The sequence below is a fragment of the Bradyrhizobium sp. SZCCHNRI2009 genome (assembly GCF_032485115.1).
Lineage (GTDB): Bacteria > Pseudomonadota > Alphaproteobacteria > Rhizobiales > Xanthobacteraceae > Bradyrhizobium.
Genome location: NZ_JAUEUH010000005.1, coordinates 227,897 through 285,567, shown reverse-complemented (window position 1 = coordinate 285,567; position 57,671 = coordinate 227,897). Strand labels below are relative to the sequence as shown.

Sequence of the window (57,671 nt, the reverse complement as noted above, 5' to 3'; positions counted from 1 at the left end):
GCGGAGCGCTCGGTACGAACGCCCCGTGCCGTAAGCGGTTGGTAGCTGTCCGAGGGCGATCGCTGGATCAGCCGACGTTCGGGCGCTGCTGCGCGACCGTCTCGATCGATCCCCAGTGCGTCTTCTTGGTCGTGATCTCGGCATTCGTCTTGATCGCTTCGTCGAAGGCACTCTTCATCTTCGCGATCGCGCTATCGATGCTCGAGTTCGATGACGTCGTCGAAGAAACGGAGCCTGTTGAATGGGACATCGCTTTATCTCTCTATGTTCGTGTTGCGTTGAGGATTGGGCTGTCGGGGAATGCCCTCCAGCCGGGAAGTGATCGTTAGCGTTGTCCACGCTGATCACCTCTCGGCTGAAGCGGCGGCTTGGATCCCGTCCCGAGGCGCACCTTGTGAGGTACGCCTCTCGCGCTTCCTTCAACGTCCTGGTCTCATCGCTCTCGTCGCGTTGCGAGAATGAGGCCTCGTTGCTTTACTCAGCTCTGTCGGTGATATGGTTGTCGGCCGAGAGGTGTCCCGCGGAGCGGTCGCATGGCGATCCCGAGCTTGAATCCGCGAGTTGCAGAATGATCGAGGAAAGCTTGTCGAGGATGTTGTTCTTCGTCGCTTGGTCAAGGCCCTTTGCCTCTGAGACTTGGCTGACGAGCTGATTCAGCGTCTTGAGTATCGAGCTGTTCGCGCCGGGTTGATGGGATGGGCCGGACACGAGTTGCTTCAGGATCTTCGCGATCCCGTCGAGCAGCTGACCTTTGGCGGGATCGCTGGGCCCAGTGGAATTCGTGATCTGATGGGTCAGGTCACCAAGGATCTTGGCAACGCGGCCGTTGTTCCGCGCGTCGCACTGGCTCGGTCCGCCCCTCAGGATGCTGATGGCCGCCGAGATCAGAGCCGCCTTGTCTGCAGGTGTCTTTGCGTCCGCGACCAATCCAAGAACGTCCGATGCTATGGAAGACGTCCGCGGATCTTGCTGCTGCGAAGCGGGCGGCATCGACGACTGCCACCAATCCCCCGCATCACAGCGATGAGCCGGATGAGCTGACGACCCGCCGAGCGTGGGCTGAAATCCTGCAAAGCCGGGCCAGGACGACGCGTGTCCGTGCGGACCCATCATGTGACCGGTGTGAGCTTCACGTGAGGATGATGCGTGGGAGCTGACCCTAGACATGCAACTCTCTCCTTGTTTGCGATCCGATGTCTTATCTGTCTTGTTCTGAGCAAAGGGTCTAACGAGGCGTCAGTCGGCAGGCTCCGTCACGGATCCGGGGTTGCACTATTCTCGTCGCCAACGGATGCCATCTCCTGAATACCGTCCTGAGCAACAGTCATGAGCATGAACGCGGCCGCCTGCGGCATTGCGCTGAGAAACGCCTCCTCGAACTTTGCTTGATCCTCAGCCGAGACTGCCTCGCTGCTGCTCGAGGCGCTTGCCATCGCGGTCGTCATGCTCGATGCTTCTACGGCCATTCTGACCCTCCTTTGATCCGTCCGGTCGATCTGGCAGGACTTGCGAACCCGTTGATCTGCGTCATGGCACGTCGCCTGGGGCGTTGAGCTTGACCACTTGGACGTGCTCCCCGCGATAGACGGTGACGGACGATGGCTGGTCAGCTCGAGGCTTCAGTGCTGCGAGCGTACGCTCCACCGCTTGGATGTATTGCGGGGGACCCGAGACCAGGGCCATGTCGGCCTGCTTGATGGATCTGAGTGAGAATCGCGCGTCGGAGAGCGCGAGATCGCGAAGTGCGGCTTCGAGACGCTGGAGCGGCACGGCACCGAGTTGAACGAGCCTGCTCGAAGCTTCCTTGTTGCTAGTGACATAAATCCGGAAGCCGTCGAAATACCAGTCGAGTCCGTAGTTCCGGGATAGATGCTCGATGAATTCTCTTGCCTTGAGTTCAGGCAGAGGCCCGCGCACACGTCCCCGTACTTCCGGGCTCACCTCTAACCGCAGGCCGGTATTTCGTCCGAATTCCTGAAGAACGTTGCCAAGGTCTTGGTCGACGATGGTGTACCTGTAGGACTCGGTCGGCCAAGCAGGTTCACCCGCGTCTGCGGACGTGGTGTGGATTGCAGCCGCCGAGAGCGTCAGGCAGACGGTCGCGATCGCAGCCCCGCTGCGCAATGGGACCAGAACCCGAGATGCCAAAGGGTCGCATGGGAAAACGTGGCCTTCGTGCGGCCTTGTCGCGGAACAATCGTGGCAATCGTGTAGTTGATCGCGCGTACCCACGAGCAGACTCACATGTACTTGTTGCTATCAGCTCATCTCATTCAATCACAGCGGTCGCGGGTGCGTCGGAGAATATATTAGGAAAATATTATGCTCTGCCCCGCTGGGCGCCGTGCAAAGCTCTGTCTGATCCGTTGTGCAAGCCATGGTCCGGCTGTCCTTGTGAGTCATTATTTGTTTGGAGTGAGCAATGGCGAGAGCACGAGGGGTCCTGAGACGGCATGGAGCGGTGACATGACGACGATTGCGCCGTTGGGTGGCGTCACAGCTTCCGGAACAGTTGGTGTCAGTTTCGGAGCCGTTGAGCCCGGAGCGGCCGCCCAGCAGTCGTTTCAGGACGCTCTGCATAGATCGGTCACTAAACTGCCTATGGAGCCTGAGCACGCCGTCGACCAACTCGGCGGCAAGGTGATGGAGTGGATGGAGAGTTCGTACGAGCGGGTCCAGCGCAATGTCGCGCCCGAGCTCAATCTCATGCCGGAGCCGGCAGCATCCGGTCCAGCATCTTCCAACATTGGCGGAACGGCCCTGGGAGCGGACAAGCCAGACGCGGGCCGTCAGGCCCTGCAAATGCTGGAGTACGCATTCTCGTTTGCCATTGAGGCGACGCTGATGTCGAAAATCTCGACCGAGTCGACCCGGATCTTCAACACGTTCTTGAAGGGACAATGAGAATGGCCGGTTGCGGCAAACAATGGCTGGCCGCTCGAGGGCGCGGATTGAATTTGGCGCTGGTGCTGGGCTTGGCGTTCATGCTGAGCGGTTGCAAGGGTGAGCTCTATAGCCGCTTGAGCGAGAAGGAGGCTAATCTGATGGTGGCCCTTCTGCTGCACCACGGCATCGCCGCCGACCGACTCCAGGCAAAGGACTTCAGCAATACTGTCAGGGTCGAGCAGGAGCGATTTGCCGACGCTGTGACGCTGCTGAATGCGTCCGGGTTGCCGCGTGCGAAGTTCGAAGACATGGGCAGCATATTCTCAAGCAATGGTCTGGTGTCGTCACCCACAGAGGAGCGAGTCAGGTTGATTCACGCGCTCAATCAAGAGTTGGCAAGGACGATCATGGAGATCGACGGAGTCATCTCTGCCCGAGTCCACGTGGTGCTGCCTAAGATAGACCCGTTGCGTCACGATCAGGTTCCGTCGTCGGCGGCATCGGTGTTCATCAAGCACGACGCGCGCGCCGAAATCGCCGTGCTCCTACCGCAGATCAAGACCCTCATTGCCAACAGTGTCGAAGGACTGACGTACGACAGGGTGGCCGTGGTTTTCGTGCGTGGCAGTTCGGATCCCGTCGAAGTCAGCCCCTCCACGTCGATCGAGACGACGGCATCCGTTCTATCTCACGACGGATCTGCCCTGCGTGACGGTCCGCTCATCCTGCAGGTGTCAGCCGCGGTAGGGCTGGGGCTGCTGGGATCGATCGGAATCTTCCAGCTCTGGCGCCGGGCACGCGTGGGATATGCGCAACGCAACGCGCCGCGTCGGGAGGCGCGAAGGCCGGCGCGTGATCGGCTGCGTGTCATATCCTAGTGCGATTGAAGTGGGCTTGGCCGGCAAATGAGTAGGCTTGTGCAACCTGGAGCATCCCTTGGCTTGCGTGCTCCGAAGGTCGGCGGTGGCTGCGAACCCGGCGCGCCGGTGGGGCATTGGCCGGTGATCGATATGGACACGTTTTGTCGATTACCGGCACGCTACATCCACGTTGAACGATTTCTCGCGTGCGTACCGGGCGTTTCGCCCGGGCTTGCCGCACGGATTCTCGCCTGCGACCGACTCCACCGAGATATCTCAGAGCGGATCGTTGTGCATTATGAGCTTGATTGCTGCACGGCAGCCGACGTCGCTGACACGCGCAGTCGCATTGCGCTTCTCGACTGTGAGCAGCTATGCCGCGTCGGTGAGCTGGCCGGCGGTGTTTGGCATGCCCACGCAATTCGTTCCACGGTCCTCAAGACTACGCTCCGGGAGCATCTCGGAGAATTCGATTCCCGACTCCACAAGGTCGCGCTCGCCAATATCGATCTGTCGCCCAAACCCGATCGCCCCCCGAATCCATCTGCGCTTGCGGACCTCATCCGAGGTGATGGGATGCAATGTCTCAATGCCGCAATCTGGCGACTCCCCGCCACCTTGCGCAGCCGCATCCTTCTTCGATTTCCGATTAACTCGCCGCTGGGCTCCTCGGTCTCGCGGCGACACCAGCAGCTTGGTCCGGAGATTGTTGATCGCGTTCTAGCCGATGGGATGGTGCCGTGAAAGCCCGCGAGAGTGACAAGCCTGTCGGCACGTTCCATCCGCTCGGACCCGTGGTTCGAGCCGAAGAGGCGGAGACCTGGTTTTCCGCGGCTGCCTCTCTTGCCGACGCCCGGCGGCAATGCGAGCAGATCGCCGCGCAGGCCCGGCTCGCGTTCGAAGAGCAGCGCATGAGAGGCTTTGAGGATGGTCGTCTCGCGGGAGTTGAGGAGGCGGCTCGCCTGATTGCGGAAACGAAGGTCACGGTTGATGATTTCGTCGCCGATCTGCAAGACGAACTTATCACGCTCGTCGTCGAGATCATCAGGGAGATCCTCGGAAGTTTTGAGCCGGACGATCTCGCCGCGCGCGCCATCACCAGAGCACTCGAAGAGATCCGTTCCGGTACGGCCCTCGTGCTGATGACTGCGCCGCAGGAGATGGAGTCCATCCGTGTACGAGTGGCGACGCTGCTGGAGGATGGGGCCGACCAGCTCACCATCGTGTCCGACCCGCAGTTTGCGCCGGGGCGCTGTATGCTTTGGAGCGAGTTCGGGCAGATCGATGTTTCCGTTGACGCTCAACTGGAGCAGCTCGCCTTGGCGCTGCGTGCCGGTTTCGAGGGCGTGGAGCCATGATGCCGGCAGGCTCTGCCACGCACCGACTCGCGCGAATCCTGCCGCAGTTGCGTGAAGCTGCAGGCCGTTCGCAACTGCGCCCGATCCGCGGGCGCGTGATTCAGGTGTCGGGGACCCTCATCAGGGCGATCGTTCCCGATGCGCGTGTTGGCGATATCTGTTTGCTCCGTTCTGCCCATGCCTCGCCTGATCTGCGGGCCGAGATCGTGGGCATCGAAGGCGGAGTCGCGTTGCTGACGCCTCTCGGAGACGTGGCGGGTCTCTCAACAAGAACGGAAGTCGTCTCGACAAGGCAGGCCCTCGGCATCATGGTTGGGCCAGCGCTGCTCGGCCGCGTCGTCGACGGGCTCGGGCGCCCTCTCGACGTTCAGGAACGAGGATGGCCCGAGTTCGACCAGATTCGACGAGTCCGCGGAGCTGCGCCGGCGCCCTTGGCACGGCGGCTCGTTGACGGCCCTTTGTCACTTGGTATCCGGGCGATCGATGGTCTGCTCAGCTGCGGCGAGGGGCAGCGGATCGGCATCTATGGCGAACCCGGCGCGGGCAAATCGTCGCTTGTCGCCCAGATCGTCCAGAACGCGGACGTCGACGTCTGCGTTGTCGCACTGATTGGCGAGCGTGGGCGCGAAGTTCGAGAAATGGTCGAGCGCTGCCTGGCCGGAGCGGCTCGGGCGCGATCAGTCGTGATTGTCGCAACCTCCGACCGGCCGCCGACGGAGCGCGTCACGGCTGCCTATGTCGCCGTGACGATCGCGGAGTACTTCCGGGATTGCAACGCACGCGTGCTCCTAGTGCAGGACAGTGTCACTCGCTTTGCGAGGGCATTGCGTGAGATCGGACTGGCCGCGGGCGAGCCGCCGACGCGCCGGGGCTTTCCGCCGTCGGTGTTTGCGGCATTGCCCGAGTTGCTCGAGCGGTCCGGTCCCGGAGTCGCCGGCTCAATCACCGCATTTTACACCGTGCTGGTTGAGGGGGATGGTACCGCGGATCCGATCGCGGAGGAGACGCGCAGCATTCTGGACGGGCACATCGCGTTGTCACCTAAGCTCGCACAGTCGGCGCATTTCCCTGCGATTGACGTCGTGTCCAGCCTCAGCCGCGTCATGGATCAGGTCGTGACGAGCCGTCATCGCTCTGCAGCCAGGAGGGTGCGTGAACTCATAGCTCGCTATGCAGAGCTTGAGTTCCTGCTGCAGGTTGGGGAGTACAAGGCCGGATCCGATCCGATCGCCGATGAGGCGATCGCCAAGCAGGATGCTATCAAGTCCTTTCTACGGCAGGGCCTCGGCGAGGTCGTTCCGTGGGATCGCACGATCCATCAACTTGAGCAGCTCGCGTCATGAGGTACGATCCACTGCTCACGCGCATACGCAGGATGCGGATCGTTCTCGGAGAGAGGGAGCGGCGGGCGAATTCCGCGCTTCAGCGCGGCGTGGAGGCACAGGTCGAAGCGGCTGCAGAACTGACGCAGATCAATCATGCGCTCGCGTTGCAAGCAGCGGCGCGTGGCGCACGCGAACGTCAGATCTACCAGCAGATGGTAGGGCGTCCAATTTCCGCGCGGGAGATCACCCAACTTGACGCGCAACTCAGGCGCCTCGAGTCGCTGGCAATGGCGCTTGCCGAGCAGCGCCTTGCGAGCATCCGTACGCTCGACCATGCGCGTAACGAAGTTCAGGGTCTACGCCTCGAATTCGTGAAGGCTCATCGGAGGCGTCGCAAGTGGGATGAGTTATCGCAGCAATCACGTCGCCGTCGCGAGGGCCGTGAGACGTTGCTAGAGGAGATGGCTAATTCGGACGGCAGGGCGGCGGGGCGGCAAGCATGAACGCGCCATTCCCCGCTCGCAGGCGCGGAGCGCCTGACGGTGAGATCACCGAATTTCATCCGGACGTGCTATCCATCGCTGATGTTCTACGTGCCCGTCGTTGGTGTCGGCGACTGGCTGAACTCACCTGCGAGTTGGCGGGTCTGCCGCTGCGGATTTCCTTCTCGGGCGCCTCCTCGGGCGTTTGGAGCCGGCCGGCGTGTCGTCTGCATTTTACGATCGGCGGTGATCCATGCGCCGTAAGTCTGCCTGTCGAGGTGATCGATGCAACGCTGCAGGCGATTGATGGTCCGCCTCGAACTACGCTCGCCGAGCCCGATCTGCTGCTTCTGATCGAGTTCGCCTGCGCCGCCATACTTGATGCAATCGAGGAGACGCTCGGCCTCCCCGTCATCCTCACGCATGCTTCCTTCGATGGCAGCGTTCCGGACTCGATCGGAATCCTGTGTCGCGGCAGGTTTGGCGAACGATCGTTCAGTGCTTACCTGTCTTTACCAGAGCCATACGAATCCCGTTTGGCAAATCAAGTTCAAGCATTGGGTCCGGCTGCCGCCGCCGGAGTTCCGATCTGCGCGGCCTTCCGGCTTGGTGTTACGCGCGTTAGCGCCCGCTTGCTTGCGAGCTTACGGCCGGGAGACATCGTGATCATCGAACACGCGATGCCGGATGGACGCGTCGCCGCCGTCTTCGGCGAGCGTCGTCTCACCTCATGCCGCTTCGAGGGAAGCGACGCGACAGTGGTGGACACGTTGCACCAGATCAGAGGCGATCTTCATCATCATTGGACGGCTGTGGACATGACGGCACATGAAAGCGTCGATACAGGCGCAGACGATGTGAGCCTGGACGACCTCCAGATCAAGCTCCTATTTGAGATCGGCCAGCTCGAGATACCTCTCGGCGAGTTGCGCATGATTGCGCCCGGCTATGTCTTCAATCTCGGTCGGGATCCGCGACATGCAATTGAGATACACGCGGGGAATCGGCGGATCGGGCAGGGCGAGATCGTCAGGATCGGCGAGGCAATCGGCGTGCGGATCAACAGATTGTTCAATCACGAATGAGCTGAAGCCGTGACCCAGTTCAATTTGTTCGCTGTTCTCGCGGTCATCGCCGGACTTGGCCTTGTCATCTTTGTCGTCGTGACGATGACATCGTTCGTCAAGATCGCCGTGGTCCTGTTCCTGATCCGGAACGCGCTGGGAGTGCAGCAGACGCCTCCAAACCTCGTGCTCTATGCCATTGCGCTGGTTCTGACGGCCTATGTCAGCGCGCCGCTAGTGGAGACCGTGTATGAGCGCGTCAATGATCGTCCCAGCGAGTTTCAAACCTTTACCGACTGGAAAGATGCTGCTGAGCGGGCAGGCCAGCCAATTCGCGAACATCTGAGCCGGTTCACGACGGTCGCGGAGCGAGAGTTTTTCGTCACCGCCACCGGCAGCTTATGGCCCGATAGCAGCAGGGCCAAGCTATCGAGCGAAGATCTCGTTATCCTCGTTCCCTCCTTCATGAGCTCGGAGCTCAAGCGCGCCTTCGAGATCGGATTCCTGCTCTATCTGCCCTTCATCGCGATTGATCTCGTGGTGTCCGCGGTTTTGATGTCCCTGGGCATGTCGATGGTGCCGCCATCGACGATCTCCGTCCCATTCAAGTTGTTCTTGTTCGTGATGGTCGAGGGCTGGTCCAAGCTGATGCATGGCCTGGTGTTGAGTTACGGATAGCCTGCGAGATGGGGAGGGGAAGCAATGGGCCAAGCAACGATCGTCGATCATCTGGTCAGGGGTCTGACGGTCGTTCTCATATTTGCCATGCCTCCCCTGGGTGTGGCGATGGTTGTTGGCCTCTTCGTCTCAATTCTTCAGGCCGCAACCCAGATTCAGGATCAGGTGCTGCCGCAGACGATCAAACTGATTGCCGTCGTGGCCACGCTGGCGGTGTTCGGCGCAGTGTTGGCGGCACCGCTGATCCAATATGCCGATCAGATCCTTGCGGATTTTCCTGCACTGACGCGTTGACGGGCCTTCCCTTCATAGCGCTCGGAGGGACATGGGCGACGCGGAGTGGCGATGGGGCTTGACCTCATGCCGTTGGACAGCATCGAGGCGGGGGCCAATCTCGTCTTCCGTCATCTTCTTTCGTTGGCGCTCGCCATCGCGCGTCCCAGCGCCTTCGTCATGACCTTTCCGGTGTTTGTTCGCCTCGGGCTGACCGGCTTGATTCGTGGTGCCTTCGTGGTCGCGATCTCGCTACCGGTCATGACCGGACTTGTTGAGGTGCTTCCTCCGATCGGCACGCAAACATTGCGATTGGTCGCGGTCGGGTTCAAGGAAGCGATCATCGGAGGGCTCCTTGGTCTGCTGCTTGGGATCCCGTTCTGGGCCGCCGAGGTCGCGGGCGACCTGCTCGACTACGAACGTCAGGCCCCCGATGCCCAGCTTCAGGATCCCAACGCCATGACCGAGTCCACCGCGTCTGGCACGCTTTTTATGCTCGCTGCGGTGGTTCTGTTCGTCGCAGCCGACGGCTTTCATAGCGTCGTCGAAGCCCTTTATGGCAGCTACAGGCTCTGGCCGGTCATTGAGCTCGCGCCGTTGCTACGCGCGGAGAGCGGCCTATTGGCGCTGGAAATGCTCGTCCGCGTGCTGCAGTTGGCATTGATCCTGGCATTCCCAGTGCTGGCGGCCATGTTCGTTGCGATGTTCGCGCTGATGGTGATCGCCCGTTTCGCACCGCAGTTGAATGTGTTCGATCTTTCGATGGCGGCGCGCAACTTGGTCTATTTCCTGGTTCTGCCGCCCTATGCGGCCGTTCTGCTCGATCACTTCGGTACTCAGCTTGGAGAGTTGACCGGAATCCTGGACCAGCTAGGGCAGTTCCTGCGATGAGTGAGGATGGCGGCACTGAGGAGCGGACGCTGCCTCCGAGCGAGCGGAAGTTACGTAAGGCGCGCGAAAAGGGACAGGTCTTTCGCAGCACCGATATGGTCGCCGGTGCATGCCTGTCGTCCATGCTGCTCTATCTCTGGCTGATCTTGCCGGAGCTTTTCGCGCGGCTACGGGGAGCCATGATGCTCGTGGGCGATGCGGGCGGGCAACCGTTTCGGGAAGCTGCGGGCACGATCGGAACGATGATGTACGAAGCCGCCGTGCCATACCTTGCAAGGGGGGCGGCCATCGTCGTCCTAATGTCCCTCGTCGTCAACGTCGCCGTCACCAAGGGGATCGTCTTCAGCCTTGACCCTATCAAGCCCCGCGCAGAGCGCTTGCATCCCGCAAAGGGTTTGAAGCGAATTTTCGCGCTCAAGAGCCTGATCGAGCTGGTGAAGAGTCTGGTCAAGACGACCCTGCTCGTCACGATCTCGGTTTTCGTCCTCGCGATGTCGCTCAACTCCTTGGTTCACACGCCAGGATGCGGCCTTTCGTGCCTCGCGCCGGTGATCGGGGCGGTGATGGCACCGCTCGTCGTCGCGGCAATCGTCGTGCTGATGGTGGGCGGCCTTATCGACGTTCTCTTGCAGCGCGGACTGTTCATGCGCGAGATGCGGATGACACGAAGCGAGGCGAAGCGCGAGCGGAGAGACCAGGAGGGCCTGCCGGAGGTGCGCTCCGCACAACGCCGTCAGCGTCAATCGCTGGCGCACGGGGGAGGGCGGGGAGGAATCGAAAGCGCAACACTGGTCATTGAGGGCGACGATGTGATGGTCGGGTTGCGCTATGTTCCGGGTGAGACACAGGTCCCAAGGCTTGTGTGCAAGGGACGTTCCGTCCGCGCGCACAACCTCACCGAAGCTGCCACTGAGCTCGGCATTCCTCGTCTGCGCAATCCAGACCTTGCAGCGGAACTCGATCGCCGCATCGCCCAGGACCATTACATCACTGAGGAGTTTTTCCAGCCAGTGGCGTCGGCGTTGCGCGCGAGCGGCATGTCCTGACTGTCGCTGCGCCGCCCAACAGTATTTTCATAATATATTCCGGATCAGCGGCTGGCTGACGTCCTACAATGCCGCTCGGAGTTCACCGAATGGGCTGCACGGCTGACGATATGCGCCGGCCAAAGCAGCACTGTCGCCATTGACGGGGAGACGCGCGAATGCGGATAGATGACGCAGGTGGTGGTTCGGTCGTCGCCAGCCCGCCGCCTCCGCCGCCACCCCCGCCACCACCTCCTCCGCCGCCGCCACCTCCGCGGCCGAAGTCCACGGCGTCGTCTTCGGGCATGCTCGATCGCAATTCGACGCACAGCGTTGGATCGTCATCGACGGCACCTTTGCCGCTCTTTCAGCCCGCTCGGCCATTCATGGGTCCGGTTCTGCAACCGACGCCTGTGTTGTTTGGTCCCCCTGTTCCGCCGAAGGCGGTGGCCGCGTGTCCGGGGGTCCCCGCCCCGGCGTCGGCGGCGCCGGTCCCAGACGCCGTTTCGCAGGCAAAAGCGGTTCAGACAAAGGCGCAGACGACACTCGATGGTGATGCTGGAAAGCTGCATAAACTGCAGACCGAACTGAATGATGCACAGGGAACGAAGGCTCCGATCGGGTACGGTCGCGGCGCGGGCGCCGCGGCGGCTGCGCATCAAGCCCATATCAGCGATCTGAAGAAGCAGGTTGCGGCCGCTCAGCAGCAAGTCACCGCCGACCAGGCGGTGTTGAGTTCGGCCAAGAGCAATCTGAGTGCTGCACAACGCATCGACGCCGCCGCAGCGAACTACAAGCCGGCACCGCCGCCGGTCACCGTGAAAGATCCAGTCGCGCGGAAAGTTGCCCCGCTCGTCGACGCGGCCTCGGCCCAGGTTTCCGCGGGAAAGGCCAAGGTCACCGCCGATACGGCTGCTCTCGAGCAGACCAAATCGCAGCTCGGCCGTCTGGACACCGAGATGGACCGGGGGATCAGCGCCGGAACATTGCACCGTCTGTCGTTGCTGAATCAGCAGCAGGATGCGCAGCAACACAAGCTGGCGACGGACCAGCGCAAGCTTGATGCCGCGAGCGCCGACCTTGCGGCAGGGAAAAGCGTCGTCTACGGGCAGCAGGCCGCGGCGGACAAGAAAGAGCTCGAGAGCGCTTCCACAGCGCTGAAGAAAGCCGGTGTCACGATCGACCAGAACGAAAATCCGACCCAGGCGAATTTGACGCCATCGCAGCTGCGCGCCTATGACGACTTCACCGTGGCGCGGAGCAAGCTCAACGCCGATGTCGGCATGGTCGCGCAGGGCAAGGCCCAGCTCCAGTATTATGCTTCGAATTACGAGAAATACGGGACGGTTGCGAAGGATGCCCAGGATCGGGTGAACGACGCTCTGCATCCATTGGGGTACACCGTACGTGCAACGCGCGGCAGCGATCCGCAGCAGGCATCGCTCGATCTCAAGCTCGCGAACGGGAATGCTGATTACCAGAATGCAGGCTGGGCCGCGGCTCAGCACCGAGTGGCATTTGCGGCGGCAGCGCAGACCGATCTTGAGGCAGCGCAGGACTCCGATCTTGCCAAATTGTCCCCGCAAGCCCGGCAGACCGCTACCACGGCGAAGATCGACTACGATCAGGCAAGCGCCTATCAGAACAAAGTCGGGACCGACCTCGCCCTGATCAAGGGCCACCAGGCCGTCTCGGATGCGCAGGCCGCCTATATCAAGAATCCGACGGCCGCCACGGAGCTCAAGCTGAACCAAGCGCAGCATCAGTTGCGCGAGCTCTCGACAATGTCCGACATTGCGACGGCGGGCTTCAAGTCGGCAACCGGGCTTGCCTACGCCGACCGGCGCAATACGACATTGGCTAATCTGGAGCAGACCTATAGCCATGTTCCCTTGCCCTCAAACTCGCCGGTGTTGCAGCAGATAGCGCAGGCAAGAACTGATGCGGCATCGGCCGGCCTGATCACGAAAGAGCTGGCTGCAACGACCAACAGGCTGGTTCAGGATTATCGTGTCACACAGAGCGAGGCGGCGGTCGCGACCGCGCAGCAGTCCGCCAACACTGATTTGGTACAAGCTGGCAATGTACAGGCTGTAGGTTTCACCAAAGCGGGCAGCGCCCTGACGACGGCTCAGCAATCGCTTCAATATGCACAGCTTCAACAGAAGCTGGCTCAATATCAGCTGCTGGACTCTCAGTTTCGGCTGACGTTGCCGCAAAATCTACTCGATCCGCAAACGGCCGCTGACCAGAGCGCGCTCTCGCATGCGTACAATACATTCTTTGCGCAGCATCCGGGCGCCTTGAGCGATGGCGCGGTCGCTGAGCAGCTTGCGAGCCTCAAGGACGCGAACGCGCGAGTGGATATCGGTCAAGGGCTGCATGAGCTGCAGGATGCCATCGACAGGGAAGACAAAGCGCTCGGCAACCGCAGCCTTCTGCAGAAGGGCGGCGATTGGGTCGGGGGACTGTTCGGTGCCAACCGGTCTGAGCTCGAGTCGGATCTGCAGGACAAAAAAGAGGCGCTCACGGCCCTGCAGAAAAATCAGGGAGGGATGACTGCCCAGGAGGTCAATGCCCAGTATCTGAACATCATGGGTAATCTGGCCACCCAGAATGACCGGATGTTCGAGAACGAGCGCAAGACCGACGCCAATTGGTCGAGTGCACAGGAAGTCGTGCGCGACGTCGCGATCGCCGCGGCTGCGACCGCGGTTACGATGGCCACGGCCGGAGCCGGCGCGCCGGTCTTGGCCGCCCTCGCGGCGGGCACATTGGTGGGAACGGGAACGGCCGAAGCCATCGACACGGCCCAGAATGCAGCAACTGTGTTCGGTGGCGGCGACATTCACAGCAATTCTCACATCTCACTCGATGCGGCGCTGACCAACAACTTCTTCAAGGGTGGCGGCAGCTGGGATGAGGTGAAGCAGGCGGGCGTCGATGCGACCGTATCGGGCGTGCAGTCCCTGGGCGCAGCAGGCGGGGCGTTGACGGGCGGAGCGACGGAGGCCTTCATTACGCGCGGCCTCGACCAGGCCGCAAGCTCGGTCGTCTCGAAGCTGGCAACCGGATCAACGGTCATGGTCGCCAATCAGGGGGTCATGGGCCTCGGCAACGTCGCGGGGACCTATGTCGAGTCCCAGTATCAGCTCTCCGAGGGACGGCTCACGCAGGACGAAGCCAACGCGCAGATGAAGGATGCGTTCTCGGGATACTTCAAGAATGTCGCGATGGCCGGGGTGACTGGCGGTCTGACGAAGTTCGTCGACGGCAAGGTCGCCGTGCGGACCGCAAGCGCGGCACGGCCGAATGGCCTCGTGTCGAACCCGCTTTATCAGACAGCCTCCCAGCTGGGCGCGAACACCATGCTGACTGCGGGTCCCGGCCTCCTGTCAGGCAAGGCGCCGACCACGCAAGACTATCTGTCCATCGGACTCAATACAGTTTCCGGTGTGGCTTCTCATCACTATCAGCAGAGCAGATCCCGCACCGCGACCGAAGCGGGCCTTGCCGGACAGCCCGCTGCGCTCGACGCGGGAAGGAAGGTGTTTGACGCCTATCAAGGTCGGACGAGCGGCTCAGCGCCGAATGGCATCCGGCTGCAGGCCATGGATCCTGCCGATTTCGCCCGTGCATATCAAAAAGCCGGCGGCCAGCACGATCCGGCGGCCGTCGATGCTTTCAGCATCGCATCGGATCAGGGGCATCGCGTCTATGTGCGGACCGACAGATTGAGCCCGGACGTGGTCGCACACGAGGCCGTGCATGCACTGACCTCGGAATCGTTCAAGAAGCTCGCAAGCACCTTGGTCGTTGATTCAAGCCGGCCGCATTCGAACTTGAACGAAGGTGTGACCGAGTTTCTCGCCTCGCAGGTCGTGCCGCGCCGCGGCACATCGCCCTATGCGACGGAGGCAAAGATCGCGGAGGCCATTCGCGACCGGATGGGGGAGACCGACTTCCACAAGGCGGTTTTCGGAGGCGATCCAGCGGCACTCGCATCGTTCCGGCAGACCGCTTTGGGGTTGCAGGATACGCCAATCAGCCAAGATCACGCGGCCGATTGGGCTCTGGCCGCCTCGACGACACCTCAGGCGGGAGGCGGCGCCAAGCGCATCGCGAATCGATTGAGAGAATGGGTCGCTGCCGCTCCGCCCGCCGCAGCATCGGCAGCCGTTGCCGGCGAACTGGTGTTGGCCACGCATGGTGCGCCGGCATTGGGCGAGGCCATCGCTGATCTTAATCCAGTAGGTCGCGCGTTTTTCAACAGTCCCCTGGCGCATGCGCGGGTTAGGACGTGGCTCGGGTCGTCTCGTGAAGCGGCGGCTCGCGCCGTCGTCGCCTCGAGTTTCGGGACCAACGCCTCGATCAATTTCATGAAGGCTGCGAGTGGATGGCATACAGACAGGGCCGCCGCCATATCGGACGGTTTGCTCGGTCTTGGGCAGGCAGCTTTCGCCTTGCGCAATGGTGTGAGCTCCCAAGCGCTGATGCGCTCGCGCGGGACGAAAGTCGACGTTCTGCCAGGCGATACGATGGTCAGCATTGCCCAAAGGCTTGGCCTCATACCGCGCGACCTCACGCGAAGCAATCCTAGCGTTCAAGACATCAATCCGACAGTTACCGCTCTCAACAGTTCTGGTGCGACATGGGCCGAGATTGCGAAGCGCGAGGGGGTCGATGTCAAGACGCTCGTGGCGCTGAACCTGGATCGGCATGGATGGTCGATCCCCGCTCGGAAGGATTCCGCAGGCGCATCCGTTCCGGCAGTCGATGACGCACGCGTGCAAGCCGGTCAAAGCCCGCAGGAGTTTCTCGACAGCCACAGCACCTCGCTGCGATCGATCGCCAAGGCCAACGCCAAGAATGTAGCGCCCGCCGAGATCCTGGTTCCTCAGCGGCTTCGTCAGGTCACGAATGGCGTGACCTACGGGGAATTTGCAACCGATCAGGGACTCAGCCTGAAGCGGCTGTTGGAGGCGAACGGGCACCGTGGTTTGTCCATCCCACCACGACGGGTTTATGATGCAGCGAGCGGTGGCCGCGTGCTTCGCGGGGCAACGACCGATCGCTTGCAACCAGGCGAGTCACTGGAGAGTTTCGCTCGCAGGCATGGTGTCGGGATCAAGAAGCTGATCACGGCAAACAAGGACAGTCGTGCACCTTTGCGAATTGACGTTCCGGGCCAAGCCTCGTCGGCCAGCAACCCAACAGCCGTGACATGGGAACAGATCGCCAAAAAAACCGGTGTGCCTCTCCGACGTCTGTTGTCGATGAGCGGCCAGAATCTGCACGTTCCCGGGCAAAAGCAAGCCGTCGATCTCCAGCCGGGACAATCTCTGAGGGATCTCGCAAAGGAGCATGGCACAACAGTCAGAAAGATCGTGTCCGAGAACCGGACTTGGATCCCCCAGACTTACGAGCTTCCGCGGGCCGGGGCTTGGGTCGGTGACAAGCTCTCGGTCGACCGCGTCTACGATAATCGTGACGTCCAAGATCCGTCGAAGGGCAGGCTGACATGGGTGCAGGTGGCGCGGAGAACGGGGCGCACGACGAAAGAATTGATGAGCTACAATAAGGCCAGCTCTGCAAACAAGAAGGACTTGGCTCCTCCAACTGTAAATATTCCCACCAAGTCAAGTTGGGAAACATCAACCAAATCCGGAAAAGGCCTTCAATTTGTCGGCGCGATTGGGCTCGTTCCGGGCAATCTGGTAGCGGCTGATGTACACGCTCACGCGGGGAACTGGGCGCTCATTGGTCCCGATGTCGGTGTCGCTGTCGGGGTCGGCCTTGCTGCAACGCGTTCAGCGGTCGGGTCCGTTGCGAAGAGTGGTGCAGCAAAGAAATGGGCGAGGGCCCGTCCCCGCGACGCGTGGACCTCCGGACTTTCTTTCGGCGCCAAGGGTTTGATCAAGTACATCGAATCGTTCCGGCCCTAAGGAACGGTTCTGACATTCGGTTCAGTAGATCTGCGTGCCGGATGTCATGTGCCAAGCAGCACTCGTCACTGGTTTGCCGCGGCTCCGATGCGCGCAATCCGACGCTCCGAAATGATTCGCGCGTCGGGGTTCGGCACCAAGCCGCCGAACGCTGAAGGTGCGTTGTTGGACGATATGAAGGACCCGCGATCTCCTGAGGCCATCGCTATCTCCTGAGCCTGTATGCGAACGCATGGTTCTCTCCGGCGTTGCAGCAGATGCTTGGCCCATGTGTGCGTCGCCTCCGACGCCGAGTAGTCGAGAACGGCGTCGCCGCGATTCCTCGATCGCCAGCTCGTTGGGCCAGGGGAATTTCGTCAAGAAAACGACTCAATGATGTTTCATGCTTCGGTTGAGTTTTGTAGTTGCACCTCATGATGGTTGTGTGTCTTTTAGGGCAAGCAATCATTGGCTGAACTGGCCATGGAGATCGTGATCGATCTGAGTCCTTCGGGTCTCGCCGGTCGCGATTGCGCGACAGTCTTCGCGAGATGAGTCCCATATGCGCAGCGCAACATTGATTTGACGCTTGGTATTATCGTGCCGAGCTGATATTTTCTCAAAGCAATCTTAAGTTGTCGGAGACGGTTGAATCGCACGGGCGGCAGTGCGTCGTGCCGCAGCCATGAAAGAGTATCGTGTAGGTTGGCCATTGGTTAGCGCATGAAGGATAGCGGTGTTCCGCTTATAGGAAGGGACCAGGAGTCGAACCGGCTTCGCGAGCTTCTCCCGAGCACGAATGGACGCGCTGTCGGCGCGGTCCTGATAGGAGAGGCTGGTATCGGCAAGAGCCGTCTGGTCGAGGCACTGGCCCTAACTGCGAAGCAGCGCGGTTTCTGTGTCGCGAGGGGGGCCGCCTACGAGATGGCCGAACCTCTGCCCTATGGATTGTTCGCCGACACGTTCTCCCAATGGGCTCGCGAGCAGCCGACACTCCTCAACCATGCTCGCAATGATATGATTCGGCCGCTGTCTCGCCTGGTGCCGGCGTTCGCGGCCGCTGCGGATCTTCCTGCTCTCAAAGGACTCTCCGGACCGGACGAGCGGTTTCGGCTGTTCGAATCCGCCGTTCATCTGCTTCATGCGGTTGCAGTCGAATCTCCACTGTTGCTCGTGCTGGAGGACTTGCACTGGGCCGATCGCGAATCCTGGTCGATGTTGCTGCATTGCTTACGCTCGACGCGATCTCTCCCCTTGCTAACCGTCATGACCCTCCGTCCCGACGAGACCGGTGGCGAGCCGCTGGAACTCAGTGCGATGGCGCGTGAGAGCGAACTTCACCGGATCGCGGTTCGGCCGCTCGAGCCTGCGGACACGATGCGCATGCTTGAGTCGTTGGCTGGCGAGCGGCTTCCCGCATCGCTTGCGACGGCAATTCATCGTGAGACTGGCGGCAATCCGTTCTATGTGCGCGAGCTCTTCAACCACCTCGTCGAGGAGGGAAGATTTCCGGGGCGCCAGGGCCAATGGCCCGCCGATCTCGTGACCAACGGTGTCGGCATCCCGGCCGGATTGCGTCCGCTGCTGTCGCGACGGTTCGCGCGGCTCTCGGGGCCGACCCTGGGGATGCTACGGATCGCTGCGATATTTCCGGAAGGCTTCGATCTCGGCCGATTGCAGCTTCTGATATCGGATTCCGAAGAGACGATTCTCGACCATATCGACGAGGCGATGAGGGCCGGGGTCCTCGTCGTGCGAGGTGATGGCTACGTCTTTGCGCATGCGTTGCTGCGGCGTGCCATGTACGACGAACTGAACCCCGACCGGCGAGCGATCTTGCATCGGCGCGCGGCGACGCGTCTCGCCGAGCTCGATGCCGATCCCGGAGAGATTGCACATCAGTATCACGCTTCACAGCGCATCGCGGGTGCCGAGATCGGCCGGGTCTTCGCACTGAAGGCAGCCGAGCGCGCGCGAGCGAACTATATCAGCGAGCACGAAGCTGCATTCCTTCGGATCGCTTGCGATCTCGCAGGCGATGCTGTCTCGGACGAGATGCTTCGTGATCTCGCGCTTGCCCAGGCCGCATCACTCGACGTCGAAGCCGCCGACGCGACGTCGCGCCTTCTGTTCGGCCGATGCTGGGAGCGGCAGCCATCATGGATCATGAGTTTCTTGGTGACGATTGCCCGCAGGCTGCGCGACGCCGGCGCTCCCACCGAGATGTGGCAGCCTCTGGTGGAGCGCGGACTGGAGGCCTGCGGTGCTCGCCGAGATTTGCACTGGGCCCGATTGGAGGTGCTCCGACAGCACTGGCGATGCCGATGGAATGACGGGACGTTTGAGACGATCTACCACGCGCCGGATCCGCGTGCGCTCGATCTCGTTCATCAGCTTGGAGACGAAGAGGACCGTGCCTCGGCGCTCGACCTGTATGCTCCTCGATCAATCGAACAGACAGAGCAGGTGCAACGTTGGGCCGCCGAATGGCAGAGTCCGGCGGCCATCATCCGGGCTCGAGAGGTCGTCACCCATGATTGGATCTATCGCCATGGACAACTCGCCATGGGGGTCGAAACTGCGCACGACCTGTTGCGGGATGCCAAGTGTTTCGGGTCGCTTCCTGGCCAGATCGAGGCCTTAACCTCTCTCGCGATTGCCGAGGCGAGCCTGGGCCATTTGACAAGCTCCGACGCGGCGCTGCGCGACGCGCGTGCGCTGGCTGTCCGACTGGGACCGTGGCACCGGTTGCATCTCGCCCTGGAGCTTTCCGCGGTCGCATGGCGGGCCTATTTGTATGGTGGCGACTGGACGGCAATCGGCAGAATCGCTTCGCGTGCGCTGCAGATCGTCAAGGATCATCCGGTGCGCCTTGGACAGATCGTGCTCGGCTTCGCCGCTCTGACTGAAGCGTTCTTGCCTGGCGAAAACGAATATGACGTTCGCATCGAGGCGCTGCTCCGATCCTTGGAGAACACAAATTGCGACAGACAACTGTCGGATGATGCACTTGGGCTCGGGGTCTGCGCCGCCTGGCAGCGTGAGGACGTCAAGCGCGCGCGCCGGTTCGAAGCGTTGGTCCGCGCTCCAAAACACGGAAGCACGATCGGTGCAGCCGGTGAATGCCGTGAATTCATCCTCGGACGTCTGGCCGCCCTTCAGGGTCACACGGTTGCGGCATGCACACACTTCGCAAAGGCCCGCGGCGACCTTGAGCGGGCAGGCCAGGTCTGCCTCCGAGCGCTCGTCGATCTTGACGAGGCGATCGTGACGGGAACCTCAGGCGACAAGCCGTCCTCGCATGCGCTGCTGCAGCGGGGACGCGAGCAGTTCGTAGCACTCGGCATGCGAAGCTGGCAGGAGCGTGTCGATCGAGCACGGATAGAGGGAGTCGAGGTCGGGCCGCGCAACTTATACGCGCGAGGCCCTGATGATCTTTCGCCGCGAGAAATGGAGATCCTCAGCAAGCTCGCTGCCGGCAGCCGCTCCAAGGCCATTGCCGCGGAACTACGCCTTAGTGTGCCGACCGTCAACAGACACATTGCGAACATATATATGAAGATCGGCGTGAGCTCACGCGCCGCTGCAACCGCTTACGCGATGAGACACCGTCTCAGCATGCTCCAGTGAACCAGTACACATCGATTGCATAGTTTTTATGATGGTGACGGCTGCAATGAGTGCGTAAGCTTACAGTGTGTAAAAAAATGACAGTCATGGGCGGACAACGAGTAGCAGGGCAAGGGTTCGACGTCGGGCGTCGCCGAACCCGTTCATGCGTGCTCGTCGGCGCGGTCGGAGCAATCCGGGAACAAGGCATACGCCTCTCCGGTGCTACGTCCGCGGCCGGCAAGTTGCGTCCGCCTAGGGTGGTTCAAGGGGACGTGGCATGCGTGATACAGACGGGGATATCAGCAAGGTAGACACCGCTTACACTAAGCTCAAGGACCTCGTCATCCACTATGATCTGGTCCCTGACAGCAAGGTCCGGGTGCTTCCGGGAGAGCATCTGCACATTGACGATCTGGCGGATCGCGTCAATGCGAGCGCAACGCCTGTGCGCCAAGCGCTGGAGCGCCTGCAAGGCGAGGGACTGATCGACAGCATCGCGAAGCGAGGCTTCTTTTCCAAGGTTCCGAACGCGTCCGAGCTGCAGGACCTGTATGAATTTGCCCGGCTGGTTCTTGAGCACAATATCACGAGGCCACTCGATCCGTCCTCGGTCGCGCGTCTCGGCCGGGGTTTGATGAAAGTGGAAGCCGTTGCAGTGGGCCACTCGGCAACGAAGTGCGTCAAACATCATGCGATGACCATCGAAAGCGTTTTCGAGCAGATCACGCAGCTGTCGCGAAACGAGCAGATGCTAAGAATGATGCGGAACTTCAATGATCGCAGCCGGTATGTCCGATGCCTCTCGATCCTGCAAAGCCCGGATCAAGGCGCCCAGGTACGCGAATGTCTCGAGTTGATTGAATTGCTCCGCGATCAAGATCCGAAAGGTGCGTGTGCCAAATTGGAAACGCACATGTGCCGGATGATCGTCGATCTGCCTGAGCTCATCAGGGAGGCCAGGTCACGCTGGACGATGGCCGCGGCCATATAGATCTCATTTTGACCGTAATGCCTGGGGCACATCGACCTTCGACCTGTAAGAGGGTCCAAGACTCCGGTTGCGGGTGAAGCTCTGGATCCGGCATGCGCGGGGAGAATTCGCGAGGTGACCGAAGCGTAGGTCAGGTCCATCATTCGAGCCCTGGCGTGAGCGGGAGTGTATCAATGTCGGCGTGGTTTTCGAGCCGACTGGAACTGCCGCGTGAGCTCTCAAGGGCTTGGCCGGTTATCGCGGCCATTGCCATCCTGGCAATCGTGGGAGTCGCGCTGCTGTCCTACCGATTGGCCCTGAGCGCTGGGCTCGCGCAGATGAGCCGCGATTCCGATGATCGGCTCACGTTGATCGGCAGCACGTTCGATGCAACCGTTGCCCGCTTCCGATATCTGCCCACGGTTCTTTCACTCGCCGACCCGGTGCGCCGGCTGTTCCGGACACCGGGCGACGAGGCAGTCGTCGAAGCAGCCAACCGCTATCTCAAGTCGCTAAATCAGGCCGCGGGATCGGCCGAGCTCTACGTGCTGGACACGGCAGGGGTGGCGCTGGCAGCAAGCAATTATGATGGAGCAAAGAGCTTCGTCGGGCATGCGTACGACTTTCGCCCCTATTTCCAGAGCGCAATCCGTGACGGGGAAGGGCAGCTCTATGCCGTCGGGGTGACGACCGGCCTGCCTGGTTACTTCTTGTCGCAACGGATCACGGAAGGCGAGCTTACGATCGGGGTCGCCGTCGTGAAGATCGATTTGACGCCGCTGGAAGCCGATTGGGTCAGGGCCGGTGATCTGGTGGCCATGGAAGATGAAGGAGGTGTGGTGATCCTGGCCAGCCGCGCGCGGTGGAAATATCACCCGCTGCGAACGCTGCCCTCGAGCGCGGTCGCGCGTCTCAACAAGTCCCGGCAGTTCGGCGACACGATCGAGAATGCCCCGATCCTGCATTCCTCGGCGGCATCAGGCAACGTATCGGTCGGACTGGGCGACGACAATGACGTTCACGAATATGCGCTGCGTGCGCGGCATCTGCCGGCGCATGGGTGGCAGCTCCTGATCTTCTCGGATATCGGAGACGCGCGACGGCATGCAATGACGGTCGCCGCCACAGCCGGTTTTGCCGTTCTCACAATACAGCTGCTTGGACTTGTAGCCTATCAATGGCGGCAATCGATGAAAGCCAAGGGCGAAGCGAACGAGCTGCTGGAACGAAGTGTTGCGGAGCGCACGATGGAGCTGCGCGAAGCCAATCGTCAGCTGACGAGTGAAGTCCTGGAACGGACGCGCACCGAACAGGAGCTGCGACAAACCCACGAGAGCCTGGTGCAGAGTGCGAAGCTTGCCAGTCTTGGACAGGCGCTGGCGGGGGTGGCGCATGAAATCAACCAGCCACTCGCGGCACTCACCACTTACATCGCAAGCAGCCGAGTCTTGTTGCAACGCAACGAGATCGAACGAACGGCCTTGAACCTCGACTTGATGTCATCCATAGCCGAGCGAATGATGGCATTGATCGGTCACTTGCGCATGTTCGCGCGCAAGGAGACCGGGGCAACCAGCAGAGTCGATGTCGGTGTGACACTTGGCAATGCGATGCGGCTTCTGCAGTACCGGATCAGAAATGAAGGTATCGAGGTTGTCCTGGACTTGCCCGCGGAGCCGGCTCACGTCGAAGCGAACCCGATCCGTCTCGAGCAGGTCTTCGTCAACCTGCTCTCCAACGCGGTCCAGTCGATGCGCGACCGCCCGCGCCGAGTTCTCAGCGTTTGCATCCGGCGTGCGGAGAGCACGGTTACGATCGAGGTCGCAGACACCGGCAGCGGAATCTCGGCGGATCACATGAAGTCGCTGTTCGATCCGTTCTTCACCACCAAGGAAATCGGTGAAGGGCTCGGCCTCGGTCTTTCAATCAGCTATGGAATCGTGAGGGAGCTCGGAGGCACGATTTCGGTTGAGAGTGAACTGCAAATCGGAAGCCGGTTTCGGGTGACCCTGCCGGCGCCGCCCGCGCCGACCTAGACCTATCGGGGTATGTGGATGAGCAAATCGATTCTTGTCGTCGACGACGAGGAGATCGTTCGCAGCTCGATCAGACAATGGCTGGAGCTGGGCGGCTTCGACGTGCGCACCGCCCGAAATGCGGACGAGGCGCTGTCGATGCTTCAGGCCGAGCTGCCCGACGTGGTACTGACCGACTTCCGGATGCCGCATCGATCCGGCATCGAACTGATGCGCGACGTGCAGCGCATCGATCCCGACATTCCGGTCATACTGCTGACTGCGCACGGCGACGTTGCACTCGCGGTTGCGGCCATGCGCGAGGGCGTCTACGACTTTTTGCAGAAGCCTGCCAACCCGGATCATATGTCTGCCGTGCTGGCGCGGGCGGCAGAACAGTCAGGATTGAAGCGTCAACTCAGGCAACTCACGAGCCGGCTCGGCGCCGAAGGTGAGCTGGAGCGACGTCTCCTCGGGACATCGCCCGCGATGGCCACGCTGCGAAAGTCCGTTGGCGAGCTCGCCGAGCACGACAGGGATGTGATCCTCTTCGGCGAGAGCGGCACGGGAAAGGAGGTCGTCGCTCGCGCACTGCACGACCTTGGTCCGCGGGCACGAGCTCCTTTCGTTGCGGTGAATTGCGCGGCCGTCCCCGCCGAGCTGTTCGAGAGCGAGTTGCTGGGTCACGAGGCGGGAGCGTTCACCGGCGCACGCGGGGCTCGCATCGGGAAGTTCGAACATGCCAGCGGCGGAACCCTCCTGCTCGATGAAATTGAAAGCATGCCACACGCGTTTCAGGTCAAGATCCTGCGCGTTCTCCAGGAGCGCGTGGTCGAGCGGGTGGGATCGAACCGGCTGATCCCGATCGACGTCCGTGTGATCGCCGCCGCGAAGGCCGATCTCGCGGCCGACAGCCGCAGCGGCCGCTTTCGTGCCGATCTCTACTTCCGCCTGGCCGCGGCGGAGATCCGTCTGCCGCCGCTGCGCGAACGGGGCAACGACGTGCTGCTGCTATTCCAGCATTTCGCCGCGGAAGCCGCCCGGCGCAGCGGCCGTGACTTGACCCCACTCGGAGCCGAGGATTTCGATGCGCTGCTGACCCATGACTGGCCAGGCAACGTTCGGGAATTGAAGAACGTGGCTGAACGCTACGCGCTCGGCCTGGCCGCAACGGGTCGCCGCGTCGCGGAAATTCTGCGGCGGGCCGAGGGAGCGGGCGCAAGACGCTCGCTCTCCGAGCGTGTCGCAGCTTATGAGCGCATGCTGATCGAGGCGTCTTTGCTGGAGCACAACTGGTCGGTTGTGGCGGTTATGGAAAGTCTCGGCGTGCCACGGCGGACGCTCAACGAAAAAATGGCAAGGTACGGCTTGCTGCGACCCAGCCGAACCTCCTGCTAGGCACGAGGCGGATTCCCGCTCACACGCCGACGCGGATCGGCGGAATTCCGCTGAGCGCCGCGAGCCCGTTTCACGCGGGGCGCAATGCAACCATCTGAAATGGCTTTGTTTGCCGGCGCGGTCGGCGGCCGCGGCCGGCTGGCACGCGGGTTGCTCAGGCATGAGCACGATTGGCCTTAGAGCCTAAGAAAACGTGCACTCGGAGGACGCCATGAATTTTGAGCGAGCTATCAACCCCACCTTCGTTGCGGCCGCCGATGAAGCATGCCGTGACGGCCTTAGGATGGGTAGCCGCTTGCGCGCGATCTTCGTGGGCTCGATCGGAAATCTGGTGGAATGGTATGACTTCTACGCCTATGCTGCGTTTGCGTTGTATTTCGCCAAATCGTTCTTTCCTGAGGGCGACGAGGTCGTGCAGCAGTTGAACGCCGCGCTGCTGTTTGCCGCCGGCTTTCTTGTCCGCCCGCTCGGAGGCTGGCTATTCGGCCATTTTGCCGATCATCATGGCCGCCGCAATGCCCTGACCTTGTCGGTCTTGATGATGTGCTTCGGCTCTCTGATCATCGCCGTGACGCCCACCTATGCGTCGATCGGCTTTGCGGCGCCGGTCCTGCTCGGTTTCGCGCGAATCGTGCAGGGAATCAGCCTTGGCGGTGAATATGGCGCCAGCGCAACTTACCTGAGCGAGGTCGCGGACGAAAAGAACCGCGGATTCTATTCCAGCTTCCAGTATGTGACTTTGATTGGCGGCCAGCTCTGCGCGATCGTCGTTCTCCTGGTCTTGCAGAAGGTGCTTCTGACGGAGGAGCAGCTTCGGGGATGGGGCTGGCGTATTCCGTTCGTGATCGGCGCGCTGCTGGCCGTCGTGGCCGCCGTCATGCGCCGCAATCTGCACGAAACGGATGTATTCACCCGCGCGAAGTCGGCAAGACAGGGGAGTTCGCTGCGTGCGCTGGGTCACTTCCGACGTGAAGTCCTGCTCGTTGTTGGACTAACCATGGGCGGGACTGCGGCCTTCTACACCTATACCACCTACATGCAGAAATACCTGAAGCTCTCCGTCAAGCTGACCGATGATCAAACGACCATGGTCACCGCCTGTAGCCTTATCTTCGCGATGGCGCTGCAGCCGCTCTATGGCGCCCTTTCCGATCGCATCGGACGCAAATGGCTGTTGATCGGGTTCGGACTGGGCGGAACCCTGTTCACGATTCCGCTTCTGAACACGCTGCAGGGAGTCCACGATCCGTTCACCGCATTCCTCCTGATCGCGGCGGCGTGGCTGATCGTATCCGGCTATACCTCGATCAATGCGGTGGTCAAAGCCGAGCTTTTCCCAACTGCAATTCGAGCAACGGGCGTAGCACTGCCATATGCGTTGACCGTTTCGATCTTCGGCGGCACGGCAGAGTCGATCGCGCTTTGGTTCAAGTCGATCGGTCACGAAAGCTGGTTCTATTTCTACCTCACCGGCTGCATTGCGACCTCTCTTGTCGTCTATCTCGCCATGCGCGACACCCGGCGGCACTCGGCGATCGATCGTGAGCAGAAAGCGAGATGAGCGGCGCGTCGCATGAGCGCGCGACGCGCCGCGCAGCCTTCGGCTCAAGCCCGCCGGATCAGCAATCCTCGCGCAGCAGGTATCGATATGGACAGCGAATTCAATCGAGTCGATGTTGCCTACGCCCGAATCAAGGAATTGGTCACACATTACGAGTTGACGTCGGAGTCGAAGATCATTTTGCCAGGCGAGCACCTGCGCATCGACGAGCTTGCTGACTACGTCAGGGCGAGCGCGACACCGGTGAGACAAGCTCTCGAGCGTCTTCATGGCGAGGGGCTGATTGATATCGTTCCGAAGCGAGGCTTCTTCTCGAGGGTCCCGGACGCAGCGGAGCTGCAGGACCTCTATGAGTTTGCTCGGCTGGTACTCGCGTATAATCTCAGGAAGGCTTTGGAGTCGTCGTCGGCCGTACGCTTTGGCCGAAGCGCGATGAGAGTGGCGGCGCTTCCGCCCGCGAATTCGGCAAGGAATCGCGCCAAGCATTATGCTGCCGCCATCGAGGGTGTGTTCGAGCAGATCGCGCAGATATCGAGGAACGAGGAGATGCTGCGAATGATAAAAAACTTCAACGACCGCAGCCGGTATATTCGATGCCTCGTCATCTCCCAAGACGCCGATCCGGACTCCGAGCTCCGTGACTGTCTTGATATCGCGGACGGCGTCCGCAGCCAGAACGCCGCGCGCGCGTGCGCGCGCCTGGAAGCCCACATGCACCGAACGATCGCAAATTTGCCAGAATTGATACGGGAGGCCAGATCGCGCTGGGCCATTGCCGCCGCTGCAGGCTGAACCATCCCACCTGGTGGTCTCGCACTCACGGCGCCCGCGAAGTTCGACGGTCGATCGTTGCCATCGATCGAGCTGGTGGGTCGTTTGCGTTCGTGTGGACTGGCAAACTGGTCTTTAGCTGCAGTCTCGTGCCGACCTTACTCGACGTTTGCGGACGTGTGCGGCCGACCGCAAGGAGCCGCTCCTGATAGTTGCGCTCGAACCGTTCACGGTCGACGAGCAGCGGCCGCGCTTTGAGGGCTACCTCAGCATCCCGGGCATCCAGGCCCTGGAGCGCTATGAGGAAGTGGAGCTAAGCCGGTATTGATGAACTACAAAAGATCCGCCGGGTATTCGAGGAGGTGCGGCCTTATGGCTCGCTCGATGCCGAAGCCGCCTACAAGAACGCTGAGCTTGCCCGCGAAGCGGCTGGCAGCCGGGTCAACCGCGCCAGCCGCGCGCTCCAGCTCGAGACCGAACTGCGCATCGATTCGGGCCGCCGCGCCGACCGCTTCGCTGGCGGCTCTCGGGCGCAACCGGGCGGCGCGCAATCGTCAACAGGCAGCAAGGGTGCGGCATGATATGCGGCAGGTCGTGCGCCGCAAGCGCACGCGGCATCTCATTGAACTCGGCGGCCTCGTCGTCAAGGCTCGTGTCGTGGACTTGACCGGCGATGATCGCGGACCGATCGCCGCTCGGGATCATCGCGGCCGTGCCGGTCATGGATGGTCAGAACAGGGTCGAGAGCGCGCGCATCCTGACGATGAACGCAAAGGCGCGCGAGATCCTGCGGCAGGACCCATCACGTTTTCAGATTCACACCATCGGCGAACTGATCCGACATACCAGCAATCCGCTGGGCTGGACGGTCGTCAAGACCGTGCAGGATGGCCAGGCAACGCGGATCGACTATCACAGCCCGGACGGTGAGCTGTTCTCGATGGTGATCGAATATGTCGCCCAGATCGTCCTGATCTCCCTGGCGGAGCTGAACCGGTCGGAACAGCCGGAGATTGAACAGCAGCCGGAGGTGAGGACAGCAACCCGCTTCGCACGGATGATCGGGCTGAGCTGAGATCGGCAAGTCGTCTGCGCGCCGCCTCGCGCAGACGATGCTCAGGAGCCGTCCGCCGATCTCGGGATGGTCCAGGCGCTCCAGGGCCGCCCCAACGCCGTTGGGACGGTGTTTCTAGAATCTGTCCTGGCCACCGTAACTTGGTGCCGTTCAATGTTGACCAACGACCCTGTAACGCCATCTTACAAGAACTCCACCCGAACTAACTACGTCGACTCCTTCGACCGAGAGTCGTTGTGGCAAGCGCGGCGTAGGCTTGCACGGAGCTCTCCGGCGCAAGGGTCCTTCAGTCGAGGCAACCTCAGTCCGCCTTACGACGAAGCTTGCGCTGTAGTTCTCGCTCATGCTCGCATATTCTTCGGCGACCCCGCCGCGCCTGCTTGGTGCGCTCGGGATGTGAAAGTAGTATCGGGACGGGAACGTTATCCCGGAACGTCCTAATCCATGACGGGCCCGGCTCTTTGAGAACCAGCGCTTTGATCTGAACGATCATCGGTCACTGCTCGTCGTGCAACATCCAAGACGACCTTGATTTCGCAAATCGGGTCGTTGAGGTGTCGACCATGCCGACCCGCTGCGTCGGCGTTTCGCCGAGCGTCACCACCATCAAGGGTACCGATGAGCGCAGCATGGCCCACGACCTACGAACCGGCGATCGCGAGGGCTTGCGTATCAGCCATTGCTGGCATTCCGTCGTCCGGCGAGCCCGCTGGCCGAGCGCTGCGACGGCGTCCGCCCCGATACGGTAGGGCATCTAAGGCCGACCGCCTGCGTCGTTCGTTAGGGATCACAGCGCCAACCGGCCCGGGAAGCCGCTCTCGCACGACGTGGGCGCCGCATCCTTAGTGCGTTCCACGACCACGCGATTTCGGCCCGCCGTCTTGGCTGCGTAAAGCGCCTTGTCTGCGCGGTTGACCAGATCGAGGAGCTTGTCGCGCGGATCGTCGAGAGGCGCGAGCCCGATGCTGACGGTCACGCGTTCGCTGCCCGGCAGCCAAGTCCCGACGTTCGACACCGACCGTCTCACCTGCTCGGCCACGTGTTCGGCCGAGGTCTTGCTCAGGCCGATCAGCGCGACGCAAAACTCTTCACCGCCGTAACGGCCGACCAGATGCGGCCCGCCGCAGAATGTCTGCAACTGGTCGGAGAGCCCGACCAGCACCTTGTCGCCGAAGGCATGGCCGAACCGATCGTTGATCCGCTTGAAGTGGTCGGCGTCGACCATCATGAAGACGAACGGACGCCGAGTGCGGATTGCTTCGGTCAGCAGTGCTTCCGCCTGTTCGAAAAAGGTGCGACGGTTGAGACAGCCGGTCAGAGGGTCGCGCGAGGCAAGATATTGCAACTCGAGATTCTGATCGGAGATATGCCGCTGTGCCTTGCGCAGCTCCTCGACCGAGGCGCTCAGCCGCATATTGGTTTCATGCAAGGCCGTCACGTCGGTGAACGTGACGATGGCGCCGCGTGCCGTCCCGCTGCCGTCGAGGATGCGGGTCGCGTTGACGACGAGCCGGTGCATGCCGCCGCCGGCATCGCGAATGCTCAGCTCCGCGCCGAGCACCGGATGCTCATGTTCCAGGGCGACACGCCACGGCAGATCGCTTGGCGCAACCGGAGCCGCCACCGACGAAAGCCACGGCAATCCGCTGGCCGGAGAGCCGAGCTCAAGCTCGCCACCGGTCAGAACGTTGTGTTTGAAAGCCCGGTTTGCGAGCAGTACGCGCTCGTCGTCGTCAATGATCAGCACGCCCTCAGCGAGGGTATCGAACGCCGCCTCGATCCGCTTCGGAATCGTGCGACTCGGATCGAGCTCGCGCAGGGCGCGGCCAAGCACCAGGTAGAAGCCGGCAAAGCCCGTAACCGCCATGAATCCCACGAACGCGAACAGGGCCGGCCCCAGATCGAGCGGGTTCGCTCCGCTGGTGAGCGGCCTGAAGGCGATCTCGATCCGACCGGCAGGCGTGTCATCATTGAACAGCGGCACCTGGATATGCGTCGCGGTCGACTTGCCGTCGGGCAGCTCGCGCCAGTGGGTCAGGTGGCGATCGGATCCGGCGAGGATATTGCCATGCGCGTCGCGGATGGCAATGGAGAGGATGGCTGGGCTGCGGCTGACCACGACGTCGATCGTGTCCTTGATCGCGGCCGTGTCATTGCGGCTGGCGAGGACGGCGAGTTGCACCGCCAGCGCGGTTGCGGTGACGCCGCGCTGCTCCAGCTCGGCTCTCTCCTCGTTTGGCAGCAAGCCAAGCGAGGCGGCGACGAGAATTAGGCTGACGGTCAAGGATACCAGACCGAGGCTGAGCTGGAGTTTGGGGGACAGCCATCGCTTCATCACGTGATGTCCGCGAGCGATCGACCGGCTCCCTGGCCGCCCTCGAACATCGCATCAACCTCGGATGTGGCGCGGGTCCTTTCCGTCCTCCGCGGCCGCAGCACCACCATCAAAGGATCGAAGCCGCGCCACAGCGGGACCGAGGCCAGGAACGCGGCGAGCAGCGTCCCGCCGCGCAGCAGCCAAGCGATGAAGCCGACGGTCAGGACCGAGCTTGCGGCCGCAATGGTGAATTCGGCGGCCCTCAATGACCTCGCGGCGGAGCGGGCCACACGCGAAATTTCCTCGGCAATGGTGGTCGCGAGCGCTTCGCGATTGAGGCGCGACAGCGCAAGATCGACCATGCTTCGGGCTGGCGCAGGCGCGATCGTGGTGGGCGGCGCGGATAAGATCGGTGGCTCGGGGGCAGCTTGGGCGGGTTGGCTCGGCGGCGGCACGGGTGCGGCGGCCGGCGGAGCCGCAGCGGCATGCTCGGCTGCGGACTTTGCCGGGCCGGCTGCAGGGCCTTGGCCTGCCGAACCCTGGGAAGCGCTCGAGGCAGAGGCCGCACCGCCCAAGCCGCCATGGCCACCTCCAGCACCGCCGCTGGTCCTTCCATTGTTCACTGACTCAGCTGCGGCTCCAAAGCCGTTCAAGACGCCGGAATCGGGCGTGGAGGACGGCGAGGGCGGAATCAGAGCGGGCGTCGATGGGGCCGGAATGAGATCCGTGTTCGCGGACGATGAGCCATTCCCGGCCGTCCCGGGCGCGGCAGCCGCAAACAGGTAACGATTGCCCGGCGCACTCACGCTCCCCGGCGGCACCGACTGGTAGGTCGCGTTCCAGATCGCAGGATTGCCGCTGTCCAATCCGCCGAAACTGTCGGCGCCGGGTGCGGCCGAATAGATCAGCCAGCGGCCGGACGTCGCGCTCACCGCGCCGCTGCCGGCATTGTTGATGAAGGCACGAGCTGCCGATAGGACCGGGCTTGCGGCGACCACCGCGCTGCCGCTTGCGATCGTCAGGTCGCCGGCCGAGAGGATCGTCGCGTTGGCGCTGGCGCTGATTCCGCTGATCCCCTGTACCGCACCGATGGTCAAACTCTGTGCGTTGTTGAAGGTGAGCGCGCCGATACCGCTGGCGGCAAGCGTGCCGACAGTGTTGTCGGCGCCAAGCACGTAGCTCGTTCCGCCCGACAGCCGCAGCGCCGTAGCAGCGATGGCGCCGCCGATCTGGCTCACCGCACCAGTGTCACTGATCACCACCGGCGCCGCGCCTGAGGTGATCGTGGCGCCGAGCCGGTCGCCGCCGCGACCGTCGAGGATGAGGGTGCCGGTGCCGTTGTTGGTGATCGCAACCCCGGCTGCAGACGTGTCGATTCCGACAGCCGAGGCGGACGAGGTGCTGCCTACAAGGGTGACCGCGCCCGAGTTGGCCGTAATGGCGTTGCTACCGCTGGCGACGAGGCCGGATCCGGTGCTGCTCGTCCCCCTCAGCTGCAGGTCGCCTGAGGTCGTGAGCGTGCTGCCTTGATCGATCGTCACTCCGGCCCCGCTGGTGCTCGTGCCGGCGAACGTCACGGCGGTTCCGCTCAGATTGTCGATCGTGGTGCTGCCCCGCAAATAGATGCCGTTGCCGCTGGTCGAGCTGCCTGAGATCGACGTGGTGCCGGAGGAGGTCACATTGGCGTTGACCGCGACGCCGCTTCCGCCGCTACTCGTTCCGCTGATCGACACAAGCCCCGAGCCGCTGGTGGCGAGCGTCCCGCGCAGTTGCAGGCCATCAGCGGACACCGAAGTGCCTTGCAGGATCAAAGCGCCGCTCGTCGCGGTCAGCGTGTTGCCTCCGTTGGCGACCATGCCGACATTGCTGTTCGAGGTGCCGGTCAGCGTCACACTTCCCGTTGCGGTGAAGCTGGCGAGCGATGCCAACACGCCATAACCCGTGCTCGACGTTCCAGCCAGCGACATGGTGCCAGATGTAGTTACAGCAGAGAAATTCCGGAACTGGAGTCCGTAGCCGGACGGATTGAATCCCGAAATGGCCAGCGTGCCAGCGCCGGAATTGCTGATGGCGTCGGTGCCGGCAAAGAGCACGCCGGCGCTCCCGCTGTTCGTCGGCCCCGTGTCGTTGGAGGTTCCAGTGATGGTCAGCGATCCGCTGCCCGAGTTACTGACCGTCGCACCGGAGAAGTAAGTGCCGACCGTCGAGCCCGACCCGCTCGTGGCGGTGGAGATGCCGCTGACGGCGACGTTCCCGCCCGTTACGGCGAGGCTCGAGGCTGATCCAAAGCTGACGCCGTCGCTCGCCGTCGAGATGCCCGCGAACGATACGTTGCCGGACACAGTGTTCGTCCCGGTGAAGTTCACGCCAAAGCCGCTGTTTGACGTGCCCGAGAACGTCGCCGTGCCGGTCCCCTGGTTATCGATGGTCGTGGCGCCCTGGAAGAAGACGCCGCTGCCGGAGGTCGAGCTGCCTGCAAAGCTCGGCGTGCCGTTCAGAATCGTGACGATGTTGCTGCCTTTGAACGACAGGCCTTCACCGCTTCCCGACGACCCGTTCAGTGAGACGGAGCCCAGGGTGGTCAGATTGCTGCCGGTATTGAAGCGGATGCCACGACTGGCGCTGGGTGTGCTGCCGATCAGCTGGAATGTGCCGGTCCCCGCGTTGGTCAGCGCCAAGGTGCCGTTGCCCTGATCCCAGACGCCATTCGAACCCGTCGAGGAGCCGCTCAGCGTGAGATTGCCCGAGTTGCTGGTGATCGCGGAGCCGTTCAGGTACAGGCCGTAGGAGGTGCCGGTGTCGGTGCCGGAGATCGAGATGTTGCCCGACGTCGTCAGGTCGGAATTGATGGCCGCGCCAAATCCCCCTCCCGCGCCCGCAGCCGAACTGCCTGAGATCGAAAGAGCTCCCGTCCCGGAATTGGTCAGCGTTGTTGGTGTGGCGGTAAAGAAGACGCCGATGCCGGTGGTACTGGCTCCGCTGACGGTAAGGTTTCCGGCAGTGTTGGTGACGAGGTTCGAGCCTTGGAATTCGACACCGTTGGAGGTGATCGATGTGCCGGTGAGCGTGACCGTGCCCGACGTGGTCAGGCCCACGCCTGAGTTAAATGCGATGCCCTGGGATCCGGATGAGGTCGTGACCGTGCCGTTCAGCGCGAGCGTGCCGCCACCAGAGTTGGTGAAGGTGTTGTTGCCACTGTTGATCGAGAATCCGACGTTGGATGACGTCGTCCCGCTCAGGGTCAGACCACCGGAATGATCGGTGATGGTGTTGTTGCCCAGCAGATAGACGCCGACACTGCTGTTCGACGTTCCGGTGATGCTGACTGCGCCGGCGGTATCCAGACTCGCACCGGCCTGCAACACGAACGCCGGCAACGTGGGGCTGCTTCCGCTGATGCTCAACGTGCCGCCGCCGGTGTTGGTGATGGCGTTCGATCCGGCGAATACGACCCCGTTGCCGGAGGCCGAGGTGCCCGTGAGCGTCAGAGCGCCGACGTTGAGGGTGCTATTGGCCAGCCAGACAGCCGCGTTGCTCCCCGCCTGAACTGCGGACCCGGTCAGCGCGCCGCCATTCGTGTCGATGGTTGCGCCGTTGATAACGAGCGAGCCCGAGCTTCCGGACGCAGCCAGATTGACGTTGAGGGCTCCGCCGGTGGCCGTGATGCTGCTGCTGACATTCACGTCGCGGCCGGCCGACACCGAGAATGTCCCGCCGCCGCTGGTGCTGATGCCCGCATTGACGTTGACGTCACGCGCGGCGTTCAACGTCAGCGAGTGGCCGCTGGCCCAGGTCACGGCGTTCGCCACGGTGATGTCGCCGCTCTGTGACCCGCCGCTTCCGGTGTCGACGGTGACATTTGCCGTCGCCAGCGCGCCTTGCAGCGTGGCGACCGACAGCACCGAGCTGTTGCCGGTCGGCGAGTAGGTGTTGCCGCTGCTCGACATGTTGCTATCGGCCGCGGTCGAGATGGTCACGTCATAGGGGTCGAGCAGCAGCGTGCCGGTCTTGCCGCCCGTGGCGGTCAGGTCGACACTGCCGCGGAAGTCCAGCAGGCCGTGGCTCGAGACCTCGGCGCCGCCGCCATTGCCGCCATCAGCGCCGGTCGCAACGACGCTGCCGCGGAAGTCGGTCGTCTGCTCCGACCACAGCACGACCTTGCCGCCATCGCCGGCACTGCCTTTCGCCGAGATGGTCGCGCCCTGCGCGACCGAAGTGGTCTCGGCCGTCGGCACGTCATCGGCGACCAGCTTCGCGGACGGATCCCGGCCGCCGCGCATATCGCCGCCGATCAGCACCTTGCCGCCGCTCTTGCCGTCGGCGCTCACCTTCGCGGTCGCGGTCAGCGCAACCTTCTTCCCGGTCACCACGATGGTGCCGCCGGCATTGCTGCGGCCGCCATTGGCCGCAAGCCGTCCTGATATGGTCACCGCGCCGCTTCCGCCGCCGAGCACGATGCGGCCGGAGCGGCCCGACAGCGAGCGGGCGCTGAGCACGCCGGACACGTTGACCACGTCGCGCACGGCCTGCTGGGCCGCCGCCGCCTTGATCTCGATCGCGCCGCCCGCCGCCTTGATCCTGCCGGCGATGTCGATGATCGCCTTGCCATCGGCGGTGGTGGACTTGGTGGGAAGCGCGACCTGCAGGAAGCCGTCGCCTGTCGGATTGAGCGTGATCGCCTCTCCGGCGCCGAGCCCGACGCGGCCGAGCGGCACGGTGATCGTGCCGCTGTTGGACACGGTCCCGCCGATCAGCCCGACAAATGCACCGCTCGCGCCGGAAATCGCGCCGGCATTGCTGACGGCGGCCGAAGCGCCCTTGCCGGTGAAGATCAGGCGGCCGGCGTTGAAATCGGCATTGCCGATGTCGAGCGTCGAGGCCACGAAGCCGCCGCCAACCTGCACCGACCCAGTTGGCGTGATTGCGATGCCGTTGGGATTGACCAGGAACACCTGCCCGTTTGCGCTGACCTGGCCGGCAATGGTCGAGGTCGTCGTCCCCGTGACCCGATTGAGGATGGCTGCGCTCGAGTTCGGCTGGACGAAGTTGACGCTGTTTCCGGCACTGACAGAGAAGCTGTTCCAGTCGACGATCGCCCTGGAGGATGTCTGGTTGATCGTGAGGGTATTGCCCGCCGGCGCGCCGATCGTGGCCTGACCTGACACGACGCTGCCGCCCTGCGGCAGACCGGCCTGCGCCAGCGCGCGCGATGATATGGCGAGCAGAGAGGTGCAGCCGAGCAAGAGGGCAGCGCGTCTGCGCCATCCGCTCGCCGCTCGCGCGTTTCGTGCGTGGTCGAACGCGCGCATCAGAAGCTCACCGTGCCCAGGACATTGGCCCGCCAGCCCTGCCGCACGCCGCTGACGTCGGTGAAGCCGCGCGCGATCTCGACTGCAAGGCTCGCATCGGCGGAGCTGCCGGGAATGCTGACGCTGCTGCGGACGCCGGTCCCCACGGCTCCCGCGTTGAGGGCGGCTTGTTCGACGGCCGAGGGACTCGCGATCCAGCCCCGGCCGCCGGCTGCAAACAGATAGGGCGATGCGGCGGCCCCCGTGCCGAACGCATTGAACACGAACGGGTAGGCCAGCTCTCCGCGCAAGGTGAAGCCCTCATCGGCATTCAACGTGCCGGACGCGAAGGCAGACAGCGCGTCGCTTCCGTCGAGCGACAGCTGCTCGGAGCGCAGCATGGCCTTGCCGCCGGTGATCTGGCTGGTGCCGATGACATCGAAGCGGAAGCCGGCGGGCAAAGGTTGCGACAGGCGCGCGGTGGCCGCAAGCTTGACGAAGTCGGGCGTCGCGCCGATCCGCGACAACGGCACGCGCGAGGTGATCGCGTCCTCGGCATTGCGTCCGCCGAGCCCCTTCGAGAGCTGCGCTCCGAGCTGCAGCCCTGCCTGCGACGGCAACGTCGTGGCGTAGTCGATGCCGCCGCGAAGCACGCGGTAATGATCGTGGCTGAGCGCCACCCCGAAATCCGGCGCCGAGATCTGCTGCTCGACATCCTCGACGGCGAGGTTGGCGTAGAGCGACGCCTTTCGCGACAGCCCGATCGGCCCGCGCAGGCGTAGCGCGAACCGGTCGAAGCTGCCGAGCGAAGCGGGGGCGCCGGGCGTCTGCTTCGTGACCGTCCGCGAATGCGTGTATTCCGGATTGACCGTGATGCCGTCCGCTCCGATCGGCACGACGGCCCCGCCGCCGTAGAGCGAGACCGGCGCGTCGCCTGCCGAGGCCGCACGCAAATCCGTGCTGAGTCCGGCCGTGCCGTAGATCTGCTCGCCAGCGCCGAGCGCGCTGTTGAGCGCCAGCGTGCCGCGCAGCTGCCAAGTGCCGAGCGAACGCGACAGGCGATCGTCGGCTCCGGCCGAGCCCGAGATCAGCCGATGCTCGCCCTCGAGCACGAGCCGTACCCCGCCTTCGCGCGTGCCGCGCACCAGGGTGCTGCGCAGCCTCAAGCCGGGAACGTCGCCCGCGATCAGCAGCGCACGCTCGATCTGTTCGGTCGTGAGATGCGGCCGCCCCAGGAGCAAGTTGGTCCGGCCGGCGACCACGTTTCGCACGCGCTCAGGAAGCGTATTGACGTCGATCGCTTCGATGAAGCCGTCGATGACAACAAGGCGAAGTGTCCCGCCGTCGACCAGCTGTTGCGGCGGCACGCTGACCCGCACCAGCGGATAGCCGGCGCGCGAATAGAGGCCTTCGAGGTTGGTCGCGAGCGCATAGATCTGGGCAACGCTGACACGTTGGCCCTTGACGCGAGCGATCAGGGGGTCGGTGAGCGTGCGAAGCTCGGGAAACGCGCCATCGAGCTGCGCCTCGCCGACCACGACGGCCATGGCTGCGTTGCCGGGCGGCACGGCCGTTTCCAACGGCCCCGGTAGTCGCAACGGCTGCTCGCCCGCCGGGAATTGAGGTCGCAGGCTCGGCGGAGTCACCTGACTGGGAGCTGCGATCTGGGATAGCGCGGACGAGGAGTACATCAGCGCCCCGATACTGGCTGCGGCACATAGAAGGGAGCTGACAGGCTTCGCCATATGCCGCTTCGACTCATGTCACTCCGCGAGCCAACGGTGTTGTCCGAGGCGCGCGCACTTCTTTCAGCCCAACGACCTAAGCGCTTCATGCTTAATGGGACGTTGAAGTGGAGCTCTCTGCGGGGCCAGCCAGTAATTCCACGGAGCGATCATGAGCCAGCCAGCGCCAAGCCGTCCTCCTCGCCGACAGGTACACGCTCCATGAGACGCACGGCTATTCCGCAGCCATGATCTCATTGGGACTTCGGCTTCGTCAATTTCGGCGAGGCGGCCGAGATAAAGATCGACACCTTCAACTTCACCCATTACGGCCTTGTCTACGGCAGGGTGCTGAGCGTCTCGCAGGACGCCGGCGCCCTGGCCGAGACCGGCGTTAGGCGCCGCGAACAATCCGCAGATGTAAGCCTCACTAAAGTGCAGTTTGATTGACCATTATGCCATATTTGACCACCCGGCGATTGAGCGATGGGCTGGGGCGCGTGGTCGTGTCCCCGGTGGTGGTGTAGCTCGGTAGAGCAAAGCCGCTCGGACGCGCGCCTCCGATAGCGCCGTAGCGGGCGGGCGGCTTTGCGGTGGTCACCGGCAGTTCTCCGGTAGGATCGGGTTGCGACACGCCAACGCAACCGAGGAACCACCGATGACCGACGAAATGATGAACCTGCGCACGCTCGTGGATAAGACCCCCGAGCGCCTGGCCCAGCGCAACGGCCATCGCGACCGGACCTGGGAGACTCGTGCCGGCACGGTCGAGCTTCGCATCCCCAAGCTGCGCAAGTGCTCCTACTTCCCCGGCTTCCTGGAGCCGCGCCGGATGGCCGAGAGGGCGCTCACCGCCGTGGTTCGGGAAGCCTATGTGCAGGGCGTCTCGACCCGTTCGGTGGACGATCTGGTGCAGGCCATGGGCATGACCGGTATTTCGAAGAGCCAAGTGAGCCGGCTCTGCGCGGAGATCGACGACAAGGTGAAGGCGTTCCTCGCCCGTCCGATCGAAGGCGACTGGCCGTATCTGTGGATCGACGCCACCTACGTGAAGGTGCGTCAGAACGGGCGCATCGTGTCGGTCGCGGTGATTGTTGCGGTCGGCGTCAATAGCGATGGCCGACGCGAGGTGCTCGGGATGGACATCGGTCCCTTTGAAGCCGAGACGTTCTGGACCGCTTTCCTGCGCAAGCTCGCCCGCCGCGGCCTGCGCGGTGTCAAGCTGGTCGTGTCCGACGCCCATGAAGGTATCAAGGCCACCGTCGCCAAGGTGCTCAACGCCAGCTGGCAGCGGTGCCGCGTGCACTTCATGCGCAACGCGCTGGCGCATGCCGGCATGAGCGGCCGGCGCGTGGTCTCCGCCTTCATCGCCACCGCCTTTGCCCAGGACGATGCCGAGGCTGCACGAGCGCAGTGGCGGACGGTCGCCGATCAACTCCGCCCCAAACTGCCCAAGCTTGCTGGCTTCCTCGACGAGGCCGAAACCGATGTGCTGGCCCATATGACGTTCCCACCGCAGCACCGGACCAAGCTGCACTCGACCAATCCGATCGAGCGCCTCAACGGCGAGATGAAGCGCCGGACCGAGGTTGTCGGCATCTTCCCCAATGAAGACGCCATCGTCCGCCTCATCAGCGCGATCCTGCTTGAGCAAAACGATGAATGGGCCGTCCAGCACGCCCGCTACATGACACTGGAAACAATCGCGCCGTTGAGCGATGATCCCACCGTCAGCCTTCCGGCGATCGCCAGCTGACCTGCCCAGCTCTCCCCGGCGAACGCGCTGCCCCACCGCTAGCTACACCACGCAATGGGACACGATCCCGACGCATCGATATTGCCGCCCGACAAAATCACCCCGACCTTCTTTCCGGCCAAGCGGGCGCGCTCTTGCAAAAGCCCGGCAAGCGGAGCGCCACCCGCGCCATCGGCAACGTTGTGCGTAACCGGAAAATAGGAACGCACCGCTTCGGCGAGGTCGTCCTCATACCAGCAACCCGATTGGACCAGCTAGCTAGGGCTGCTGCGACGGTGGCACGCGACGATCAGAATGCTCGCCGGGGATATTGAGCAGGGCCGGGAGAGAATGCGCTGCGGACCGATGCGCAGGCGAGGCAAAAGCCAGCAGGCTGTCCAACCGCGTCACGGGACCAAGCCAGGACTGGCGCACCCGACACGATTCGAACGTGTGACCTTTGCCTTCGGAGGGCAACGCTCTATCCAGCTGAGCTACGGGTGCGTACGGCAAATCGTTTAGCCGATTGCCTGGGCGACGGCAACGGCCTTGGATGCTCCCCGGACCAGGCGGACGGGCCGCTCGCGCCGCGAGGCGCGGGGGCAGTTCGGCGGGGTGCGCGGCCGGACCGCTCCCGCCGACCCGCCTTACGCCGGCACGATGGTCTTGCCGATCGGCCACAGCGCCAGCCCGGCGAGCTTCAGATGGGCCCAGGCGAAGGGCAGGCCGACGATGCTTACCGCGAGCACGATTGCGGTCAGGAGGTGGCCGAGCGCCAGCCACCAGCCGGCCAGTACGAACCAGATGATGTTGCCGAGCAGCCCGAGAACGCCGGTTCCGACGTCTTCCATGCCGGTGAGCTGGTCGCGGCGGACGGCGCGCGAGCCGAACGGCAGCAGCGTATAGGCGGCGATGTTGAATGCGGCGCGGGACCAGGGCAGCCCGACGATCGTGATCGCCATGACGACCGCGGCGACCAGCCAGCCGAACGCCATGTAGGCGCCGCCGCACAGGATCCAGAGGATGTTTAGAAGCATGGAAACCGGCTGCATGACGACCTGCCAACTCCGTTGTTGCCGCTCCGGATATAGGAACGCGGCGCCAAGGCCGGTAGCGGGCCGGTCGTCGAAATCTGCGTGGCCTCGCGCCGCAGGCTCGGCCGGGGCGGCCAGGCGTTGACGGCGCCGCAAAGCCGGCTCAGCCGGCGGCCTGCAAGCTCCCTGCCGCCGCTTCTGGACCGAACAGCTTGCGCAGCTCGGCCGCCGGCTTCGGGGCGCTGAACAGGTAGCCCTGCATCTCCGTGCAGCCGAGCTGGCGCAGCGCCGTCTGCTGCGCCCCGGTCTCGACGCCCTCGGCCGTGGTCGTCATGTTGCTGGCGGTGGCGATGCTCACCACCGCCTGGACGATCGCCGACGAGCTGCCGGCGCCGATGTCGCTGACGAAGCAGCGGTCGATCTTGATCTTGTCGAACGGAAATCGCTTCAGATAACTCAGCGACGAATAGCCGGTGCCGAAATCGTCGAGTGCGATACGCACGCCCATGTCGTGCAACTGGTGCAGGATGCCGAGCGCGACGTCGTCGTCGCTGATCAGCACCGCCTCGGTGATCTCGACCTCGAGCCGTTCGGGCGCAAGACCGGCCGCCGACAGCGCGCCTGCGATCCGCAGCGCCAGGGTCGGCGATTTGAGCTGCACCGGCGAGACGTTCACGGCGATGCGGATGCCGGCGGGCCAATGCGCGGCCTCGGCGCAGGCGGTGCGCAACACCCAGTCGCCGATCTCGTTGATGAGCCCGGTGTCCTCGGCGAGCGGAATGAAGTCGAGCGGCGGCACCATCCCTCGCTCCGGATGACGCCAGCGCAACAGCGCCTCGCAGCCGGTCATGACGTTCTCGCTGAAGCCGAGCAGCGGCTGGTAATGCAGCTCGAACTGGCCTTCGGTGATCGCCCGGCGCAGGTCCTGCTGCAACTGCAGCCGCGCGCGCGCGGTTTCATCCATCGCGGGCTCGAAGAAACGGAAAGTGCGGCGGCCGCCGGCCTTGGCGGCATACATTGCGAGGTCGGCATTCTTGGTCAGCTGGTCGCGCTCGACGCCGTCATGGGGCGCCAGCGCGATGCCGATGCTGGCATCGGTCGACAATTGGTGGCCCAGGCATTTATAGGGCTTGCGGATCGCGTCGAGGATCTCCTTTACGGCCACGATGACCTCGTCCCGGTCCGCAACGGTGGTCAGCAGCACCGCGAATTCGTCGCCGCCGAGCCGGGCCACCATATCCTCCGGCGCGAGACAGCTCTCGATGCGCCGCGCGATCGTCTTCAACAGCTCGTCGCCGACATGATGGCCGAGCGAATCGTTGATGCCCTTGAACTCGTCGACATCGATATAGAGCAGCGCGAAGAAGGTGCCGTGGCGCGCGCGTTCCAGCTCCTCGTCGATGCGCTCCTGGAACAGCACGCGGTTCGGCAGCTCGGTCAACGCGTCGAAATGCGCGAGATGGGCGATCTTCTCGTCGGCCAGCCGCCGCTCCGTGGTGTCCTCGATCACGTTGATCAGATAGCGCGGCCGCTGCGCATCATCCGCGATGGCGATGCGCCGTGACGTGATGTAACGCAATCCCAGCCCCGGACTCTGCCAGGGATGTTCGGCGAGAAACAGCCCGTCCGACTGCTCCAGAGCCCGGTCGTCGTCCGCGGTCACCTTTTCCGCGACCGGTCGCGGCAGCAGGTCGAACGCCGTCTTGCCGACGATGTCCTCGCGCGGCACGCCGAAGCGCTGCTCGGTCGACTGGTTGACCAGTACATAGCGCCGGTCGCGGACGTCCTTGACCATGATGTGCGACGGGATGTGGTCGATGATCTCGCGCAGGAATGCGTAGTTGCGGTCGCGCTCCTGCTCGAGCCTGCGATGCTCGCTGATGTCCTCGATCGTCGTGACCCATCCGCCCGAGGCCAGCGGCTTGTCGATGATGTTGAAGAAGCGGCCGGCTCCGCCCTCCGCGATCATCTGCGACGTGCCGCCTGCCGCGGCTCTGTCGATGATGTCGGCGCAGAAGTCGGTCACGTCGCCGTTGAAGGATCCGCGCGCCTTGCAGTGCGCGATGACCTCGCTGAGGTGGGCGCCGGGCCTGATCACGTCCGTGGACAGGCCGAGCAGGTCGATGAAGCGCTGATTGAACATCACGACGCATGCGTTCGCGTCGAACGAGATCAGCCCCTGCGTCATGTTGTCCAGCGCAGTCTCGACCCTTTGCTTCTCGGTCTCCAGTTGACGCGTTGCCGCACGCCCCTGTCGCACGATCTGCCGGATCATCAGGGTGAACGTCACGGCGATGACGGCGATCGCAAGCACCGCCGCACCCACGATCAGCACCATCTGCGATCGCCAGTCCGCGAGCGCATCGTCGACCGGCCTATTGGCCGAGATGACGAGCGGAAAGCGCCCGATCCTGGAAGCCGACGCGATCTTCTCCAGGTTGTCGACGGAGCTCGTGAGCAGGGTCGTGCGCAGGCCGCTCTCGGCGACCCCCTTCAGCAACTCGTCGTTCCCTATCCTGGCGCCCATCAGGGATTCGGCGTGCGGGTAGCGCGCCAGCACGGCGCCGTCGGAATGGACCAGCATGATCGACGAGCCCTTCCCGAGAGCCATCGATTCCAGGAACGTCTCGTAGGTGTGCGGATCCACGCGGCGGGTCAGCAAGCCAAGGAATTCCCCGTTGGCGCCGTTCAGGCGATGCGCGACGATGGTCGCCCAGCCGCCGGTGACGCGGCTCATGACCGGCAGGATCACGAAGCTGTCCGGCCGCGATGCCGATTGCAGGTCCTTGAAGTAGGAGCGGTCCGCGACGTTGATGGGCGGCAGTGGGTCGCTGGACGACCAGTTCACGAAATTGCCGTCGACGTCGACGATCGTGAGGTCTCCCATATAGGACAGGCCGCTGACCTGAGAGCGCAGCATCTCGCTGATCTCGGGTCTTGCCATCTCGGACCGGAACGCCTCCGGCGAACCGATCGACTCGAGCTGCATGCGGCGGATCGCATGCGAAACCGCGGTCTCGGCGTCTTCGAATTGCTGCGCGAAATGCCGGCTCAACAGCAGTACGGTGTTTTCGAGTTCGCGTTCGTTGTTGGCGATCGCACGCGCCCGAAAGCCGCTGGCCATGACGATCGTCCCGATGACGATGGCTGCGATCAGAAGCGCTCCGCACGCGATCAGCCATGGCACTGGACCGCGCCAGAGGGACGTGCCAATCCATTCCGGCTCGCTACCGCCGGTCCCTGACGTGTCTGCTGCGCCTTGCATGCCTTGATCGACCCGGGAGGAAATGACTTGTTGCAAGCTCGCTTGATAACAAGGCACTGGTGCCGGTCCGGTTAGGAAATGCGGTTAGCCGTCGCTTAAGCGCGCGTCGAAACTTCGCGGCAAACGATAATTTCCGCATGTGGATACCGTGCGGCCGAGGCTGCTCCGGCGCCGCTGCGCAGAATTTCGGGGGTACTTGCAGCTCAGCGCGTCGCGCCCGGCTTGTTGCGAAGGCGGCCGACGACGCCGGTCGGAAAGAAATAGACGCTGGCGATGAACAGGAGGCCGAGCCACAGGAGCCAGCGGTCGGGGTGCAGCAGGCCGGGCAGCAGCGGCAGTCCGGCGTCCGCCGCCGCGGTCGAAGCGATCCCCATCAGGGCCTGCAGATAATTCTGCGCCAGGATGAAGATCGCAGCCCCAATGATGGCGCCGTAGATCGTGCCCATGCCGCCGATCACGACCATCAGCAGGATGTCGAGCATGATCGAGAAGCTGAGCGACGTGTCGGGGCCGGCATAGCGCAGCCAGAGTGCGTTCAGCATCCCCGCGCAGGCCGCGATCATGGCTGCGATGCAGTTGGCATAGGTGAGATGAAAGACCGTGCGATAGCCGAGCGCCTCGGCGCGGAAGCGGTTCTCGCGGATCGCCTGCAGCACGCGGCCGAACGGCGAGTTGACGACGCGCAGCAGCGCCAGGATCATCAGCGCGCAGGCCGACAGCACCAGGTAATAGGTCAGGATGCGACCGTTGATCGGGAAGCCGAACCAGTCCTTGCTGATGAACACGGTGCCCGGGCGCAGGAGTTCCGGCAGCTGGAAGCTGCGGCCGTCCTCGCCGCCCGTCAGCCACGACAATTGCGATGCCAGCACCAGGAAGGCCGAGGCGACCGCGAGCGTGATCATCGCAAAGAAGATCGCCTCGACACGTAGCGAGAACAGGCCGATCGCGAGCGCCAGCAGCAAAGCGAGCGGCAGCCCGGTCGCGACGGCGACCGCGACCGAGGTCCAGTTGGGGCCGAGGCCATAGAGCGCGATCGCGACCGCGTAGGAGCCGATGCCGTAGAACATCGTATGCGCGAACGACACCGAGCCGGTATAGCCGAGCAGCAGATCGTAGGAGGCGACCAGCGCGGCAAAGATGCAGATCTTGGCGGCGACGTTGAGCGCCTTGGCGCCGGGGAAGATGAAGGGCGTCGCCAGCAGCGCCACGACGATGACGATGAGCAGAATGGACAGCGCGCGGCTGCGGGGCGGATCGCCGGACAAGATCATCATCGGCTGGTCACCGCATAGAGGCCGCGCGGCCGCCACATCAGCACGGCGACCATCAGCAGGATGTTGGAGACGAGGGCGAGCTTGGGCACCAGGAAGCCGCCATAGTTGGCGACCATCGCAACCAGGACCGCGCCGATGAAGCAGCCGGTGATCGAGCCGAGCCCGCCGATGATCACGACGATGAACACCAGCACGGTGAGCTCGTCGCCGATCGAGGCATGCACCTGCTCGCGATACAGCCCCCACATCACGCCGCCGAGGCCGGCCAGCGCCGAGCCGGTCATGAACACGCCGAGGAACAGCCGGCGGATGCGATAGCCGAGCGCCTCGACCATCTCGCGGTTTTCGACACCGGCGCGGATCAACAGGCCGATCTTGGTCCGGTTCAGCACCAGCTCGATGGCGACGAAGATCGCGAAGCCGACGAGCATGGCCAGCAGCCGGTATTTCGAGATCGCGACGTCGCCGATGATGAAAGACCCGCGCAACGCCGCGGGCAGCGGCATGGGAATGATCTGCGGACCGAACAGCGCATACAGCGTCTGCTCGGCGACGATGAGTCCGCCGGTGGTCATCAGGATCTGCTTGAGGTGCTGGCCGTAGACCGGCAGCACCAGCACGCGCTCGACCACGAGGCCGAGTGCGCCGGTCACGCCCATCGACAGCAGCGCCGCCGGAACGAGGACGGCAAGGTTGGTCAGCAGCGAGTCGGACTGGGCCCAGCCCGCCAGTGGCAGCAGCACCAGCGTCGCAACGTAGGCGCCGACGGCGATGAAGGCACCGTGGCCGAAATTGAGCACGTCCATCAGGCCGAAGACGAGCGTCAGGCCCGAGGCCATAATGAAGATCATCATGCCCATCGCGAGGCTCGCGACCGTCAGGGTCACCCAGGAGCTCGCTGACCCGACCAGCGGGATCATCAGGAGCGCCAGCACGACCGGCAGCAGCAGCGGCGCGATGTCGCGCTTCGGTTTCGGCAGTGCCTCGGTCGCAGCGATCTCGCTCATTGATGCGCCTCCAGGCTGAGGCCGAGCAGGCGCTCCTGCAACGGCACGTCGGCCGCGAGCGCGGCCATCTCGCCGCGATGGACGATGGTGCCATTGTCCATCACAAGCACCTGGTCGCCGAGCTCGCGCGCGGCGTGGAAATTCTGTTCGACGAGGAGAATGGTTGCGCCACGGCGCTTGATCTCCTTGAGGCATTCGATCAGCGACACCACGATCGCCGGCGCCAGGCCCTTGGTCGGCTCGTCGATCAGCAGCAGCTTGCGCGGCTCGACGATCGCGCGGGCGATTGACAGCATCTGCTTCTGGCCACCGGACAGGCTGCCGGCGCGCGACAGCCAGAACTTCTTCAAGGCGGGAAAGAAGCCGAAGATCCAGGCGAGCTGGGCATCGTCGAGCGGCCCATTGCGCGCCGCCAGGATCAGGTTCTCCTTGACCGTGAGGTCGGAGAACACGGCCATGCTCTCGGGCACGTAGCCGACGCCGCGCTGCGCGATGTCGGGCGTTGCCAACCTCTCGATCGGCTCGCCGGCGAGTGAGATGGTGCCGTTCCTGGCCTGCCAGAGGCCCATGATGGTGCGCAAGGTCGTGGTCTTGCCGGCGCCGTTGCGGCCGAGCAGCATCGTGGTTTGGCCCTCGGGCACCTCGAAGTCGACGCGCTGCAGGATGTGATAGCGTCCGATATAGGTCTCGACGCCCGCAAGCTTCAGTAGCGTGCTCATGCCGCGCTCCGCGGCGACACGCCAAGGTAGGCTTCCTGCACGATTGGCGAGGCGATGACCTCCGCGGGCGGACCGTCGGCGACCAGCTGTCCGTTGTGCAGCACGATGATGCGGTCGGCGAGCGAGCGCACGACGTCCATCTTGTGCTCGACCAGCAGGATGATCTTGCTCGTGTCCTGCTTGAGCCTGCCGATGAGGTCGAGCACGACCGGCACCTCGTCGATGCTCATGCCGGCGGTGGGCTCGTCGAACATGAAGACCTTCGGCTCCAGCGCCATCATCAGCGCGACTTCGAGCTTGCGCTGGTCGCCATGCGACAGCGTCGTCGCGGTGACGCTGCGGCGGCCGCCAAGCGCGACCTGGTCGAGGATCGCGTCCGCGCGCGCAATCAGGTCGCGCCGCGCCATCCAGGGGCGGAGCAGGTCATAGTGCACGCCGCTCTGCGCCTGCACAGCGAGCCGCACGTTCTCCTCGACGCTGAGATTGGGAAACAGGTTGGTGAGCTGGAACGCGCGTCCCAAGCCGGCGCGGGTGCGCAGCGGCGCCGAGAGACCGGTGATGTCGCGGCCGTCGAACAGGATGGAGCCCGAGGAGGCCGTCAGCTGGCCGGAGATCAGATTGAAATAGGTGGTCTTGCCGGCGCCGTTGGGGCCGACGATGGCGGTCAGCTCACCGGGCCTGAAGCTGCAACTGACGCTGTTGACCGCGACATGACCGCCGAAACGGATGGTGAGGTCGCGGGTTTCGAGGGTAAGGGCCATGTCGCCAGCTTGTCACTGCCAGTAAGAATGTGCCCGGCGCGAGGGCCGGGCACGCGATCCATTATCTCACCGCTTGTTGCGGATCGGCACCGCCATCTCGTCGATCTTGATCTCGCGCACCGGCTCGTTGACGGCCCAGGCAAGGTTCGGATCGACCTTGACGCGGAAGTGATACATGCTTTGCAGCGCCTGGTGATCCTCTTTCCGGAAGATCATCTTGCCCTTCGGCGTGTCGAACTCCATGCCCTCCATCGCCGCGATCAGCTTCTCGGTGTCGGTCGACTTGGCCTTGGTTACGGCGGTGACGACGGCCATCGCGGCCGAGAAGCCGCCGGCGGTGAAGAAGTCCGGCGGCGCGTTGAAGCGCTTCTGGTGCTCGGCCACCAGCCAGTCGTTCACCGGGTTCTTGGGAATGTCATAATAGTAGTAGGTGGCGCCTTCCATGCCGGGCAGACGCTTGTAGGCGGCAAGCGCCGGCAGGATGTTGCCGCCGGTCGACAGCTCTATGCCGTAGCGCTTCGGATCCATGTCCTGCAGCTTCGTCAGTGGATCGCCGGCGCTGCGGCCGAGGAGGTCGTGCCGATCGCGATGTCGGCGCCATCGTCCTGATAGGCTTCGGAGAGCGCGGCCTTCGACAGGTCGGGCTTGCCCTGGTCGTCCTTGGTGATGATGACGATCTTGCGACCGTCGATCATGTTGGTGCCCTTGGTGGCATATTCGAAGCCGAGGCGCAGGCCGGCTTCGGTCTGTTTGGCATAGGCCTCGAGCGGGCCGGTCTTGCCATAGATGAGAGCGATTTTCAGATCATCGGCCTGGGCGGCGGTCGCCAGCAGGGCGGCGGTCAATGATGAAACAATACCTTTGAGAATATGTGACGTCTTCACGAGCCTTCCTCCCAGCTACTGGCGGCTGTTGCCTGCAACTGATAGTGTGCAGGCTCGGCCTGGGTCAAGGCGCTTTCGGCGGCAGCCCGTGACGGCTCATACCTTGGGTCGAAGGGTGTCGTCCTCCAAAAGCTCAGCGCCGATAGCGGCTGCTGCGCGCATAGACCTGGCGATTTTCCTGCACCGGGCGACTGGCGAGACTGATGCGCGCTTCGCTTGCAAGCGGGGCCGCCGGCTTCAGCTCCTCCAGGAAGATCGGACGCGAGAAGTAGTAGCCCTGCGCATAGCGGATCTTGGTCGCGGCCTGCAGATAGGCGAGCTCCTCGAACGACTCGATGCCCTCCGCGATCACCGTCATGCCCAGCGCCTCGCTCAGGGATTCGATCGCACGCAGGATGCCCTGGCTGCGCGGTCGCTTATGAATGTCGGTGATGAAGGAGCGGTCGATCTTGATCTCGTCCGCCGTGATGTCGGCGAGTGCCGACAGCGACGAATAGCCGATGCCGAAATCATCGATCGAGATGCCGACGCCGATCCCGCGCAGCAGCGGCACGATCTCGTCCTGGAAATGGCTGCGGGTCACGAACGCGTCCTCGGTGACCTCGATCATGAACCGCTTGGGAAAGCCGGTCGCTGCGATCGCCCGGGCGAAGGGCTGCATGAATTCCGGATTCGACGCCTGTTTCGCCGCGACGTTGATGCTGATCGTCGCTTCCGGCCCAAACGCGTCGTTGATCAGATCGATCGACTTGATGATCTCGTCGAGCACGAGATGGGCGAGCTCGTCGATGAGACCGAGCTCGACCGCGAGGTTGATGAACGATCCGGGTGCCTGGATCACGCCTTCATTGTCGCGCAGCCGCACCAGCGCCTCGATGCCCTTGATCTCCTCGGTGCGGATGTCGACCTTGGCCTGGAACGCGCAGCAGAAGCGCTTTTCGAGGATCGCGAGCCGCAGCGACTGCTCGACCTTCATGCGCGCCAGCGCCTCGTGCTCCATCGCGCTGGAGAAGAAGGCCAGCGTGCCCTTGCCGCCGTTCTTGACGCGGTACATCGCCAGATCCGCGTTCTGGCGCAGCACGTCGTAGCTTGCGCCGTGTTCGGGAAACAGGCTCACTCCGACGGACGCGGAGGCGAACACCTCGGCGCCGTCGATGAAGAAGGGCGCGTTCAGGCGTTCCAGCATCGCGTGCAGGAATTCGGCGACCTCCTCGGCGCGCTCGATCGGATGCAGCAGCAGCAGGAACTCGTCGCCGCTGATGCGCGACAGCAGGTCCGACTCGCGCAGGTCGCGGCTGATGCGCTTGGCGAGCTCGACCAGCAGCGCATCGCCGGTGGCGTGGCCGTAATAGTCGTTGATGTACTTGAAATTGTCGAGGTCGAGAAAGGCGAGTGCGAAGCGTCCGTCGACGCGGCCGCGCCGGACCAGCAGGTCGGCGCGATGCTCGACCACGCGGCGCATCGGCAGGCCGGTCAACTCGTCGTAATAGGCGGCGCGAAACAACTGGTCCTCGAACTCCTTCTGCTCGCTGATATCGGCCGAGCTGGAGATGAGGACGGTCTGGTCGCCGATGCGAACCGGCCGATGCGCGGTCAGCAAGGTCTGCGCGCCGCGCTCGCCTGCCACTTTTTCCTCGCCGATCACCGTCCGACCCCGGCCGAGGATCTCGCGGCAGGCCGTGCGCCGGTTATGGAGATGCGGCGCTGAGAGGCCGTCGATGCTGTTGGCGGCGGCGCCGAGGTGGACGGCGGCCGTATCGTTGACCAGCAGAAAGCGACCATGCTCGTCCTGGACCGTGACGCCCGACGGCAGCTGGCTGAGGACGCTGCGCAGGAAGCGCAGCTCGGCCTCGGTCGAGCCCAGCCCCTCGTTCGGCCCGGGGGAAAAGTTGAATCGGTCGCTGCTGTACATGCGCCGATTGTGCAAAGTTCCCGCTTCATTTTAGTTAAGCGCTACGTAGAAACCCGGAACGCGCGAGCCAAGTCTCGGGAATGACGGAGCTTTGTGCCGCGGCGTCATTAACCGTTCCTGAATCGGAGCAGCGACGCGGCCGCGCGCATGCGGCGAAAGTGGTAGGCAGGAATGGCCGCCCGGCAGCCGGTTCAGCTTGGTGGCACGCGACACTGCAAGGTGCAGTGAAGGCCGGATTCGAGAAATCTGGTCTCGGTCCTGCCATCGAACGACGACAGCACGGACTTCAGCAATTTGCTTCCGAAACCGGGCTTGCCGATCGGACCGATCGGCGGACCCGCGGCCTCGTCCCAGGTCAGACGGAGGCGGTCCTCCTGCATCGTCCATGACACCTGAAGGAAGCCGCGCGGCGAGGCAAAGGCGCCGTATTTGCCGGCATTGGTCGCAAGCTCGTGAAAGATCAAAGCGAGGCTGACGGCGAGCTTGGCAGGCAGGAACAGCGGCGGGCCGTGGAGCTCGAAGCGGACATGGCCATATGGCCCGAGCTCCGAGACCAGCAGATCCTTCAGGTCGCAGCCCTGTCCGTCGGCGCGCGCGATCAGGTCGTCCGCGGTCGCGAGCGCGCGGATGCGCTGGTCGATGCGGCTCCACACCTGCGGCTGGTCGTACAGCACCTGATGCAGCACGGCGTGAATGGTGGAGGTCTTGTTCTTGAGCCGGTGGTGCAGCTCGTCGACCAGGAGCTTGCGATACTGCTCCTCCTGGGTGAGCCGCCGGGCGATCTCGCGCTGCTTGGCGGCCAGGCGCCGGTAGTGATCGACGCCCCAGATCACCAGCAGCGCCACGACCATATACATCGCCATCAGCGCGAGCCGGGCGCCATCGGCCGGACCGCCGCCAAAATCGAGCGTCAGGCCGAGCGCCGCGCCTGCGATCGCCGTCGCCAGGCCGACGCCCGATCCGCCCATCGCGGTGGCGAAGAAGACGGCCGGCAGGTAGGGCGTGAAGAACACGTCGGGCCGCAGATGCGCCATGCCGTAGCGGATCGCCGTGGCTGCGAGCAGGCACATCGCTGCAAACATGCAGCTCCATGTCAGGGAAGGCTGCTGCTCGCCGCGCCAAATCCGCTTGATGTCGTCGATGAGTCGCGTCATGGACATCCATGAGCCTCAACTGCGCAACCAAATTAAGGCCGACGTGGCGGTAATTTGTCCGGTTGATGGAGGCCGTCTTGCGTGTGCTGCAACCTGGCGCGCAGGATGATGGTTCCGCGGCGGAACTCAGGCGCTTGTTATTCCGCCGCCCAGAACGAGCACGCAGCAGCAAAGGAAGGAGCAGGGAATGGGACGGTTCGAGGGCAAGGTCGCCGTGATCACGGGTGCGACCAGCGGCATCGGCCTGCGCACGGCGGAAATCTTCGTAGCCGAGGGTGCGAAGGTCGTCGTCGCGGGCCGGCGCAGCGCCGAGGGCGAGGCGCTGGCGAGCAGGCTCGGGGCGAGCTGCGTGTTCCGGCAGACCGACGTCACGGTCGACGGGCAGATGCGGGCATTGATCGATGGCGCGGTCGAGCGCTTTGGCCGGCTCGATTGCGTGTTCAACAATGCGGGCGGTCCGGCGCAGACCGGCGGCATCGAAGGCCTCGACGCCGATCGGTTCGACCAGGCCATGGCGGTGCTGGTGCGCAGCGTCATGCTCGGCATGAAATACGCCGCGCCCCACATGAAGCGGCAAGGCTCCGGCAGCATCATCAACAACGGCTCGATCGCCGGCCGGCTCGCCGGCTTCTCCACCTCGGTGGTCTACAGCACGGCGAAGGCGGCGGTGATCCATCTGACGAAATGCGTGGCGATGGAGCTCGGCGAGTCCGGCGTGCGCGTCAACTCGATCTCGCCCGGACTGATCGCCACCGGCATCTTCGGCAAGGCGCTGGGCCTGTCGACCGAGGCGGCCGAGAAGACGCCGGAGACGATCCGCAACGCCTATGCCACGGCGCAGCCGATTCCGCGTGCCGGCCTGCCCGACGACATCGCCTACGCTGCGGTGTTTCTCGCCAGCGACGAATCGAGCTTCATCAACGGCCATGATCTCGTCATCGACGGTGCCATCACCGGCGGCCGCAACTGGAGCCAGCAGCAGCAGGGCTATCAGGCGATGCGCAAGCTGCTGGGGGATGCGGTGGAGTAGGGGACGGCGAAGTACACATTTCGTCATGCCCGGACATCCACGTCGCTCATCCGCGCATTGCAGCAGGATGAATGGCCGGGTCAAGCCCGGCCATGACGAGGAGGAAGACGAGGGGGAAAGAGTCCGCAACAAACCAAGATCCTTGGCGCCCTCGCTGCATCAATGCGCGCGGGTCACACCGCCTTCAGCATCACCTTCAGCCCGTCGCGCGGTTTCGGGATCGGCCAGACCTGCCAGTTCGGCTGATAGCCGGGGGCGAAGGAGACCTCGAGGTTGGCGAGGAAGTGCCGCGCGAAGCACTTCACCTGCATGTAGGCGAAGTGCAGGCCGAGGCACATGTGCGCGCCGCCGCCGAACGGCACCCAGGCGAAGCGGTGGCGGCCGCGCTGGGCCTCGTCGGTGAAGCGCATCGGGTCGAACCGCTCCGGCTCCGGCCAGATCTCCGGCATGTGATGGGTGTACATCGGGTTGATGCCGACGCCGGTGCCGGCGGGAATCGCGTAGCCCTTGAAGGTGAAATCCCGGATCGGACGGCGCGGCAGCGACGGCACCGGCGGCATCAGCCGCAGGGTCTCCTGGAACGCCATCTCGGTCAGCTTCATCTTCTCCAGATGCTCCGAGGTCATCGGTTCGTCCTTGGCGAGGCCGAGGCTCGTCACCTCGTCGCGCAGCTTCTGCTGCCACTGTGGATGCGCGGCGAGCTGGGCGACGAAGGAGGTCAGCGACGAGGTCAGCGTGTCGTGCGCCGCCATCATCAGGAAGCTCATGTGGTCGACGATGTCCTGCGTCGACAGCAACGCGCCGTGGTCATCGGTGGCGCGGCACAGATGCGAGAACAGATCGTCGCCATCGCCTTTCGCACGTCGCAACGGGATCTGCTCGGAGAAATAGGCGACGATGCGCTGCCGGCCCTTGACCCCGCGCGCCATCTGCGTGCCTGGCAGCGGCCTGCGGATCGGCGCCACCGAGGCCGCGACCATGTCGACGAAGGCGCGGTTGATGGCGTCGACCTCCGGCCCGATCTCGGTGCCGAGGAAGGACGTCGCGGCGAGGTCGAGCGTGAGCTGCTTGATCGCCGGATAGAACAGCATCTCGCCCGGATTTGCCTTCCACTGCGCGATGCGCGCGGCGATGCCGCGGTCGAGGCCGGCGAGATAGGACTTCATCGGCCCGGCCTTGAAGGCGACGGACAGCGCCTTGCGGTGCATGCGATGCTCGTCGAAGTCCAGCAGCATCAGGCCGCGCGGAAACAGCAGGTTGAGGATGTGGCCCCAGCCATGCGCGGACGAGAACAGCTTGGCCTGGTCGAACAGCACCAGCTCGTTGGCCTCGGGGCCGAGCAGCACGACGTTGACCTCGCCGAACATGTGGGTGCGGTAGACGGGGCCATACTTCCTGGCGTTGCGCTCGACGTGACCCTTGGGGTCGGCGAGGGTCTCGAACGTCTTGCCGATGATCGGCCAGCCTTCGTCGCCGGGGATATGGGTCAGTGAGTTGCGCCGCGGCGAGGTCAGGCGGAACGATGGCGTGGCCACACTTTGCATCGACATCAAGGAGGCTCCGTTTTCGAGGCGGCGGGGCGCGGCGACGCGCCGGCACATCATTGAAGGGCGGTTGCAGCCATCATGCAATACGCTGCGTTATTTCGTCTCGGTGTAGTTGTGCTGCATCGCACGCGTTGGCGATCTCGCGACGCGCTTCATGCGTCCGAGTCCTGCTGGACTTGCTGCCCCCCAAGCAGAGGGCACGGGGAATGCCGGGCGCTGGCCGCACCCATGGCCCGCCTGCAGAAAAAAATGCAGGCGGCAGGTACCACAGGTTCAGCCGAGGCATCCCGGCATTCCCCGCGCGATGGTTTTCACGGCTGCTTCGCGTTCTCCCCGGTGCGCCGGGCTTTTTGGCCACCGTTGCCTGCGCGACGCGTGAGCGCCGCTGCAAGCGTAACACCAGCATCGGGGTGCCAGGACCACGCGACTTGACCGTGCGCATCGCCGCCGTTCGTCCGCGCGGGATAACCACGCTGCGACATCGACACGCCCACCGCATCCCGCCTCAACGTTCGTGACGACCCGCGAAGCGCCCCTCTTAATCGAGACGGGACTGCGTTAAGGTATGCTTGATTCGGAAAAACGAAAGCAGAATATTTTTGCGCGCAGGACTGGACAGGGATGATGTGATTGAGGTGTTTCGTGAAATGAGTTTTTCGGCGCGCACCGCTTCATGGTGATGAGCCTGTGATCGACAGGCCGGCGCGGTGCGGTTTCGCCTTCTCAAAGGCGCTTTGCTGGAAGCGATTTGCCCGTCGGCCCCGACGGTCGCCAATACGTCCTGCTGTCGCTCGCCGGTGATGCCGCGATTTCGGCGGTCAATCCGCGCAGGGTCAGCGGATCATCTTTCGAGGCGGGCAAGCCTCGCCGCAGGCAGAAGCCGCCACGCGTTCCGACCTGGAGCCAAGTCCATCAGCCGCCCGATTTGTTGATCTTCTTCACCTTGGCGTCGGTTGCCTCGATCGAGGCCGCCAGCTCCAGGATCGCCTTCGCCAGGAGGTCGGCGGCCTCCTTGGGGTCCTGCGAACGTTCGGCGCGCAGCGCGTAGTTCTTGGCTGAGGAGAGCGACATTTGCGACCTTTCTCGCGGAAAAACCTGCCGGGTCGAGACGGCGGGCTGCCTGGCGCATCCTACGCGCGAGCGGTCCCCCGCAGACCGTGCGCGATTGGCGGCGAACATGGCAGGCCGGGGTTAAGAAAATCCTCGTGACGCCCGATCGCCGATGCGTCCTCGGCTGCGCGCGTAGCCGCGTCGCGCACGCGTCCGTTCGTCCCAAGGCGGCTATTTTCAAAGTGCGACGCCATGACGGTAGGCGAGTTTCGCGTGGCCATATATCCGTGTGCCCCGCCGCGTCACCTCAAGGGCGATCTGATCGCGGTCGATTCGGGTCATCAAGACGCCGAGGCAGTCATATCTCGCCGCTCCAATGTCGCGGCTGGTTTCGACGTGCAGCTGTAGGCGAGCCGGGTCTGGGCCGAAGTTGCGCACGATCGCGTCGTCGCCATAGAATCGCTTGATCGTGTCCTTGATGAAAATGATTTCATCAGCAGACACGGGGGCGGGCGGCCGTGGAAAGCATTGAGGTTTGGCAGCAGGCATGCCGCTCAAAGTAGCGCCCGGGCAGTCTGGAGCCAAGCCTCGCCGGCCCTATGGTTTGACGGTGCTCACGCTCATCGGCGAGCGCATGACAGTGCGCGTCAGGACCAGCCGCGCCTCAGAACTTGTAGGCGAGGCCGATCGTCGCCGTATGAGTTCGCGTCGTCACGTGCGCGGTGAAGCGGTCGTCGAACCCGACCCCGACGCCGCCGGCGACGAAGAAGGGCTGAGTCCAGGTGCCGAAATCGGCGTAGCGGTAGTCGGCCCGCACCAGCCAGCGGCCGCCGATCATGTGCTCGATGCCGCCGCCGACGGTCCATCCGACCCGGGTCGAGGCGTAGGTCTCATCGTGCGGACTGCCGAAGCAGAACGGGTTGCCGGGAACGATGGTGCAACTGGCGTTCAGCTCGAGGCGCTGCCACGCCACGCCGCCGCTGCCATAGACCAGCGTAGAGGGCGCGACCAGATAACCCAGACGGGCGCGCACGCTGCCGTCCCAGGTTTCCTTCACCGAGCCGGACGGCAGGCCGACCAGCGGCGTGCCGAAGAACAGCCCGGCCGTGCCCGGCAGCGCACTCGCCCGCTTGGTGTTGTCGGCCCAGCCAAAGTCGCCCTCGACGCCAGCCACCCATGACGGAGCGAACTGCCAGTTCACGCCGAGATAGCCGCCGATCCTGGCCGCCACACTGTCCATCGCCCCGCCGGTGCCTGCCGTCGGCACGAACACGCCGGCACCGAAGTTCGGGGAGATGTCGCTGGTCCGCCAATCATTGTCCGCCCAGCGGGCACCGACCGACACGCCGGCATAGACGCCGGTCCACGACGGCGCGGCGACGACCGGCGGTGCCTTCACCGGCAGGTCGGCCGCCTTCGCTGCTCCCGCCAGCGCGATGCTCGCGAACGCGAACGCAATCGCCGCTACTCCAGATCTCGTCATGCTTTGCCCTAGCGCGCGACGTCGATTCGACATGGTTGCGGCACCATCGCCGGTTGCATCGAACGCGGCAATTGCATCGCGATCGGCTGAGCCAAAAAGTTCGCGGTGTTGCTGGTGAGATACGTCGACTTGGGCGAAGCGACGTTGGACGGTCCACCCCGCCCGAGGTCGGCCCCCGCGTGCTCTTGACCCGTAAATCCACGGAGCCAAATGTTTACCACCCGGCCATCGGCCTCATCTAGCAACGGCCAGACCTGACGTCTGGTCAGCAGACAACGAGGGCAAGGGCATGAGCAATCAGTTGCTGGTGATCGAGGATGCCGAGGTGCATCTGTCGATCCTGCGCAAGATCGCCGCGCAGTGCGGCTACGAGGCGACCTGCGTGACCTCGGTCGGGGCTGCGGCGGAGGTGCTGCGCCAGCGGACCTTCGACTGCATCACCCTGGATCTGTCGCTCGGCGATCGCTGCGGCGCCGATATCCTGCTGCTGCTCAACGAGCTGAAATCGCGCACGCCGGTGATCTTCATCAGCGGCGCCGAGGACGCCACGCGCGAGGAGCACGTCCGGCTCGCGACCGTGCTCGGGCTCGTCGTCTATCCGCAATTCCAGAAGCCCGTCGACCTGCCGGCGCTCCGCGAGACACTGAAGCAGATCGCGACCATCGCCGACTGCGAGAGGCTGGTCGCGGCGGTGAGGTGAGGGCCATGGGTAGGGCGGATTAGCGCAGCGTAATCCGCCGTCAGGGTACGGCGTAGCGACCTGCCCACTTGGCATATACCATGCTCGATCGTGATACCGACGACGACCTGATGAAGTCTCTCGTGAGGGTCGGCGGATTACGCTGCGCTAATCCGCCCTACGCACCGTCGTTGATTCACCCTCGCTGCTTCGCCGCGGCCTGCTGCAGGTCCGGCGCATTCACCGCGGGAATCGCGACGCGGCCGGGTCCCGTCTGCGACAGCGCCGCGGCGGCCTTGTCGTTGTCCATGATCTTGGCCATCACGGCCTGGCCGGCGCGCTCGAAGATGGCGCGGTTCTCGATGACGAATTTCTGCGAGCGGCGCAGCCCGTCGATGTAGCCGTTGATCTCCGGCACGACGTAGCGCGCGACCATGTCCCAGCTGCGGCGCGTGTTCTCCGGATTGGCCCAGTCGTGCACGAAGCCGATGATGGCGCCGACACCGCCGGACACCTGCATCAGGTTCTTGATCGTCTTGACGAGGTCGTCGGGCGTGCCGATCGTCGACGCCGCGCCGTCGACGAAGGCGGTCTTGTCGACGGCTTCATCGGGCGAAGAGAACGGCTTCAGGCCCGGCCG

41 protein-coding genes, 1 tRNA gene and 3 pseudogenes (1 of these 45 cut by a window edge) are annotated in these 57,671 nt (G+C 63.7%); 24 read left to right on the top strand and 21 right to left on the bottom strand.

Annotated features, from left to right (window positions below):
- Positions 1-474: 474 nt before the first annotated feature.
- The 3 genes from QX041_RS19660 to QX041_RS19650 form a co-directional block, all read right to left on the bottom strand.
- Positions 475-927 carry a hypothetical protein gene (locus QX041_RS19660; protein WP_315751842.1) on the bottom strand — a complete coding sequence of 151 codons (453 nt, stop codon included), beginning with the start codon at positions 925-927 and terminating at the stop codon, positions 475-477.
- A 326-nt stretch (positions 928-1,253) separates the two neighbouring features.
- Complete coding sequence (locus tag QX041_RS19655; protein ID WP_315751843.1) at positions 1,254-1,466, bottom strand: hypothetical protein; 213 nt, start codon at positions 1,464-1,466, stop codon at positions 1,254-1,256.
- A 61-nt stretch (positions 1,467-1,527) separates the two neighbouring features.
- Positions 1,528-2,124, bottom strand: coding sequence for a nodulation protein NolW (locus QX041_RS19650; RefSeq protein WP_315751844.1), 597 nt, complete (start codon positions 2,122-2,124; stop codon positions 1,528-1,530).
- 342 nt (positions 2,125-2,466) lie between these two features.
- On the opposite strand from QX041_RS19650, the gene QX041_RS19645 reads away from it, so the two are divergent.
- The 21 genes and pseudogenes from QX041_RS19645 (at position 2,467) to QX041_RS19545 (ending at position 28,168) form a co-directional block, all read left to right on the top strand.
- Entirely contained in the window at positions 2,467-2,904 is a 438-nt protein-coding gene (locus QX041_RS19645; protein ID WP_315825611.1) for a hypothetical protein, read from the top strand.
- 2 nt (positions 2,905-2,906) lie between these two features.
- Positions 2,907-3,764 carry a type III secretion system inner membrane ring lipoprotein SctJ gene (sctJ, locus tag QX041_RS19640; protein WP_316166312.1) on the top strand — a complete coding sequence of 286 codons (858 nt, stop codon included), beginning with the start codon at positions 2,907-2,909 and terminating at the stop codon, positions 3,762-3,764.
- 63 nt (positions 3,765-3,827) lie between these two features.
- Positions 3,828-4,490, top strand: coding sequence for a SctK family type III secretion system sorting platform protein (locus QX041_RS19635; protein WP_315825609.1), 663 nt, complete (start codon positions 3,828-3,830; stop codon positions 4,488-4,490).
- Positions 4,487-5,104 carry a type III secretion system stator protein SctL gene (sctL, locus tag QX041_RS19630; protein WP_315715069.1) on the top strand — a complete coding sequence of 206 codons (618 nt, stop codon included), beginning with the start codon at positions 4,487-4,489 and terminating at the stop codon, positions 5,102-5,104. The genes QX041_RS19635 and sctL overlap by 4 nt, the downstream gene beginning before the upstream one ends.
- The gene (locus QX041_RS19625) at positions 5,104-6,447 is read left to right on the top strand and encodes a FliI/YscN family ATPase (protein WP_410051882.1); all 1,344 of its coding nucleotides are present in this window, start codon (positions 5,104-5,106) and stop codon (positions 6,445-6,447) included. The genes sctL and QX041_RS19625 overlap by 1 nt, the downstream gene beginning before the upstream one ends.
- A 32-nt stretch (positions 6,448-6,479) precedes the next feature.
- Positions 6,480-6,932, top strand: coding sequence for a hypothetical protein (locus QX041_RS19620; protein WP_315825606.1), 453 nt, complete (start codon positions 6,480-6,482; stop codon positions 6,930-6,932).
- A complete protein-coding gene (gene sctQ / locus QX041_RS19615) occupies positions 6,929-7,996 on the top strand; it encodes a type III secretion system cytoplasmic ring protein SctQ (RefSeq protein WP_315825605.1) in 1,068 nt (355 codons plus the stop codon). Before QX041_RS19620 ends, sctQ begins: the two co-directional genes overlap by 4 nt.
- Positions 7,997-8,005: 9 nt before the next feature.
- Positions 8,006-8,653, top strand: a complete 648-nt coding sequence (gene sctR / locus QX041_RS19610; protein WP_315825604.1) for a type III secretion system export apparatus subunit SctR — start codon at positions 8,006-8,008, stop codon at positions 8,651-8,653.
- A gap of 24 nt (positions 8,654-8,677) precedes the next feature.
- Positions 8,678-8,947 carry a type III secretion system export apparatus subunit SctS gene (sctS, locus tag QX041_RS19605; protein ID WP_315715074.1) on the top strand — a complete coding sequence of 90 codons (270 nt, stop codon included), beginning with the start codon at positions 8,678-8,680 and terminating at the stop codon, positions 8,945-8,947.
- Between the two features lie 51 nt (positions 8,948-8,998).
- Positions 8,999-9,817, top strand: a complete 819-nt coding sequence (gene sctT, locus QX041_RS19600) for a type III secretion system export apparatus subunit SctT (protein ID WP_315715075.1) — start codon at positions 8,999-9,001, stop codon at positions 9,815-9,817.
- A complete protein-coding gene (locus QX041_RS19595) occupies positions 9,814-10,863 on the top strand; it encodes an EscU/YscU/HrcU family type III secretion system export apparatus switch protein (RefSeq protein ID WP_315715076.1) in 1,050 nt (349 codons plus the stop codon). The genes sctT and QX041_RS19595 overlap by 4 nt, the downstream gene beginning before the upstream one ends.
- A 284-nt stretch (positions 10,864-11,147) precedes the next feature.
- A complete protein-coding gene (locus QX041_RS19590; protein ID WP_316166310.1) occupies positions 11,148-16,787 on the top strand; it encodes a LysM peptidoglycan-binding domain-containing protein in 5,640 nt (1,879 codons plus the stop codon).
- A 702-nt stretch (positions 16,788-17,489) separates the two neighbouring features.
- On the top strand, positions 17,490-20,396 hold the full coding sequence (locus tag QX041_RS19585; RefSeq protein ID WP_315825601.1) for a helix-turn-helix transcriptional regulator: 2,907 nt from the start codon (positions 17,490-17,492) through the stop codon (positions 20,394-20,396).
- 259 nt (positions 20,397-20,655) lie between these two features.
- Positions 20,656-21,369, top strand: coding sequence for a GntR family transcriptional regulator (locus QX041_RS19580; RefSeq protein WP_315825600.1), 714 nt, complete (start codon positions 20,656-20,658; stop codon positions 21,367-21,369).
- A 173-nt stretch (positions 21,370-21,542) separates the two neighbouring features.
- Positions 21,543-23,384 (top strand): ATP-binding protein, encoded by a 1,842-nt coding sequence (locus QX041_RS19575; RefSeq protein ID WP_315825599.1) that lies wholly within the window; start codon positions 21,543-21,545, stop codon positions 23,382-23,384.
- A gap of 18 nt (positions 23,385-23,402) precedes the next feature.
- A complete protein-coding gene (locus tag QX041_RS19570; RefSeq protein WP_315715081.1) occupies positions 23,403-24,761 on the top strand; it encodes a sigma-54 dependent transcriptional regulator in 1,359 nt (452 codons plus the stop codon).
- 283 nt (positions 24,762-25,044) lie between these two features.
- A complete protein-coding gene (locus QX041_RS19565; RefSeq protein ID WP_316166460.1) occupies positions 25,045-26,322 on the top strand; it encodes an MFS transporter in 1,278 nt (425 codons plus the stop codon).
- Between the two features lie 12 nt (positions 26,323-26,334).
- Positions 26,335-27,114, top strand: a complete 780-nt coding sequence (locus tag QX041_RS19560; RefSeq protein WP_315715082.1) for a GntR family transcriptional regulator — start codon at positions 26,335-26,337, stop codon at positions 27,112-27,114.
- A 302-nt stretch (positions 27,115-27,416) separates the two neighbouring features.
- Positions 27,417-27,608, top strand: a pseudogene (locus QX041_RS19555) (conjugal transfer protein TraA); the annotation flags it as partial.
- A gap of 67 nt (positions 27,609-27,675) precedes the next feature.
- Positions 27,676-27,774, top strand: a pseudogene (locus QX041_RS19550) (conjugal transfer protein TraD); the annotation flags it as partial.
- An 82-nt stretch (positions 27,775-27,856) separates the two neighbouring features.
- The gene (locus QX041_RS19545) at positions 27,857-28,168 is read left to right on the top strand and encodes a hypothetical protein (RefSeq protein WP_316166470.1); all 312 of its coding nucleotides are present in this window, start codon (positions 27,857-27,859) and stop codon (positions 28,166-28,168) included.
- A gap of 787 nt (positions 28,169-28,955) precedes the next feature.
- Here the strand turns inward: QX041_RS19545 and QX041_RS19540 are convergent.
- The 3 genes from QX041_RS19540 to QX041_RS19530 are packed head-to-tail and all read right to left on the bottom strand — an operon-like array spanning position 28,956 to position 37,341.
- The gene (locus tag QX041_RS19540; protein WP_315715083.1) at positions 28,956-30,503 is read right to left on the bottom strand and encodes a diguanylate cyclase; all 1,548 of its coding nucleotides are present in this window, start codon (positions 30,501-30,503) and stop codon (positions 28,956-28,958) included.
- Positions 30,503-35,794, bottom strand: a complete 5,292-nt coding sequence (locus QX041_RS19535; protein WP_316166309.1) for a filamentous hemagglutinin N-terminal domain-containing protein — start codon at positions 35,792-35,794, stop codon at positions 30,503-30,505. The genes QX041_RS19540 and QX041_RS19535 overlap by 1 nt, the downstream gene beginning before the upstream one ends.
- Complete coding sequence (locus QX041_RS19530; RefSeq protein ID WP_316166307.1) at positions 35,794-37,341, bottom strand: ShlB/FhaC/HecB family hemolysin secretion/activation protein; 1,548 nt, start codon at positions 37,339-37,341, stop codon at positions 35,794-35,796. Before QX041_RS19530 ends, QX041_RS19535 begins: the two co-directional genes overlap by 1 nt.
- 814 nt (positions 37,342-38,155) lie before the next feature.
- Here QX041_RS19530 and QX041_RS19525 point away from each other — a divergent pair.
- Entirely contained in the window at positions 38,156-39,253 is a 1,098-nt protein-coding gene (locus QX041_RS19525) for an IS256 family transposase (RefSeq protein WP_316166305.1), read from the top strand.
- A 406-nt stretch (positions 39,254-39,659) separates the two neighbouring features.
- Here QX041_RS19525 and QX041_RS19520 read toward each other — a convergent pair.
- The 10 genes and pseudogenes from QX041_RS19520 to QX041_RS19475 form a co-directional block, all read right to left on the bottom strand.
- Positions 39,660-39,736, bottom strand: a tRNA-Arg gene (locus QX041_RS19520).
- 143 nt (positions 39,737-39,879) lie between these two features.
- A complete protein-coding gene (locus tag QX041_RS19515) occupies positions 39,880-40,284 on the bottom strand; it encodes a YccF domain-containing protein (protein WP_315715111.1) in 405 nt (134 codons plus the stop codon).
- Positions 40,285-40,429: 145 nt separating this feature from the next.
- Positions 40,430-43,531, bottom strand: a complete 3,102-nt coding sequence (locus tag QX041_RS19510) for an EAL domain-containing protein (RefSeq protein ID WP_315825575.1) — start codon at positions 43,529-43,531, stop codon at positions 40,430-40,432.
- Positions 43,532-43,734: 203 nt separating this feature from the next.
- Positions 43,735-44,805, bottom strand: a complete 1,071-nt coding sequence (locus QX041_RS19505) for a branched-chain amino acid ABC transporter permease (RefSeq protein WP_316166304.1) — start codon at positions 44,803-44,805, stop codon at positions 43,735-43,737.
- Positions 44,802-45,812, bottom strand: coding sequence for a branched-chain amino acid ABC transporter permease (locus tag QX041_RS19500; RefSeq protein WP_315715114.1), 1,011 nt, complete (start codon positions 45,810-45,812; stop codon positions 44,802-44,804). The genes QX041_RS19505 and QX041_RS19500 overlap by 4 nt, the downstream gene beginning before the upstream one ends.
- The gene (locus QX041_RS19495; RefSeq protein WP_315715115.1) at positions 45,809-46,531 is read right to left on the bottom strand and encodes an ABC transporter ATP-binding protein; all 723 of its coding nucleotides are present in this window, start codon (positions 46,529-46,531) and stop codon (positions 45,809-45,811) included. The genes QX041_RS19500 and QX041_RS19495 overlap by 4 nt, the downstream gene beginning before the upstream one ends.
- Positions 46,528-47,292, bottom strand: a complete 765-nt coding sequence (locus tag QX041_RS19490; protein ID WP_316166303.1) for an ABC transporter ATP-binding protein — start codon at positions 47,290-47,292, stop codon at positions 46,528-46,530. Before QX041_RS19490 ends, QX041_RS19495 begins: the two co-directional genes overlap by 4 nt.
- 66 nt (positions 47,293-47,358) lie before the next feature.
- A pseudogene (locus QX041_RS19485) lies at positions 47,359-48,176 on the bottom strand (ABC transporter substrate-binding protein).
- Positions 48,177-48,309: 133 nt separating this feature from the next.
- Positions 48,310-50,088: a putative bifunctional diguanylate cyclase/phosphodiesterase gene (locus QX041_RS19480; protein ID WP_316166302.1), complete on the bottom strand. Its 1,779-nt coding sequence runs from the start codon at positions 50,086-50,088 to the stop codon at positions 48,310-48,312.
- A gap of 191 nt (positions 50,089-50,279) precedes the next feature.
- The gene (locus tag QX041_RS19475; RefSeq protein ID WP_316166301.1) at positions 50,280-51,248 is read right to left on the bottom strand and encodes a sensor histidine kinase; all 969 of its coding nucleotides are present in this window, start codon (positions 51,246-51,248) and stop codon (positions 50,280-50,282) included.
- Between the two features lie 181 nt (positions 51,249-51,429).
- On the opposite strand from QX041_RS19475, the gene QX041_RS19470 reads away from it, so the two are divergent.
- On the top strand, positions 51,430-52,272 hold the full coding sequence (locus tag QX041_RS19470) for a glucose 1-dehydrogenase (protein ID WP_316166300.1): 843 nt from the start codon (positions 51,430-51,432) through the stop codon (positions 52,270-52,272).
- Between the two features lie 173 nt (positions 52,273-52,445).
- Here QX041_RS19470 and QX041_RS19465 read toward each other — a convergent pair whose 3' ends face one another.
- The 4 genes from QX041_RS19465 to QX041_RS19450 form a co-directional block, all read right to left on the bottom strand.
- Positions 52,446-53,822: a cytochrome P450 gene (locus tag QX041_RS19465; protein WP_316166299.1), complete on the bottom strand. Its 1,377-nt coding sequence runs from the start codon at positions 53,820-53,822 to the stop codon at positions 52,446-52,448.
- Between the two features lie 909 nt (positions 53,823-54,731).
- On the bottom strand, positions 54,732-54,890 hold the full coding sequence (locus QX041_RS19460) for a hypothetical protein (RefSeq protein WP_213737209.1): 159 nt from the start codon (positions 54,888-54,890) through the stop codon (positions 54,732-54,734).
- Positions 54,891-55,106: 216 nt separating this feature from the next.
- Positions 55,107-55,418, bottom strand: a complete 312-nt coding sequence (locus tag QX041_RS19455) for a hypothetical protein (RefSeq protein WP_315715122.1) — start codon at positions 55,416-55,418, stop codon at positions 55,107-55,109.
- A gap of 115 nt (positions 55,419-55,533) precedes the next feature.
- Positions 55,534-56,352, bottom strand: a complete 819-nt coding sequence (locus QX041_RS19450; RefSeq protein WP_316166298.1) for an outer membrane protein — start codon at positions 56,350-56,352, stop codon at positions 55,534-55,536.
- 289 nt (positions 56,353-56,641) lie between these two features.
- Between QX041_RS19450 and QX041_RS19445 the strand changes: the two genes are divergently transcribed.
- Positions 56,642-57,052, top strand: a complete 411-nt coding sequence (locus tag QX041_RS19445) for a response regulator (protein ID WP_315825568.1) — start codon at positions 56,642-56,644, stop codon at positions 57,050-57,052.
- Between the two features lie 175 nt (positions 57,053-57,227).
- Here the strand turns inward: QX041_RS19445 and QX041_RS19440 are convergent, their stop codons facing one another.
- Positions 57,228-57,671, bottom strand: partial view of an LLM class flavin-dependent oxidoreductase gene (locus QX041_RS19440; protein WP_316166297.1) — the final stretch only. Its footprint extends 798 nt past the window's final position; only the last 444 of its 1,242 coding nucleotides appear in the window; its start codon lies beyond the right edge, outside the window; it ends in the stop codon at positions 57,228-57,230.

Bases quoted from the DNA above. Each gene is read 5' to 3' on its own strand.
- QX041_RS19445 (WP_315825568.1), top strand. From the start codon at position 56,642: ATGAGCAATCAGTTGCTGGTGATCGAGGATGCCGAGGTGCATCTGTCG.
- QX041_RS19560 (WP_315715082.1), top strand. From the start codon at position 26,335: ATGAGCGCGCGACGCGCCGCGCAGCCTTCGGCTCAAGCCCGCCGGATC.
- QX041_RS19620 (WP_315825606.1), top strand. From the start codon at position 6,480: ATGCGGATCGTTCTCGGAGAGAGGGAGCGGCGGGCGAATTCCGCGCTT.
- QX041_RS19515 (WP_315715111.1), bottom strand. From the start codon at position 40,284: ATGCAGCCGGTTTCCATGCTTCTAAACATCCTCTGGATCCTGTGCGGC.
- QX041_RS19475 (WP_316166301.1), bottom strand. From the start codon at position 51,248: ATGTCCATGACGCGACTCATCGACGACATCAAGCGGATTTGGCGCGGC.
- QX041_RS19590 (WP_316166310.1), top strand. From the start codon at position 11,148: ATGCTCGATCGCAATTCGACGCACAGCGTTGGATCGTCATCGACGGCA.
- QX041_RS19450 (WP_316166298.1), bottom strand. From the start codon at position 56,352: ATGACGAGATCTGGAGTAGCGGCGATTGCGTTCGCGTTCGCGAGCATC.
- QX041_RS19505 (WP_316166304.1), bottom strand. From the start codon at position 44,805: ATGATGATCTTGTCCGGCGATCCGCCCCGCAGCCGCGCGCTGTCCATT.
- QX041_RS19585 (WP_315825601.1), top strand. From the start codon at position 17,490: ATGAAGGATAGCGGTGTTCCGCTTATAGGAAGGGACCAGGAGTCGAAC.
- QX041_RS19540 (WP_315715083.1), bottom strand. From the start codon at position 30,503: ATGAAGCGATGGCTGTCCCCCAAACTCCAGCTCAGCCTCGGTCTGGTA.
- QX041_RS19510 (WP_315825575.1), bottom strand. From the start codon at position 43,531: ATGCAAGGCGCAGCAGACACGTCAGGGACCGGCGGTAGCGAGCCGGAA.
- QX041_RS19655 (WP_315751843.1), bottom strand. From the start codon at position 1,466: ATGGCCGTAGAAGCATCGAGCATGACGACCGCGATGGCAAGCGCCTCG.
- sctJ (WP_316166312.1), top strand. From the start codon at position 2,907: ATGGCCGGTTGCGGCAAACAATGGCTGGCCGCTCGAGGGCGCGGATTG.
- sctT (WP_315715075.1), top strand. From the start codon at position 8,999: ATGGGGCTTGACCTCATGCCGTTGGACAGCATCGAGGCGGGGGCCAAT.
- sctQ (WP_315825605.1), top strand. From the start codon at position 6,929: ATGAACGCGCCATTCCCCGCTCGCAGGCGCGGAGCGCCTGACGGTGAG.
- QX041_RS19525 (WP_316166305.1), top strand. From the start codon at position 38,156: ATGACCGACGAAATGATGAACCTGCGCACGCTCGTGGATAAGACCCCC.
- QX041_RS19570 (WP_315715081.1), top strand. From the start codon at position 23,403: ATGAGCAAATCGATTCTTGTCGTCGACGACGAGGAGATCGTTCGCAGC.
- QX041_RS19645 (WP_315825611.1), top strand. From the start codon at position 2,467: ATGACGACGATTGCGCCGTTGGGTGGCGTCACAGCTTCCGGAACAGTT.
- QX041_RS19595 (WP_315715076.1), top strand. From the start codon at position 9,814: ATGAGTGAGGATGGCGGCACTGAGGAGCGGACGCTGCCTCCGAGCGAG.
- QX041_RS19490 (WP_316166303.1), bottom strand. From the start codon at position 47,292: ATGGCCCTTACCCTCGAAACCCGCGACCTCACCATCCGTTTCGGCGGT.
- QX041_RS19575 (WP_315825599.1), top strand. From the start codon at position 21,543: ATGTCGGCGTGGTTTTCGAGCCGACTGGAACTGCCGCGTGAGCTCTCA.
- QX041_RS19565 (WP_316166460.1), top strand. From the start codon at position 25,045: ATGGGTAGCCGCTTGCGCGCGATCTTCGTGGGCTCGATCGGAAATCTG.
- QX041_RS19460 (WP_213737209.1), bottom strand. From the start codon at position 54,890: ATGTCGCTCTCCTCAGCCAAGAACTACGCGCTGCGCGCCGAACGTTCG.
- QX041_RS19495 (WP_315715115.1), bottom strand. From the start codon at position 46,531: ATGAGCACGCTACTGAAGCTTGCGGGCGTCGAGACCTATATCGGACGC.
- QX041_RS19455 (WP_315715122.1), bottom strand. From the start codon at position 55,418: ATGCCTGCTGCCAAACCTCAATGCTTTCCACGGCCGCCCGCCCCCGTG.
- QX041_RS19545 (WP_316166470.1), top strand. From the start codon at position 27,857: ATGAACGCAAAGGCGCGCGAGATCCTGCGGCAGGACCCATCACGTTTT.
- QX041_RS19470 (WP_316166300.1), top strand. From the start codon at position 51,430: ATGGGACGGTTCGAGGGCAAGGTCGCCGTGATCACGGGTGCGACCAGC.
- QX041_RS19625 (WP_410051882.1), top strand. From the start codon at position 5,104: ATGCCGGCAGGCTCTGCCACGCACCGACTCGCGCGAATCCTGCCGCAG.
- QX041_RS19500 (WP_315715114.1), bottom strand. From the start codon at position 45,812: ATGAGCGAGATCGCTGCGACCGAGGCACTGCCGAAACCGAAGCGCGAC.
- sctS (WP_315715074.1), top strand. From the start codon at position 8,678: ATGGGCCAAGCAACGATCGTCGATCATCTGGTCAGGGGTCTGACGGTC.
- QX041_RS19480 (WP_316166302.1), bottom strand. From the start codon at position 50,088: ATGTACAGCAGCGACCGATTCAACTTTTCCCCCGGGCCGAACGAGGGG.
- QX041_RS19535 (WP_316166309.1), bottom strand. From the start codon at position 35,794: ATGCGCGCGTTCGACCACGCACGAAACGCGCGAGCGGCGAGCGGATGG.
- QX041_RS19580 (WP_315825600.1), top strand. From the start codon at position 20,656: ATGCGTGATACAGACGGGGATATCAGCAAGGTAGACACCGCTTACACT.
- QX041_RS19465 (WP_316166299.1), bottom strand. From the start codon at position 53,822: ATGTCGATGCAAAGTGTGGCCACGCCATCGTTCCGCCTGACCTCGCCG.